Below are 57,671 nucleotides of genomic sequence, written 5' to 3'. Positions count from 1 at the left end.
GAATTACCATTACTATCGGTAACAACTGCATTTGTATCTGTCAGAGAAATATTGACCGAACTGGTTGTACCTGGGGTAAATTCACCAGCATCAAAGACCAATGTTTCTGTCTGAGTACCATTATTAAAAGTAAAGTAGCCACTGGCAAAGCGATCGCGGCTATAAACGCCATCTTCAATAAAATTAAAAAGCGCGTCGATCACCGCTTGTTCATCGTTAATATTGGCTAAATTGCTATCAGCACTGAGATTTTTCCAAGCTGCTAAATCTGTTAAGTATTGAGGATCGTTACTTTTAGTCCAACTGCCAAAAAATTGCGCACTACCAATATTACCTGGTGGTAAGAACTCTGATTGATTCAGAACAGGAAAGCCTAGAGGTATTGATACCAAATCCGGGTCAGGATCTAAGGCAAATGAGCCTGTTGTACTACTAGGGTTAAGTAAATTTTCAATCGAAAAAATCTTAAATTCCTGTCCGTTATTTAATGTCCCCGAAACTTTATAGCTAGAGACATCTAACCTCGCACTGGCTGTAATCGAGCCAGAATTCAGGTTTTTACCGTTTACAGCCACAATTTCGGCACTATTTGTAATATTTAATAATCCAAAATTTGCCCTTTCTTGATTTACCTCTTTTTGCACATTAGTATGGAGAAAAAATGTCCCAGTGAAAGGTGTATTATAATATTCAGTAAGTTCTGGATTGATCTTCCCTGTGTTTGGATCAATCGTTCCTATCTGACCGGATAAATTAACAGCTTTAACGTAGTCAGTACTAACTTTTGCATTCACCGTAATAGTTTTGGCTTCACCAGGCGCAATATTATTAAACAGCACCTCAACTGTTTGAATATTGCCATCACCGCCACCAGCAGTATCGAGATTAATTCCCCCATCCAGACCGAGACTTTGCACTGTTAACCCTATTGGCAAAACCTGCGTCAAGTCGTCTTGGATTTTGACATTGGTAGCATTAGCAACACCATTGTTCGTGACTTTAATTTGAAACGACACATTATCACCAGGAAGTGCTAGAAACTGCTCCGGTGTGCCATCTTTATTGCCATCAATTTCCTTGGTAACGCTAGTAAACTTTTTGCTTAAATCCAGCTTGATCACAGGTGCAGTTATACTGGTGTAATCATCTTCATAAGGTTTTTGATTATTGACAGTTGAATCTGGATCTTTTTGATCAGCCGCAATAATTTCTGCAACATTAGTGTAAGCAGCCGCGCTAGCTGCATCCACAACTTTAACCGTCAGGGTTAGGGTTGCATTACGTCCTGATTTGATACTACCGACCTTCCAAATTCCAGTTTTGCTATCATAAGTACCGACGCTAGGAGTAGCACTAACAAAGCTAAAACCAGAAGGTAATAAATCTTTGATTTTTACCCCTGTTGCATTAGCTGGCCCACTATTATTTAATGTCAACTTAAAAGTAGCCTGACTGCCCAATAATAAGGGACTATTAGATAGAGTTTGCTTAAGTGACAAATCGGCTAGTAACGGTTCACAGTAGCTTTGACTTTTGTCCTGTGAGGAGGAATCAAACTTTGTTACCAAATCAGATGAATCAGAATATCTAAAACTTTGAGTAGTCATAAAAATTATTACCTAAATTTAGAGCCTGAGAATGAGAAAAAGTCGAGAGTGATACCTATCACCCTTGACTAATTAACCAAACATTGTCCTGAAAAATCGCTCTTACAAAGCTCAACCCCACCTATTCTTTGGCTTCTGCTTTGCTGTATGTGGGTGGTAAATTCTGAATTTTTAGTTAGTCTGTACAGAAGAAAAGAGTTTGACCAAAAGCAAATTCAATTCTCCTAATAGATAGCAAACATACGCTTAGTTAAATGTTAATAACATGATTTTTACAATAGTCTCTGATTTTTCAGACAGCCTCGCAAAATTCTTGTAATATTTAGCTCGAAATCGTTGTTAAAAAAATACACAAAATTAGTATTTTCTTAACATAAACAAGCTAAAAAATGGTTAAATACAAGGCATCATCTGAAATTTTACACTCATAATAGGCAAACAAAATAGACTTGTTTTAGTTATTAAAGCACAATGTAATGACATTCTAAAAATCTAGATAATATCTTTAAATAGACTCTCCAAAAATCTGTTTTATAAAAAAAATATTAAGTAGTGGCTTGTTGAAGCACAAGTATGTATAGCAAATTGGTTGTATCTCAAAATTACCTCGAAGGCTGATGCAGTAAGGAGAAAGCCTAAAATTAATTTTGCTCTTGTTACTAACTCCCTGATGTCACTTTCAGGAGATAAAAATTATACCCTTATTTAAAACTTCATAATTTACTGCGCTACCCATGTCAGTTGTCTTGCTGTATAGATTCAGGAATTACACCATCTTTCTATAAATAGATCACACGGTAGGGGTCAAGCGCAATACTAAGGGACTTCCAAATAAAAAAATATTCCAATCATTAACTTACCAAACCTGCAACTCGTAGGGGCGAGGTGACCTCGCCCCAACAATTTGGCATAATTTATTTTTTGGAGTTCCCTAAATTCCTATAAAAATATTTGGTTCAAATACGTGATACCAATTCAAATAATGTTTGCGACACATAAAATTATTTATAAGGGCACAACAATGTTGTGCCCTTACTCATCTGTAGCATTATTTTTTAAAATTGCTATGAAAACTGCTGTAATACCAATTCTGTGTGAGGCTGCACATTAAAGCTGCAAGGCTAGAAGCCTGGGGCTATTGGTACAAAGCCTGCCTACCCTTATCCTGACGGAGACGCTGGGCGTTAAGCGTAAAGCCTACGGCATAGCTTCGCTTAGGGCGCAGCCTCTGGGACAGGAGAAGCTATACCGTAGGCTTTACGGGAACTGCTTCGCAGAATGCAGGCTTATATGCATCTTCATAGAAAATTGATATCAGACTAATTAACCACCCATTAAAAATGTCTGAAACTCGTGCAAAACCTAATGACAAATGACAAATGACTACTTAATTCCTTGATGCTGATAATATTTATGTGCTGCCATAGCCATAGCCAAAAATCCCCAAAGAATCATACCCGCAACACTCAACATCCCACTACTAATAATTAACTGGGCACAAGAAGTTATCCCAATAGCGCGGGCTGCACTGACAAAACTATCAAAACGACCTTCACTATATTGACTAACAGTGACAATTAATAAAATTAAACCACCTAAATAAGGGATAGCACCAAACCAGCCCAAGGTGAAAAACATATCTAAAACACCACTGTCAATGACAAATACTTCAATTTGTCCGGTTTTTTCATTGACTTTCCAAATATTTCCTAAACCGTTACCTAGTCCATTAGAAAGGGCAATACTAAGGTTTCTATCGTAGCTTCCCGATCTATCCTTAAAGCTGGTATCGTTTTCTAGATTAGAAAAACTCTCAAAACGACTAGCCACAACCTGAGAAATCGGTTCGATAGTTGTGAGTGGGATAACACATATTGTCATCACCAAAATAATAGTAATTAACCGCATTTGAATTTTGGCTTTGACTGAACCCAAAATGAGAATTACTCCTAAAACCCAACCACCCCAATTAGTCCGGGCTTGGGCTAGTAAAAATGATAAATAACCAACAGATGAGGCAGGAAAAATTAAAAATCCAGTTCTAGTAAATAACAATAATAAACCAGCTTGCATCACAGAGCCAAAAGGCCCGACTGAGTGTAGCGTACTCCACACACGCATTCCAAAAGGTTCTGGACTTCCAGAGCTAGTTGACATTTTTGACTGTATCAGCCAGTATCTATCCCACTCCGGAGCTACCACAAATTGATATAAACCATAAGTCCCCAGAATCAACACGCACCAAAGAAATGTACGCTGAATATGATCGCGATAGCTCGGATAATCTCGCCAATTCGTATATAAATGAAAAGCAAAAATAATCGGACTGAGCCAATCTAAAAGACCGCGTGCTACAGGGACAGGTGCGTTATAAATTAGACCTACAAGAAAACCATAAAACACCCCAATAAAGCCTAAAAGAAAGGGTAAACCTCCTTGGCGTATGCTACCAGGAAGGTAGCGCAAGAAGGTTCCTATAGTGACAAACACTACTAAATAGGGTGCTATAAGTATCTGACGGATGGGGTCCCAGCCTACCCGATAGTCTATCAAGCGAGCAACTAGAGGTGTCAGAAACCAAATCCACCAGGTAAAGCCGATGTAGAGAAGTGGATGGCGAAAATAGAGAAACAAACCTACCAAGAAAGCTGTTGCTGGAAAAACTAGACGCAACATTGCAGCTGCACCAGTAAAATAGCAAGCTACTGTGAGGATGACGAAACCCAAGATTACCAGCCAAGCTTGTGATGCTCGCTCTTGGGGAGAGAAATTCTCTTGTAAAACGCTATTGAAAAGTAACTGCTTAGAAGTCATTCAATTTTAGGTTTTTAAGTAATAATTTTGTAGTCAGGACTTTAGTCCTCACTACGAATAATGTTGAATTTGAATTTGTGGTGTGTTTGCCATCCTTGCCAACGCCCACGCAAAGAAGCCCACAATTTTTTACCTGCTAATTGACCTTGACTAGGCAAAAGTCTGAACCATTGGACTAAGCCTAAACTATCTCTTGTACCTACTAATATTGCCCATAATAAAAATACCCCACGGCGCAGAGGCGGCAGATTTTCTAATAAAACTAATGTTTCATTATGGACTAAATTAAGAAAGGCAATTTCGTTAAAATTATGGCGCTGGTCTTCATCAAAACGCTGTGCAGGATAGTGATCTACTGCCACTTGGGGATCGTAAATTAGCTTCCAACCAGCGCGTTTTAATGCTAGGGTAAATGCCATTTCAAAATGCACTTGTGCCCCTGTACCGCGCATCCGTTCGTCAAAACGCAATTGAGCGATCGCTTCTTGACGAAAACTCATGTTCACACCCTTGAGAATATCCACTTCACGCGGTTCTCCCACTCCTAGATGATGGTTGCCAATTACTCTACCAAACCATTGCAATTTACCCACGATTTGCCGAGAGTCATCTAGTAGCTGCTTCCCTTGATGAATCCAATCACGTCCACCAACACCACCGAGCCGGCGATCGCAGATAAAATGAGTGTTGATTTTCTCTAACCAATCTGGGTGAGGAGCTGCATCATCATCTGTAATCGAAACAATGTCTCCTTCCACTGCGGCTAGTCCGGCGTTGAGGGCTGCTACTACTCCCGGAAGGCTGACTGTGACGGTATGCAGTGGTAGGTTGTGTGGTGAATATTGGGCGAGGAATTCCCAAGTTTGGGTATCTGTATCGCGGACAACAACTATTACCTGATCGACTGGTTTAGTTTGCGCCTGTAGTGCTAAAAGACATCGAGACAGATCTAGTGGACGGCGATAAGTGGGGATGAGAACTGTGTTCTTCATTCTGAATTAACTCCTCAAATAGATCCACATAGGTTTTTGCCATCGTATTCCAGCTATGTTGTTCAGCGACAGAACGGGCTGCTTTCGCCATTTGTTGCATCAAAGGGCTATTACTGACTAAAGACAACAATGCTGTTACTAAAGCATCAATGTCATCAGAATCGGACAAAACCACCCCGCATTCTGGTGTCACTAATTCTGCACCTCCAGTAGCGGTGGCGGTAATCACAGGTAAACCAGAGGCGAGGGCTTCTAATAATACGAGGGTGCAAGCTTCATAACGGGAAGGAAATACAAATAAATCCACAGCCCGCATAATTGCGGCGATATCACGACGATACCCTAAAAAATGTACTCGCTCACTGATACTTAATGATGCTGCTAGTTGGGGAAAGGGGCTACCCTCGATTTTACCAACCACCGCTAAATGTAAATTAGAGACTTTTGCTAAGGCGGATAGTACGGTATCTAAGTTCTTTCTCGTGGTGCGGATATCGCCAGCAAATAGGGCTAGGGGGACATTTTCAGGTAAACCCCATGTTTGACGTGCGCCTACACCGGGGGTAAACTCTTCTAAGTCCACACCGTTAACAATTACCTGAATTCGCGAACGGGGTACGCCAATATTAACTAATTCTTGGGCGACTTTCTCCGATACGGCGACGACTACTTTCGCTTTTTGGAAAGCCCGCTTTTCCCAATGGGCATTTAGAGCAGTATAAAGCCATTGGTACAAACCATAAGCATCGCGGCGGGTGCGGGAAATATGCACAGGCGATCGCAGCCAAGAACTATGGACAAAATGTACAGCATTCACCGAAGCTAATGTCTTAGTAATCGCGCCATTGACTTTGACTAAATCAATATCAGCGCGATTTTTTTGCAACCAATCTGCACTTTTTTTCGCAAATACGAAATTCCGTATGAATTCTGTTGGGTAGCTTTGAACTGGAATTTCTATCCATTTCACTTGGCTATTATCTGCTAATTCAGGTGCGACTTCACTGGCTAATAATGTCAGATTATGTCCACGACGAATGACTTCTTTCGCCACCTCATAATTAACTCGCCCTTGACCATCACCTTTTTTAACTTTGTGGGTAACAATGCAAAGTTTCACGCACCACTTCCTTAATTAATTAGTTAATTAGTAAACTTCTAATAAATATCCAAGATAAAGATATTTGAAACCATAAATAAACATAGATAAACACAGATAATTTATTCATGTATATTTGTTTTTTTGGGAATTTTTTCTCATAAAACTGACTTGTGTGGGCTGCCAGATCCCCGACTTCTTTAACAAGTCGGGGATCTAACTACGGTTACATAATGAAACTGAGAGTTAGTGCCGCTAGAGTGCGCAAATTAAACTTTTGTTGGCTCAATGCTTGCCAAAGATAAGAACGTGCTGCATCCCTCTGTTTATTGCGGATTAAGCCAATCCCTAAAGTTGTATTAGCTTCTAACCATTTCTTTTGAAAGTATGGCTTAAATTCTTCAAGTTTAGGGTCTTTCATCAAGATTTGATAACAAAATAATTCGCTGTTAGCTTTGCGAATTTTGGCTTGCACATCTCGAGAACCACTGAGCATGGTATCAGTTTGCTCATGGACACGATAGCGCGTCAACCTTTCTGGAGAATAGTAAGCTTTATAGCCAGATGTACAGAAAAGGTAGGTTAAATAATAGTCCCACATCCCGCCAACTTCTGCGGGAATTTTATCCCAATCTACAAGGTCAGTGCGAATTACACAAGCAGCGGCGCTAGGTATACTTTTATCTATCAAACCAATTTTAGAAAAATATTTATACACTCCTGGGACTAATTTATCACGTTTAAAACCCCTTGTATTTTCTTCTGTACCTTGGTAATTAATCTTACCTTTAGCATCTATAATATATTGGTCACAAAAAGCGATAATTAGTTCAGAATTTGCTTCTAATGGTGGTACAAGCTTGGCTAAAAAGTTTTCATTCCACACATCATCATCATGCAGGCTAGCAACGTATTTACCCCGCGCCATCTTAAAGCCATGCATTTGATTACCGATCATCCCGATATTTTGCGGATGTCGCCAAAAGCGGATACGTGAATCGGCAAAAGATTCGATAATAGGTAGAGGATTTTCAGGGCTACAGTTATCAGAAACAATAATTTCAATATTTTGATAAGTCTGTTTAACTGCACTGGCGATCGCTTGCTTGAGATACTCTGGTCGATTATATGTAGGAATAATCACACTCACCAGTGGTTCTGGGAATTTAATATTTGTTGACATAAAGTTAACTGGTTAGAAAATGAGGCAGAGGGCAGAAGGTAGTCTCAATGAAACAAGTTTCACAACCAAGCATGAAAAAGGACAAGGGAAGGGGGACAAGGGGGACATGGAGGACATGGAGGACAAGGGAAGGGGGATAATTTTTCCTAACGAGCGTTGTGTGATTAATTACATGAGCGTCTAGAATGAAATTCGGTGATAGTTTTGGCATAAATTTCTGCCAAGCGCTGAAAATGAATATCAATAGTAAATTCTTCTTGATACCAAGCTTGGCCTTTTTCACCAATTAATCTGGCTTTACGATAGTTGGTGGCTATTTCGTTAATCGCCGCAGCTAACTGGGGAATATTATTAGGTGAAATGAGAATTCCCGTTTTACCATCTTGTAAATATTCGGGAATTCCACCGACAGCACTAGCAATTACAGGGCGATAGCGTGCATAAGCTTCTAAAGTGACAAGTCCAGCAGGTTCAGGCCACAAACTGGGAAAAATTACAGCCAAGCACTGTTGATAAAGGGTTTCTAATTGTTCAGGGTGACACCAACCATGCCATGTAATGCGATCGCTTAACCCCAACTCTTGGGCTAATTGTTCCATACGTGGCTTATTCCAACCATCACCGGCAATATCTAAATGGATGTGTCGCTCAGTTTTAGTTAAGGCTTTGAGTAGCCACTCTAAGCCTTTATCAGGAACAATGCGACCAGCAAACAAAATTCGCTGATTTTGATAAATTGTCCGACTTAGAGGTGCTGTGACAACCTTGGGTGATTGGACACCACAGTGCAGCGTAATTACTCGCTCAGGTGCTATCCCCACCTGAATAATTTGCTGACGCACATACTCACTATTGGCAATTACGGGAATTTTCAGTTTTTTCAGGTTATTCAGCGGATTGTAAGCATTCCACCAATCACCAAAAATTTTGTGTGGTCTGCGGCTACCACAACCATCTACCACATGACCCCAAACACATCCTAGAGGATTGATGACGCGATCGCAGATTTTGCCTCTGTCTGCTAAATATTTTGTGCCACTGGGACAGTAGGTACAGTGATTGTGCAGGGTAAATATTGCTGGACATTCTTCTCGTAAATCTGCTAAAAATTCTGGATCGTGGATGTGTAGCAACTCGAACTGAGTTTGATCCTCACCGTTAATGCTCTGGAGGACGCGATCGCTAACTCCAGGAATTTGCGACAGTGCTAAAGAAGCTACATAAGTTTCAACGCCTCCGCCTCCTTTCATATTAGTGTTAGTACAGTGATAAATCATTTTGGTCTTGGTTACATTTTTGCTCATTCTAGACACCGACATTCAACCAAAATTTATGTCTGACATCGTTAACATAATGCCTTAAGGCAATCTGATAAGAAGCGTAACGGTCAGGATAAACAAATTGGTCATCAACGTTGATTATATATTTATCTTCTGAGAGTGGTTTAGCATCGGCATTATGCATAGCTAAATGCACTACAGTTTGGTCTGTATAAAAAATAGGTGAATCGACAAATTTAGCAACTCGCTCTAGGGGCTTATGCCAATCTAGTTGCTGTTTGAGGATGAAGAAACCTGCGTTAACTGGATTGAGCTTATCGTTACTTTCTATCAGAATTCGCTCGTCTAAAGAAGGTTTACAATCTGGTAAATACCAAGGTAAGTTATCTGGAGAATTGCATAAATCAATTAAGTCTGTAGCCCCAGGAAAAAACAAAATATCCGCATCTGTGTAAATTGTTGGCTGGTCAATATTTAATGACATTAATGCTGCCAATCTTTTCCACATTGCCATTGTTGGGCGATGTGGATGATTTAAAGCATAGTCAAAGATATAATTGGGAATTTCCTGATTAGCAATATCTTGCCAATTCACAACATCTACACAAGCATGAATTTGACGCAACAATTTACGAGACTTGACTGTATAGCTACCATCAGAGATGACAGTAAATTTATCGGGTACGCCAACATGACGAATAAAGGAGCGAATACTTGCTACCTGTACAGCTAAATCCCGTTCACAAGAAAAGGAATAGACATTGATATTAACTTGACGGGATTGTTTGATAGGAATACTAATAATTTTATCAACAATTTTGCTATAGAGATTGCTGATAAAATTTCCTTGAATTTTACTAGAATGATAACCTATATTTACCATTATATTTACCTCATAAAATCTAGGTAAGTTAATCTTATTTACAGAGGTATTCATCACAGTCGGGAAATTTTTCTGAACCAGACGATGAAATTAATAAGGGCTTTCCAAGAAATAAATTATCCATCTTGTGGGATGGGCATCTTGCCCGTCCTATATTCTGGGGAAGATGCTCACCCCACAATAAAATTTGGGAGATTTTTCTATTTAGAAGTCCCTAAGCAAAAAGTTTTACCCTGGTTGACCCATTTCGTACTGAGTCTTGTGATATTCCCAAAGTTTGCCTTTTAGCTCTAGGAGTTCTTGATATTTACCTTGTTCGACGATGCGTCCTTGTTCTAGAACCACTACTTTATCTGCGTTGGCGATAGTAGAGAGACGATGAGCGATCGCAATTACCGTTCGCCCAGCAGAAAGCTTTTCTAGAGATTCCTGAATCAAACGTTCGCTTACAGAATCTAAAGCACTGGTAGCCTCATCCAAAATCAGAATTTCTGGATTGCGTAATAAAGCGCGAGCGATCGCCAGTCGTTGGCGTTGTCCTCCCGATAATCGTACACCCCTATCTCCCAGTTGTGTGTCAAAACCTTCGGGCATTTCTAAAATAAATTCTAGTGCATTCGCTTGTCGAGCCGCTTCTTTGATTGCAGCTTCACTAGCCTTTGGCGTACCGTAAGCAATATTGTTCCAGACAGAAGTGTTAAAAATAAACGTATCCTGACTAACAACAGCTATCTTGCTACGTAGGGAATTAATTTCAAACTTCCGCACATCAACTTCATCAATATATATATATCCATCGATGGCATCATGAAATCGGGGAATTAAATCGGCAAGTGTAGTTTTACCTGCACCCGATCCGCCTACTAAGGCTGTTGTTTTCCCTTTTTCAATAGTCAGGGTAATATTATTGAGTACTAGATTATCGGCATTATAGCCAAAATCCACTCCTACTAAGTCAATAGACCTTTTTAAACTAGGAAACTCAAGTTTTCCGTTTTGGAAGTAAGTTTTATCCTCTGTTTTTAACAGGTTCTTAATATTGTCTGCGGAACCGTGCATCGTGCTGAGAAATGCTCTAGTACCATTCATATCTTGGACAAAGGGTACTAGGCGAAATAGCACAAAGAAAAAGGTCAACAGTGAAGCAACTTGTAATGTTCCATTGGCAACAAACAAAGTGAATGCCAAAATAATCATGCCAATTAAAACCGTCGTTGCTACTCCTTCGGCAATTGGCTTGACCATTGTCCATGTGTAGATAACTTTTGTGGAACTACTCACTACCTGATCGCTAGCTTTGTAGTAACGCTGACGCTCAAATTCCTGAGTACCAAATGCGTTCACGGTGCGAATTCCATTAATGAATTCGATTGCTGTTGAGGTAAAATTACCATTAGCAACTGACATACCAAAACTTGTTTCTCTGACTCTGGCATTGAGATTTGATAATCCCACACCTAAAAGTGTAAATAACATCAGAGAAATTATTGCCAGTTGCCAGGAAAGCAAAAACATTGAAATTAAATAGACAAGAGTAGTAATTATTCTGGTAAACAGAAATGCTACCCCACTAAAACCCTGTCTAATCCTTTCAATTTCTGTAGTAATGGTGTTAATCAGTTCGCCGGAACGAATTTGCGCAAAGAAACTTAATGGCAGAGATTGCAACTGTTCAAAAATCTGCTTACGTAAGCGATCGCCAAGATGTAGTTGCGTTAATTCTGTGTAAACTTGGCCAAAATAATTGAAAGTTGCCCGCATCCAGGTAGTTAATAAAATCAGCAAACATATTCTATATAGACGACTAGTTGCTGATTGATTAATACCCAAAATTGCAATATCAAACCACTCTACGCCTGTACGCACAGGTTGGGCATTGGGAGTAGTTAAACTTTGCAAAAAAGAAAGTAAAAAGCCTATGCTTACACCTTCAAAAGTTGCCGCTAAAAAAGAAAATATGACTGCAAGTACGGCAATTTTGCGAAAATGTTGAAATTCTCGTAATATTAAATAATTTTCTTGCCAGAATTTAGTAGCTTTAAATAAATTTCTGAGTGCTGGGTTAATTTTTAAATACATGGATATTGTTTCAGAATAGTGGGGCAAGGCATACAGGCAGTTAGCGAGTTTTAGACTAGGAATGCTGAAGAACCAAAAATCTAAAATTTACTAACTGCGCTGAATGCGGAGAGTCTTGATTTGCAGAAATTCCCAATAGCTGTAATTCAGATTTGTTTTACGGAATTTCTCTGTACTCAACTCTCATCAGCAATAAATCACAGCGTTTGTCCATCTAAATTTAACAAGTTGATTTCTGGGCTAATTTCCCAGCCACCCGTCATTGCTGGGACTGGATTTAGTTCTTTTTGTGATTCTGAACTTAGGCGCACTGCATCTTCTAAAGTCCAAAAACGAGAGCCTATTAAACCTCTGTCACCTAGCACTACATTGAATAGCTGTGGCAGATTGTGCAGATTATATTGACGCATCCAACGCCCCAGACGTGTAAGGTTGTGCTGCTCAGTTGTGCGAAAACTCATGGCGTGAAACAGTTTACCACCCTCTCCCACCTGCCACTCATAAGAGAAAATTGACCCTTGTGAGTCAACCTGCATTAGCAAAACTAGGGCTAACAGCGCCGGAGTTACTAACAGTAACAATACTAAAGCCACAATCCTATCAATTAGTCGCTGAAACTGCTTGCTCAAAGAGTTACCTTTTTTTAGTCGCTGATTACCATTCGGTAAGCGGAGGTATATTGGCTTATTAGCTTGTTTACAAGCTTCCGCCCACAACGACAGCCAAGCCTCACCCAGCTTTGAATCTATACTCACCAATTTGATTGGTGAATGTTTTAAGCACTCTACTAACAATTGTTCGTTATATAAAGAAGGCAGATATGGCTGTTTTACATGTTTAGGAGACTTCACCCACAGCTGACCCCTTCGCCACAAGAGTGTGCAATATGGGGAGTGCAGCTGTTGCTGTTGCTCAGTTGGGATGTAGGGATTTTGGAGAGTGGGAATTATTGAACTAGTCATAGCTCTCAAGAGGTGTAGAGTAGTAGATTCTTGACCCGTGATCAGCGTTACTGAATTGACGCACATAACTCGATCGTTCAACTATCGTAGTGAGGACTTCAGTCCTCAAAAACAGGACTAAAGTCCTCACTACGAATTTGTTTATTTTTCTACAGCTTGTTGCAAAGCCAATCGTTGTGGCTTGTTATAGGGTACATATGTGCTTTGAGAGTTGGAAGCACCATTGGCGACAACCCCAATCAGGTTTAGCTTGCTCAACATCGCTGTAGCTTGCGCCATTTGGCTGCGAGTTACCTTACCAATGCTTGCTACCATAACGACACTGCGACAAGATGAGGCTGTGAGCATCGCATCCACCAAACCGAGAACCGGAGAAGCATCGACGAGGACCAAATCATAATTTTGCTCAAATGTTGCCATCAATTGCATCATCCGGGGGGAACTCAAGAGATTGGCTGCATCAGCTGGTATTGGCCCAGCGGTCAAAATATCAATGTAAGACGAACCTGAGTATTGAAGACTAATTTGGTTGGGGAGAGCAGTTTCACTAGTTAGTAGAGTTGAAAGCCCCTGATCGTTGGGGAGATTGAGCTGATGATGCAAACTAGGCTCCCGTAAGTTGGCATCAATTAGTAGTACCTTTTTGTGTAAGCGAGCTGCACTCATGGCCAAACCTAAAGCCAAAGCTGACTTACCCTGATCGGCTAAAGCCGAGGTGATCATCAAAGATTTCAAATTGGTAACAGTATTTAACAGCTCAATATTTTTATAAATCAAATCTAGCGATTCCCAACTAGGAGGGGATTGCAGTACTTGAACTGTCCAGGGTGCGAGAACTTCTGGCTTACCAAAAGGTAACTTGATCATTGATTCTCGCGATTGCGTAGGCGGTAACTTGGGGGTAATTCCTAACAATGGAAGAGCAACCTGCTTCTCCAATTCCGCAGTGCTATGAACCGCATCATCAGATGCTTCCCGTACAAAAGCCGCAATACCTCCCAACATTAACCCAACCACTGCACCCAACAACAGATTCTGCTGAAGGTTGGGGCCCATGAGCATACCTTTTTGCGGTTCTTCCACAACTTCCCAGTTAAATCCGCCTTTAGAAAGTTCTTGTCGCAACTGTTGTTCTGCTCTTAACAGTTGTTCCAATCTTTCACGGCTAAATTGTAACTGCGGTAATATGCGATTGTAATAAGCCAATAGAGGGGGGAAGCGTTTGAGTTGAAAACGCAAATCGTTCTCTTTTTGAGCCAAAGTTTGATCGCGTGCAGCTAATGCAACTATAGTTGTCTGTGTTTCTACTAACTGACCAGCAAGATTGAGGTCAATTTGGCCGAGTTGTCCTTGTTCTAAGAGATTTTCTCCCGCAACTGTACCAACAGGTGTTCCACCTAAAGTTCTGCTGACTTCTTGTTGAAGTAATTCTTTCTGTCCTTCAAGTTGTGCTTGCAACTTTTGGACGCTAGGAGTCTCGTCTGTGAAGCGTAAACGTTCTTGTGATAGAGCCAGCTCGGTTTTTTGGATTTCGTTGAGTAAACCTTGATAGCGAGTAGATTGGCTCAAACGAGAAGAAACAAGCGCATTCTGAGGAGAACGGTTAAGCTGTTCTTGCAAAGATTGTTGACGCGCTACAGCCTCTTGATACAAAGAACGGGTAGCGCGTCGTTCTTCTTGAAGTTTGTTTAAATTCTCTTCTAGTGCTTTTGCTTGAGACTCAGGATCGATTAAATTCTGAGTTCTGCGAAACCTTTGAAGATTAGTTTCCGAAGCATTAACTTCATCACTTGCTTTCTTTAACTGGTCTCGGATAACTTGCAGACCTTTTTGTAAGCGTGCATCCTGCTGCTGCTTGTTATATTCCACATACACTTGGCGAATAGCAGTCAGAACTTTTTGCGTTTTGTCTGGATCGTTAGAAGTATATTCAACTTGGAAAATTTTAGTTAAGACATTATCTTCTTTTGTTTTGATTTGATTTAAGAGCAAAGAAGTTTTAATCTCAGCCGCAGTCAGATCTGGATAGTCTTTTTGCAGTTTATCAACTGCTTTTTGAATTAATCCAGAACTCTGCATCAAGTTAAGCTGGGTTGCTGTATCTATTTGAATGTTAGTGTCAGTAAATTCATTTTCTAGCCCGGCTTTGTCTGGTTTAACTTGATAGTTAGATTCTACTAACAACTGCATAGAACTTTTGTAGGTAGGCTTGGTCTTAGTAGTGATAAAACCTGCCAAAGTAATTGCACTCAAAAATACCAGTAAAAACCAAGGAAATCTACGTACAAGTACGGCAAACATTTGTCCGTAACCCACTTCATTCTCAGGAGCCGCATTGGGGCTAGGATTGGGGCTGGGATTGGGGCTAGGATTGAGACTGGGATTGAGACTAGCTTGAACCACGTTTATTATCCTTCTCTTTGAAACGCTACGCGAACACCTAATAATTCCTAGTTAAATAGAGTGGTCATTTGTCATTTGTTATTTGTCATTTGTCATTTGTCATGGATAGGGTTTTCCAGATACATACATTTATGTTTCGTCATAAATTTGCTGCAATCGCCTATTTACTTATGTCAGGGATGAGGATTTAAAAACCAAGCATCATGGAGCGGCGTTTTTTAATTACGAATTACGTTAGCGGAGCGTCTCCTCTTGGGAGAAGGAGCGTCACTTGTACTCTCGCACTCGCCCTAAGCGAAGCCGAAGGGAGCCGAAGCATTACGAATTACTAATTATTTGTTGATGTCCTCTCCAAGCTTGGTCAATAATTTGTTCGACTTTACTGAAAAATGCTGTTTCAGAAAAGTTTGTCAATGCATGATTACGGATATTTTGGTAATCCCAAGTTATTTCTCCAGCTTCTAGTAATGCAGCTTGTAAAGATTCCGGTGTTTGTCTGTTAAAAAATACGCCTGTTTTTCTGGGTACTTGAGTATCTAATACACCACCTGCTCCATAAGCAATGACTGGAGTACCGCTAGCATTAGCCTCTACAGGAACTAATCCGTAATCTTCTAAAGCTGCAACGATGATAGACTTAGCTTTAGAAAACAAGTCTTTACGTTGGCGATCGCTTACATGACCTAAGAACTCAATATTATCTAATGCTTTGGATTTTAAGCGTTCTTCTTCTGGCCCATCACCGGAGATTAATAATCGCCATCCTAACCAATTAAAGGCTTCAACTATTATATCCAGCCGCTTATAACTGATCATCCTGGCTGAGGCGAGATAATATTCATCTTTGCTCTCAGAAAAAACAAAGTTACTAGTATCGATAGGATAGTTAATCACAATCGCTTGCTTTTGATAAATATCTTGAATGCGGCGAGCAACTATGCTGGAATTCGCAATATAAAGGTCAGGTTCCTGAGCATATTGCAAGTCTACCTTTCTCATTAATTGGAAGACTTTTTCAATTAACGGGGCGAAAAATCGATAATCTCCATATTCTCGTAAATAAGTTTCTGTGTCCCACAAAAAACGGGTGACATTATGACAAAAGCAAATATGAAGTGCATCGGGATGTTTTCTAACTGCTTTAGCAAAACTAGTACTACTACTGATGATCAGATCGTATTCTTGTAAATCCAGCGCCCGAAAAGCGGGGAAATATAAGGGAGCTATTAAGCGGAAATACTTAACTGCACCGGGAATATTTTGTAAGAAGGTTGTATTAACTATCCGCTCACCCAAATCAATTGTTTTTTGGTGATTGTATAAAGAAGTATAAATATCTGCTTTGGGGTAGCGCTTACAAAGTAACTCAAACACGCGTTCTGCTCCACCGCGCTGGGTTAAGTAATCATGGACTAGAGCAATTTTCATAGTTTTAATTTCCTCTAAATTTTGGTTGAATACTTCCCAGCAAGTAAGACCAATTCAAAATTCCAAATTCCCAATTAGAAAATCTAGATAAAAAGTATTTCTAAGTTTGAATATGTTGCTGAATTTTGGAGGATTGGTGTAATACTAATTCGGAATTCGTAATTAAGAAGTGTAGGTATGGCTATGCTTGACTACGTGTATTGCAAAAATCTAGAAGGACTAAAGTCTTAACTACGAAATGAATGCAGACTGTAGTAAGCACTTCAGTGCTTAAAAGTAGGACTAAAGTGCTTAAAAGTAGGACTAAAGTGCTGACTACAAAATTAATTTAACCAACACCAACAAGAGTTTTTTCTGTGGCGAAATAAGCGTTTTGTTCGGCTCGTAGTTGGTCGCAAAGTCTATCTGCGGGTAGTTCAACATCATCGTAAGAGAGAACTTGATCTTTAAGAATATCACGTTTGAGGCGACATCCTTCAGCCAATCCCATTGGTAGGAGATTTTGCTGTTGCGCGATCGCAGAATTTTCGCATTGTCCGTAGGTCATGTAGTAGCCAATACCATCTAAGGTTTCCCCAGCTTTTAAATCAATTTTGGCGGTGGTGACTACATCTACCACTGGCCCAGCTAGAGGAGACATCACCGCATCTTGGAAGAGGACAGCGCGGGCTACCGATAGGGGAACTTCAAAATGGCAGAGGTGATAGGGGGTATAGAAGCTGTAAAGAGGCCCTTCACCGAGTTTGTATAAATTGAGATAGTGGCGTTGTTTGGGGTCTTCATGTGTCGCAAACACAAACACTCCTGGCCCTGGTTTTGCACCAACAACATAGTCAACGATACCGCCTAGTTCCTTGAGCTGTTCCACATCATACATATTGGTCATCTCATCCACATGACCGGCGAAGTCATAGCCCAGCATTCCCCGTTTAGCCACCTTCATCCCTGTGGCGTTAGCAACGATCGCCTGTTCAAAGGAAATTTTACTACCATCAGCAAAGCTGGTCACCATGTGGGCTTTTTGACCCCAACGCTTTGCAAAGGCTTCTTGGGTGGTGGGATTGCGATAAGGGTCTTGAAGTCCTTTAATGTTACCGCACAACAACGGAGTCAGACCAATGCTTTTCACAAACCGATAGAGGTTCATTTCTACCCCTGGCTGATCGCCGTCGCAAGCGCTGAGAATCACACCTGCTTTGTCAGCATAGACCTTGAGGATGGGGCCAATTGTACCATCGAGTTCGGCATTCATCATAATCACATGCTTGCGATGGGCGATCGCACTCATCACCACATGCGCCCCAAATTCCACCGCCCCTGTGACTTCGATTAAAGCCTCGATACCCTCAGCACGACAGAGTAAATCTGCATCTTCCGTGACTGCATATTTACCATGAGCGATCGCGTCTTCAATTTCTGTGATGTTTGCAACAATTTGCATATCTTCAATCCCTGCTTCGCTATAAGCTTGCTTAGCAGCATCAATTTGGCGATTGGAGATAGCAACTAACTCCATTCCCGGTACAGAATTAATAATTTGATTGGCAATTCCTCGACCCATAAAGCCTGCACCAATCATCCCCACTTTAATGGGTCTACCTAAAGCAGCGCGGGCTTGTAAAGCGCGATCAATAATAATCATGAGTTTAATTCCTTTATTAATTTATTAAAGCAGATGGCACACTTCGACTTCGCTCAGTGCATAGATGGCAGATGGCAGAAGGGAGCAGGGAGGCACAGGAGAAATAACCAATGCTCAATGCCCCATACCCCATGCCCAATGCCCCATGCCCAATCTATAGACTTGCACTACCGACGGGCATCTTGCTTAATAATGGCCAGTTTAAATCTTTCTCAGAAATTTCAGTTACTTCTAAAGGCCATTGAATGTTGAAAAATGGGTCATCATAGCGTAAACCCCTTTCATAACCTGGTGTGTAAAATTCACCAACTTGATATACAACTTCAGCGTCATCTGTTAGCGCTTGATAGCCATGAGCAAACATTTCTGGAACATATAAAGCGCGGTGATTGTCTGCGGTTAGTTCCACACCAATATGTGATAAAAAGGTGGGAGAATCAGGACGCATATCAATAATTACGTCATAGATAGCGCCTTTAGTACAGCGAATTAATTTGGTTTCTGCTGCTGGCGCAAGTTGATAATGCATTCCCCGCAATGTACCTTTTTTGTAGTTGAAAGACAAATTACATTGGGCAACTTTTGGCTTTAATCCATGTGCCATAAATTCTTGAGCGCAGAAACTCCGAGCAAAAAAACCACGGTTATCTTGCTTTTTTTCTACTTCAATAATGAATGCGTCTTTCAGTTCAGTTTTGATGAAAATCATAGATAATCTCCGAAAGTAAATGGTATTGAGTATTGGGCATGGGGCATTGGGCATTGGGCATGGGGAAGAAAACTCCCCATACTTCCTCATCTCCCTTGTCTCTCCGTCCCTTGCGCGTCTCCCCTTGGGAGAAGTTCTGATGCCTGCGGCAAGCCGCTCCGCGTCTACGGAGGAAGCCTCCCGCTCAGACTTCTCTCCTTGTCCCCCTTCTAGCCCCTATTCCCTAATGCTTGAGCAGTTTCTGATGTGGAATTTAAAGTTAGTCTGGGGAAGGTATCATCCCAATATTGGGTACAAAGTTCAGGTCTTTCTGGGGGATTAGCAGTGTAACAGAAAAATAAAGTTACTCTTTCTTCTTGGCGTACAGTTCCATGATGTAAAGTATTTTTCGTATCTGCAAAAACTACCGTACCTACTGGGCCTGTGCATGATTTCCAAGCTGATTTAGGGATAACTTGTTTGACTATTTCATCATCAATTCCCATATATCTAGACTGCCAAAGTTTGTAGTACAGCCAATAATATTGCCATTTAAATAAAGAAGTTAAAGAGCGGGGTATATACTGAAAAGGCCCGGATTTTTCTTCTACATCTTTTAAGGAAACAAATATTTTGATAATCCGGCGGTCTTCAGCATCACTATGCCATAGCAAAGTACCAAATTGATGGTCGCTAGGAAAATCTTGGCGCAAGTGTACACCATGAAAAGTTACAGGAAGACCAATATAATTTTCGATGAGATTCAGCAGTCTTTTTTCTGTTGCCCAGGCGTAAATTTCTGGGATCTCTGTAACTGTATGAATTTGCGGCCACATTTCGTAGAGAGGGTCATTTTTATCTGGTTCTATCTTAGACAATTGCTCATAAGCAGATTTGAGCATATTTAAGCTAGAACTTAGTCCTAACTCTGCCAGTGTGGTTGCATAAACACCCTCGCGTTTGAGAGTTTTTAAAATTTGGCGATCGCGTTCTTCTAGAACAGGTAAATTTTTCTTATGCTTCCAGCGTGCGATCGCACAACCTAAATCAGAATACATTGCAGATATTTTGCCTTTGATACTTTTCAACATAAAGTCAATCTCTTTTAAATCTCTAATGACTTAGTTCTCTTTTTTTTTGTAATTGTTGAGTAGAGACTTCAGCGGCTTCAGCAATTCCAGCTTCTTTAAAATACATCACATCAAAAACAGATATTCCAATTAAGGCTAAAAATGGAATTACTGTTTTAATCGCTGACATCGGCCATCGTCTTAAAGCACCTAAAAAAACTCTTAAGCTAACTTCTTTACCGTTGTGCAACAGCATTCGTTTGCAAAAGTGTTTAGAATATCCACTCTCCTCTAGTTTCAAAATAACTTCGGGTATATGTTTGTATTGCATTAAGAGTGCAGACCTTGGCTCTTTCTGCCAATAACTCACACCAACAATGCATTCTAAAAAAGTCTCTTTAGTAACAATTACACCGCCGTTAGCAGCACAATACCCAGCTAAATATGCTAGAGATATCCAATTATTTGCTGCATCTGGCCAAAGTTGGAGAGCCTGCTTGACTAGTCCAGTGTGGTAAATTGTCGCCGTCAGAAAGATGACCGCACCAACACTTTTAGAAAAACAATGTTCAAATATGGCTTTACCATCACCACAACCATCTTCGCTATCAGCATCAAACCAGCGGTTCCCAACTATTGTTGGTGGGTGAACTGGCTCACCAGTAATTTTATTACGACCAGAGAAGTTGAGAAATATTAACGATAAATCTTCCTGTTGCTTTAGCTTATTTATCACATAAGCAACCGCTCTGTTTTGAATTGGATCATCATCACCAATTGTCCAAACATACTTGGTTGTAGCAGAATTTAGGCAATAAATGATATTTCTCATTACACCTAAATTTTCTGAATTACGATGAGATTTAAATGTAATGTTACTAAGTATTACTTGCCATTTCTTAATTACATCTTGAGTTGTGTCTGTGGAACAATTATCAGAAACAAAAATTTCACATTCAGATTCAAAACCTGTAATAGCTTGAGACAACCAGGCTAGCTGTTTGTCCAGCAATTCAGCCCGATTATATGTAGGAATAGCAATAGTGAGCAATTTATTCATTTCATTGGTGGCAATTTATGGAATTAATAGAAAAAATAAATTGTTGTAAGTGATAATTCTCCAATAAAAAGATTAATCCGGAGGGTTTTATCTATTTCCAGAGAAAATTTGCTAGAGCTAATACTGTAAAATAATTCACAGCTAAAAATACCCAAAAACCTGTAATACAGGTTTTTGAGTTTAACATTTTTCTTGACCAGTAGAAATGCTAACTATCTTTTAGCCCAAAAAAAGTCCTTATCAATTTGCTCTGTGCGGATGAGATATTCTAGCTGCTTTAACCGCGTAAATCCTCTAAACAAGAAAGTATCTTCAGTCATATCAATTTGACTGAACAAATTAAATAGCTGTTGCGCGCCAAGCTGGGCGTTCCAATCACATTTGAATCCGGGTAACATGGTGTTAATTTTCTCAAAAGATACCCGATAGCTGCGGTTGTCTGCACCGTTATCACCAAAAGATAACTGACAACCTGTAAAAATATCTGCAATGATCTCCGCAATTTCTTTAACTCGATAGTTATTTGTAGTATCGCCAACGTTAAAAATTTGCTTGTGTACAATATCACGGGGTGCTTCAATGGCGCAGACAATGGCCTTGCATATATCTAGTGCGTGAACTAATGGCCGCCAAGGTGTACCATCACTGGTCATTTTAATTTCTTTGCTAGTCCATGCCAAACCAGCTAAGTTGTTTAAAACAATATCAAATCGCATTCTCGGAGAAGCACCAAAGGCTGTGGCATTGCGCATAAAGGTAGGAGAGAAATCATCATCAGCTAAGGGCATGACATCTCGTTCTACCAAGGTTTTACATTCTGCGTAGGCTGTTTGCGGATTCACAGGCGATTCTTCTGTCACATCTCCCTCGGTAGCTACACCATAGACGCTGCAAGAAGACATATAGATAAAGCGACGTACACCCGCTTCTTTAGCTAATTTAGCTAGGCGAACTGAACCTTGGTGATTGATTTCATAGGTAATATTGGGTGCTAATTGTCCTGTGGGATCGTTGGAGAGTTCCGCCATGTGAACTACAGCTTCCACACCTTGCAAATCTTTGAGGATGATATTGCGGATATCTTTGTTGAGGGTTTTGGCTGTGACATCAGTACCGTTATACAACCAACCAACTTTATAGAAGCCAGTATCTACGCCAATAACTTCATGTCCTCGTTCGATTAACAAGGTAGGTAATAACGAACCGAGATAACCTTCTGTTCCAGTTACTAATATTTTCATTGTGGTCTAAGCCTTTGTATTTCTATGAGATTGAAGAGTTAAATAAGCTAATGTGCTTCTTAGTTGTACATTTTCTGGTGAAGACTGTCATTTGTCTTTTGTTAATCCAAATAACAGAACCTTTTTGCCTCAGATGCTGTTTACAATTTCGAGGTCTTGATGAAGGTCATTTTCAGGAGTTTTCGACCCAAGCGTCTCCAAAAAGTATCTCGCCATCCTGACCAAGCGGTCATATCCAGATAGTCAAAGAATAAATCTTTTTGAGGATGTTTACATTCCACTCGTAATCCTGCATACCAAGGTTTAGGAGAATTTGTAAAGTGAATAATGTAGGGCTGATGCAGTACTTGATTATATATATCTTCAGGAAAAGGACTTTCTTTCCAGGATGAATAATCATAAATTTTCGGCATTTGATTCCATCGCGGATGAAGTTCTCGCCATTTCCCTGCAAGAACTGCGTTTAGCCCATCCTGGTCGTTTCTGACGAATTCTCGATTTTGCCTGATATATTCAATAACTTTGTTTCCGATGTTTTCGTTGCGCCATTTTTCTAAATTAATTACCAAAAGTCCGGAATTAAAGTATTTTTCATCTGGACAAATTCCTAGTTCCTGATAGTTTCTCAAGCCATCTGACATGGAAATATATAATTCAACATCATCTTGGACTGCTAATGCGTAGTTGTCCCCTATGTCAATATTCCATAGTTCTTCTAGATCTCCGACTACTACCATATCAGTATCTAGATAAATTACTTTATCTAAATCTTGGCTGATAACTTGCGTAATCATCAATCGATAATAAGAACTAACTGTTAAATGCCTGGTCAAAACCAGATTTTCAAACAGCGTATTATCTATTTTGATCCATGTAATATCAACTTTTTCTGTAGCCAGGGATTGAATAATTTTATGCTTGTTGGCTTGACTAATTCCTCCATCAAGAATAAATAAGCAAATCTGGCGATGACTTTTAATGTTAGCAAGTGCCGATCGCACTGTGACAGTAAGAGGCATTGCATAGTTATTATCAGCAGCACACACAACAAAAATGGGCTGAATCTCTGATATAACTGCCATAATTTTCACCTTGAGAATTGGTTTGCTGATGTTGGAAATAAAAATTTGGGATGCTATCAGCAACACAGGTGAATTAAAAAATATTGCTAGTACTTATTGCTGGAAAATTACAGCAATTTCAATACCATTCTTACTGAGCTAAATCATTTCTGCCAACTGACATTAATTTACAGATAAGGCTAGATGTGATTGTTCGGGTATTTGCGCCACAATTGCTTTGCCAATTTCTAAGGAAGAAGTGGCGGCTGGGGAAGGCGCATTGCAAACATGAATAGATTTATCCCCTTGAACAATCAAAAAGTCATCCACAAGGGAGCCATCATTCTTCAAAGCTTGGGCGCGGACTCCCGCATGGGTGGGAACTAAATCTTCGGCTTGGACTTCGGGAATGAGTTTTTGCAAACTGCTAACGAAGGCGGCTTTGCTAAAAGAACGAATAATTTCCTTGATTCCTTCATCAGCGTGTTTGGCTGCTAATTTCCAAAAACCTGGGTAAGCCATGACTTCAGCAAAATCCCGCAAGTCAAAGTCAGTTTTGTGATAACCTTCGCGTTTGAGGCTCAGCACTGCATTTGGCCCGGCATGAACGCTACTATCAATCATGCGGGTAAAGTGGACACCAAGGAAGGGAAAATCGGGGTTAGGAACTGGATAGATGAGCGTTTTGACGAGATAGCGTTTTTCTGGGGTGAGTTCGTAGTATTCGCCCCGGAAAGGCACAATTTTCGCTTGTGGTTCAACTTTTCCTAGTTTAGCAATGCGATCGCTATGTAATCCAGCACAATTGATCGCGAAGCGAGTTTCAAAGCTACCGTTGTTTGTTTCTAGTACTTGATTTTTACCACTAGGGCGAATGTTCTCGACTTTGGTGTTGAGGCGTAAATCTCCACCCTGTTTGGCAATTAACTCAGCATATTTCTGGCTAACTTGCTTGTAGTTAACAATCCCTGTAGAGAATACTCTGATTCCGCCTACACAACTAACATGGGGTTCAATTTCTCTGACTTCTTCGGGACTAATTCGTTGGACTTTGATCCCATTTTCTAAGCCACGTTTGTAGAGACTTTCCAGGCGGGGTAATTCTGCTGCTGAAGTGGCGACAATTACCTTGCCACAAATTTCATGGGCAATACCATGTTCCTGGCAGAATTCTACCATTGAGTTAGCACCATCACGGCAGAATTTCGCTTTAAAACTTCCTGGCTTGTAATAAATTCCTGAATGAATTACGCCACTATTATTGCCTGTTTGATGAAATGCCCAGTTGCTTTCTTTTTCTAATACTAGAATCCGGGCATTTGGATAGCGTTTACCTAAAGCCATCCCTGTAGAAAGCCCAACTATTCCCCCACCGATAATTGCAAAATCGTACATTAGTATTATTGCGCCTGTAAAAGTTGCTTTGGTTGACTATTAATGTATTACCATACTTTCCAAGGAGCTTGTCCACTTTTCCATAAGTCTTCTAGATAATTTTTATCCCGTAATGTATCCATTGGCTGCCAAAATCCATTATGTTTGTAAGCTGATAACTGTTCCATATCAGCTAGCTTTTCTAATGGCTCTTTCTCCCACACTGTAGCATCATCAGCAATAAAGTTGATCACTTCTGGTTCTAACACAAAATAACCGCCATTAATCCATGCACCATCACCTTCGGGTTTTTCGCGAAAACTAGTAATTTTAGTTTGTTCTTGTCCTAAAGAAATCGCCCCAAAACGACCCGCAGGTTGTACAGCTGTAAGTGTGGCTAAGGTATTTTGTTGTTTATGCAACTTAATTAGTTCTGTAATATTTACATCACTCACACCATCACCATAGGTGAAACAAAAAGTATCATTACCAAGATGCTCTCTGACACGTTTTAAGCGTCCGCCCGTCATGGTATTATCACCCGTATTAACTAGGGTTACACGCCAAGGTTCAGCATAGCCAGAATGCACATTCATCTGGTTAAATCGCATATCAAATGTCACATCTGACATATGCAGAAAGTAGTTAGCAAAATACTCTTTGATGATGTAACCTTTATAACCGCAACAGATAATAAAGTCATTAATGCCGTGAGCAGAGTAACTCTTCATAATGTGCCATAAAATTGGCTTGCCACCAATTTCTACCATTGGCTTAGGTCTAATACTAGTTTCTTCACTGAGGCGTGTACCAAGACCTCCAGCCAAAATCACTGCTTTCATGCAATTACCTCAAAGATTTGCAGGTTGGTTAATATTGATTCGTCTTCTTCAATTCACTTTCTGGCTATCAATCAAACTAGAATTCAGGTGTCAGGAGTCAGAAATCATCCCTAGGGACATCCAATTTTTTAAATACCCAATAAATTTGTAGTGCGAGCGTAAAGGAAGCTGGTGTTCAAAAGCGAGCAAGATGCTCGCACTACGGAATATGGGTAATTTATTTTTTGTAAGTCCCCTATTCTGTCTCAACAGCACTTCATGATTACCCCTTTGTTCCTTGGCGTATTTGCTGACTCCATCTCCCGGCGGCTTCCGTCACGTAGCCGCAAAGTGTCTTCCCGTAAGGCTTGGGGAGACTGACGTTAGCAATCTTCGTAGCGGTAGCGACGAAGAAGGAGTGTCACCCAGACTGCAAAGCAGAACTCGCAGGGTAGGGCGGTTTGTCTTTAGAGAATTTAGTACTTAACTGATAAATCACTAGGTTGAAGACACCCATCAAATGAGAAGTTTGGTAGTCTACCTTTGGGAAAGGCTGTTTTGACAATTAGTCGAGGTCTGGATACCTAACTGCTCGGATTCTGAATTCTGCTGAAGATGAAGCGATCGCACCTGGTTTGAGAAAAATTCTTTTTCCATATATTTTTCTCCGTAAACAATCTAACGATATTTTGGCGCTGATTTGTAAAGAATATGTAAATAAAAATATTTGATATGTGAAAGATTGATGAAGCTTGATAAAATAGAAAAACAAAAGTCTAGATGAAATATAAATTTCACCCCAAAAACAAATAGCGTTAGCTTTAGCTAACGCTTATCTGGGTTATTTTTTGGCAATAATCACTAACAAGTTACTAGTAATTAACTAGTAATTGAATTTACTCAATTTTCATGTAAGTGGTCATTTGTCAACAGTCAACAGTCAACAGTCAACAGTACTACCTTGTTGTCCCAGAATCTAACATCGTTGTACTTTGGAATAAAGTATCACATTTGTTTTCGACAACAATACAGAGACTACTGAGTGTTTGTTGGTAACTATCCATATCTTCTTGCTCAAGAGATAATTTGGCTGAGGTCTGCAAATCATCTATGGCTTTGACACGATTTGTCTCTGAGTTTCGACCACCGTATTGGGAAAGTTCGTATTGAATCATACCTCGTTTGAGGTAGGCTTTTGGCAATTTAGAATTGATGCGTAATGCTTGGTCTAAGTCAGCGATCGCCTTGTTGTACTCGTGAACATAATTACTGCTATATTGGGCGATTTGCGAATGCACTACACCCCTTTGGTAGTAAGCTTCTGCTTTCGAGGGATTGAGATTAATCGCTTTTGTAAAATCATCGAGTGCTAGCTGATAATCCTTTTGCGAGTCGCCGCTATATTTAGCAATTTGGGAGCGGACAACACCGCGTCTGATGTAAGCTTCAATTTCTTGACTATTCAGGCGGAGTGCATTGTTAAAATCGGCGATCGCTAGGGTATACTCCCGATCGGGATCGTTGCTATATTCAGCTAGCATATAGCGAACATTACCCCGATTGACAAAAGCTTTAATTTCTTGGGGATTGATTTTCAAAGCGGCGCTGTAGTCTGCAAGCGCTCCTTCGTAGTCTTTCATATTGTAGCGAGCATTAGCCCGGTTAATATGCGCTTTGGCGTGATTGGGGTCTTGTTCTAGGGCTTGGTTAAAATTTTCAATGGCTCGCGCATAGTCTCGCACTTTGTAAGCCGCATGACCTTGTTTATAATAGTCACCAAAGTCGAGATTTTTGTTGTTGTTGTTTTTTGTCTGGCGAGACATGACACTTTGCTGAGTTAGGGCATTTTGGGAAACACTAGTAAATTTCACCATCACATCTAAATACCCTAACAAGCCAAAACCCATCAAGCATAAGGCCACAGGGTAATACTTCCGCTGCTTGAGCTTTTGATAAAGAGGGGTTTTTTGGGGAACTCCTGATTGCCAATAAGTTGACAATGGAGTTGCTGGCTGATTTGGTCTGTGGCTAGGCTGGTTATAGCGTTTTTTCGCGGGAATCCGGGGTTTGAGATGTTCTTTGGCGGCGATCGCTTTATGTGATGGAAATGGATCGCGTCCGCCTAGGCGTAAGGTACGTTCGCACCAAGGACAGTCATGGAGATGGCTGTTGTAGTTATGCTGAGGATTGACACTACAGGTAACCAAGCTGTCTTCGGCTTCGGCGATCGCCGATAGCCAGGTTTGGGCGCTAGGACGCAGATGGGGATCTTGATGCCCATCCTCAAAACAACGCCACAATAGGTCTTGTAAGGCGGGATGGAGGATTTCCCAAGCTGGTGCAATGGGAGTTGGCTGGTAGGGTACTTGCCGCTTTTTACTGTAAGTAAAATGACCGGACGCAATGCGTGATTCGTAGGCTGGCGGCTCACCAGCACCTTGATAAATCCCCGAAAATGGGTGAGTACCTTCCATTAACAATTGGAATATCAGTACTCCTAACCCAAATAAGTCATGAGTAACTTCGCGATCGTAGTGGGAAAAAATCTTATTCTGGAGTTCTGGTGGCGTAAACTCTGGTTTTCCTACAGGACAACGATACACAGCATGGCTATCTGGATCGGTTACTTGGAAGGAGTCTGTGTCTACTAAGGTTACCAGTGCGGTGTCGCTCACCAGAATATTCGATTCATTGACATCACCGATACAATAGCCACTGTTATGCAAAGCAGCAAACGCCGCCGCCAGATTTCGCGCCGTGCGTAGCAGGTATTGATAGTTAAATAAAGGACAATGTTGGCGGCGAGTTCTCGGGTTATAAAAGTCAATAATTGGACGCATCCCCCGAATGCGCGGCATTAAAAAGCCGATAATGCGATCGCTGCCATCTACTGCTCGTAATATATCTAACGGCCAAGCAATAGAAATATGTCCTAAACTCGCTGTCGGGTTTTCTGGCGGATTAGCCAGCATTGCTTGCAGTTTATAAGCGTGGGCGGTTGTGGGTTTGTGATAAACCTTGGCTACTAAATTACTATGAGATGGAACTGCATAGATACAAGCTTCACCACCACGCCCTAAACTGACGTTTAGGTTGAGAATTTCTTGTTTCGGAAGACAACGTAGTACCTGCATGATAAAGTCACGGTTAACGGCGGTTACGGAAAAAATGCTTAATCTGGCGGAATCGTGGCTTATGGTTTGCTGAGTGCAGCTATGATGAGTGTTAAGTCATCATCGGTACGTTGTGTAATCCGCTCAGAACCTAAAAACTTGACTAATTGTTCTTTAGCTAATGTCTTGTCCTGGGTATTCGCCACAAAGTCGAATAAAGGAAAGAAGAATGGTTTGTGCGGTTCACCAACAACCATATTTAAAGCCAGCATTTGTAGTCCATCGGTGAGGACACCGACGTTGACTATGGCTTCACGCCATAATCTCATTTGCGCTGTTTCTAAAGCTCCTGGCGAAGTTAAAAAAGTCGTTTCGTTAATATATTCACCATTATCAGGCATGGTTAATGCCAATAGATTACCCATGCTATCCTTGGCGACTGCTAAGCCATCACCAATTTGAGCCACCGCCACCATTTCTGGTGTGGCGACCATAATAATTAAGGTAGTTGCTAAATCCTGAAGTTGTTTATTCATCGCAGCGGCTTCATCTTCCACTGCTTTTTTTGCGGCTAGCATCGCGTCTGTCAACAGCGATCGCACACTCCCATCATCGGCTAGGGTGTCACGAGTCACTTCTTTAATCGAGATGTTTTCTATCGCTGTTTCCACCGCAATCATTGCCCCGACTTTCCCTTGGATGGCAGAACCTGCTCCATCTGCTGCCGCTGCCACCAATACATTATCGGATAATAATTGCCAGTGGTGAGCATCCTGACACAGCTGTTTGTTTTTTATATGGCTTGTACCACATACAGATGCAGCTACTACTTGCCATTGAAGTATCTGTTTTGACATATTCATAAATTTTCTTGCCACAACTAGCTGTGTTAGTATCCAGTTGTAACTTTTATTAAACAGTACCCCAGCCAATTGGTGGTAGTGCTACCTGTTCATCTATCTGTGAGTGAGAAACCGCTGACATACTCGCCGACAACCAAACAAACATTTCGATAAAATTTAGTCCCTTCAGTTTCAGCGGTGTCCGCACAGTTATTTGATTTAAGCGCGTCATATTCGCATTTTCTACGCCAACTGTAAAAAATGCTACTCTTTTTTGTGCTTCATCTCCTTGTAAACGTTTAGTCGCTTGTTCTACGACTTGGTCTAGCTCGCCTTGTGGCTCTCCATCAGTTATCATGAATACCCAAGGACGGTAGTAAGCAATACCATTAGCACGATACTGAGATTTTCTCTCTTGAATCATGTCCAATGCCCTATTAATGCCCGAACCCATTGTGGTCAATCCTTGTGCTGTCAAAATTGGTGGGTTAAACTGATCGGCAGTCACAAAGTCTTGTACTACATTGACATTACTATCAAATGTGACAATTGCTACTTCTACCCGTCTGGCTGCTAAGGAATTTTTGACCAATTCATCCTTTAAACTCAGTAACCCCTGATTTAAAGCCTCTATTGCATCTCCTTGCATGGAACCAGAGGTATCTAGTAATAATACGCAAGGACAACGTGGTTCTGGGTTCTCCGCAAATTCAACGACTTCATCAAGCCTTAAGGTATCATGCATAACTTTTTGTGTTATGTTAAAATCCAATCTCTTTTTTCCTTTTACTAAAAGTATATAGTTTCTCCGGTTGCAAAAACTACATTTACGGGATTTTTGGTAGATTGCTTAACCTTTGTTAATAAGATTATTTCTAGTCGATTTTTTACATCTTCATGAAAATCTTCAGCAAGACTTAGTTGAGTAAAAAGGAAACTAGCTAAGGTTTACATTAACTTCATACAAGTCGCTACTAATGGTAATAGCTTACTGTAAACCCAGAATACAATAAACACATACCTCTGCCTACAGAAAAGTTTAAAGCTTTTGTGTAGAAACCCCTAAATTTATATAAAAAGAATAAATATCTCTGACTTAACAGTATAGTCATCAGAATTCTCCTTAGGTAAATATGTCAACTACAAATCAACAACGCTTGCTCAATAACAAGCTTCAGTATGCCGTACAAAAATTTACAGACAAGCTATACTGTGGTGTTTATGCATTTTGAGATATACACATGTATCCGAAAAATAATTTTTTTTTAGAGAAAAATTAAGAATAAACAAATCCCTCATTAGCGTCATTTTAAATTTACCTAGATTTACGTTGATTCTCCGGAAAACTCGAGCATATGAATCTTTGTGGCACATTTACCAACCTCCGTTCCCAGAATTTGTTAAGTCAGTTGTCTAAAAGTTCTGACAGCGCCTGTTTGCAAGCATTTAGCAATTCTGTTTCTTGGACTATTTACCTCGAACAAGGCAAAATTACCTATGCCACCCACTCAATTGAACCATTTGATCGACTAGAACGCCATTTACGTCGTCTCAGTCATCAAATTCCTCTGCTGAACAGTCAAACTCGTGTGCAGTTACGTCTGATGTTTGAACTTGACTCCCCCAGTCAAGGGATAGAACAGCAGAGTAATTCTTCCAGTCAAGCTCCTGAGTACCAAGCTATTACTTGGCTTGTAAACCAAGGACATTTGCACTCCTCTCAAGCAGCAGTACTGATTCAAGAATTGGTTAAAGAGGTGATTGAATCCTGGCTGTTAATCAAAGTAGGTAACTTTGAAATCAGCGATTTACCTGATAATCTGCCAAAAATTTGCAGGCTGGACGTTGAAAAAATGATAGAACGTTGCCAAGCCAGAATACAGCGCTGGCAAGCTTTCGCTCCCTACATTTCTTCGCCTTATCAGCGTCCTTACCTGTTTATCAACCAATCCATCCAGAATCCAATTTTTTTAGATTTGCAACCAAACTTAACTAACTGGATGAAAGGTTTTAGCCTGCGTCATTTGGCGGTCATTATGAACCAGGATGAAATCCAATTGGTGCAGAACTTATACCATTACATCGTTAATGGCGGCATTATCTTGCATGAACCAGATCCACCATTTGATAAATTACCAAAGACATTCGGCGAATTATCAACCTCTGTTGAATACATTACAGAAGCAGTTGAAAAAGAATTAGTTGATACAGTAGCAGAATCAGGTACTATAGATGCTAAATCCTACCCAGACATTCCTTTCGATGATATAGCTCCTCGTGAAGAATTACCATATATTTCTTCTCCTTCTGAAGACAACTATCAGGAATTAACAACAACAAATAACATAAGTTCTGTTCCCCAAAGAGTAACTACTGCTACTGCGACTGCTAAAAAAGTCTACAAAATCATTTCTGTAGATGATAGTCCGACGATGCTCAAAGAAATTAGTCATTTCTTAGAAGCTGAAAATTTTTCTGTAGTTACTATTGACGATCCATTAAAAGCTGTGATGTCAATTATTCGGCACAAACCAGACTTAATTTTACTGGATCTGAATATGGCAGGGATTGATGGTTATGAGTTGTGCCGAATTATACGTAATAATTCAATGTTCAAAAATACTCCGATTATATTTGTCACAGGGAATAAAGGACTTGTAGACAAGGTAAAAGCAAATTTGGTAGGAGCTTCTGGTTATCTTACTAAACCTTTTACCCGTGCTGAATTACTGAAGCTGGTCTTTATGCATTTGGCTTGATTACCTAAAAATCATACTCCTTTGAATGCTCAATCAGAAGCAATATGGCTACAGTTTTGGTGGTTGAAGATACTCCTTCTCAGTTGGAATTAATTAACAGTTTTCTCAAAGATAGTGGCTACATCGTACTTAAAGCTTACGATGCCAAAGATGGTTTAGAACAAGCAGTCAATCACCAACCTGATGTGATTATTACTGATGTAGTCATGCCTGGATTGAGTGGATTTGAATTCTGTCGCCAACTGAAAAGAAATCCTGTCACAGAGAAAGTACCAATTATTATTTGTAGTTCTAAGAATAAAGAAATTGACAGGATTTGGGGGATGAGACAAGGAGCAGATGTGTATTTGACTAAACCTTTTACCAAGCAAGAGTTATTACGTGCCGTTGAATCTGTTGTTGGGTGACATCATCGGTACTTAAATATAATTACAGGGGTAGCATCTAATTTTCATCAATAGTTTTACTACTCAGTTTATTTTCGTAAACAACAGGGTGCTTAATCATCAAAATGGGCATCCTGGGGTAAGAGTTGAAAATTAAAGCTGTATGACACAGGCTCGAATTGAAAAACTTACCCCTGAACAAGAAGCCCTCATACCAATCATTAGAGATGAGTGGCTCAAAATTGCTTTAGATACTTCACCTACCGATAAACAAAAAGCAGAAGCAGCTATCTGGCTTAGCTATGAATGTGCTGGGCTAAAGCCTCCTCAACAAATTTTGTGGTTTGATAATCCTCTAGAAGCCGCAACTTGGATCATTTCTCATCGTGATCAATTGGGATATTATAGAACGAAGCATATCTTGCAAGATGAGGAGAATAGTGTAATTGAAGTTATCGGAGAAAAAATTTGGAATTATGTCTGGGACGATTTTTATAATCCTGTTGCAGAGAATATATGGGACATCTTAAAAATGGATGTTGAATATAGACTGTGCATTTATAGGATTTATGAGAATGCCGGGCAATTTCTCCATCTCAGAGAAGCTAGATGGCTTGCCTGTTGTATATACTTTGATGCAATTGGCATAGACTGCTCAAAACTGAATGGTTTGTGGGAAACTGCCAAACATTGTGGTTGGTGGTGGTCTTTTGAAGAAATGGCGGTAGCTACTCCCAAACCCTCAGTAATTCGCTTTGATGCAGATAACAACTTGCACGGTGAAGGTGTTCCTGCTATTGCTTATGAAGGGTTTAATGTCTACGCCTATCATGGGGTAAGATTGCCAGAAAAATATGGTAAATTGCACCCAGAGCAATGGCAAGCACAATGGCTTTTAGAAGAAAATAACGCAGAATTGCGTCGAGTCTTAATTCAAGGAATTGGTTATGAAAGAATTACCCGCGAATTACAAGCTATTGAATTAGATTCTTGGCAAGAATATATTCTATTAAAAATAGATAACGATGTTGATGTTGAACCAATAGTTTTATTAAAAATGACTTGCCCAAGTACAGGATTTATTCATGTATTGCGAGTTCCGCCAGATGTAACATCAGCAAGAGAGGCAATTTGCTGGGTAAATTGGGGAATAAATCCAGAAGATTTTAGCATACAAACTTAAGTCCTAAAGCTCAAGCTGCGTTTGGGCGATCGCCCCAAGCAGACGGGTTTCGACACTTCGACAAGCTCACATAAGTGTCGAAACTTGGTTTACTGGTACTTTATTTTCATGCAAGTCCCTTAGTTTGTTTTAACTCGCTAAATCTAAACATTTGCTCAATCTCTTCTCAACTTGGATTAGCTATTTTGTTCATCGTTAGCATTAGTTTTTGCAGCTACCAATCGAACTAACTCAACATCTAAGCCTAACGCCTCAGCTATTTGTTCTACAGTTGCACCTAAATTCAACATCAAAGGAATTGCTTCTAATTTACCTTCTAGTTTTCCTTCTGCTTTACCCTCTTGCTTACCTTCCTGCTTGGCTTCTTGATAAACTTTAGTTTGCTTTAACTCGCTAAATCCAAACATTTGCTCAATCTCCTCTCGACTTTTTTGGGGAAATTTATAGACAATTATTGTTTCTATCAACTCGATAAATTCCCGTTGGGTAATTTCCGAGGATATTTGTTGTCTGGCGAGGTTGATTAACTCCCTGGCTTTTGTGACTGCACTCTCTGAAGGCTCTATTACTAATTTAACAGTCCCAATACCAATTGACTGTGATGCTGTGGAATCTAATTCATCTAAATATATGCGGGTGACTCGCTTAGATGTGAGTAATTCTATATATCTTTCTGTTTCTCCCACATCAATATTACGGCTGGGATAAACTACAACTCCACGCCAATTGTGGGTAAGTTTGGTTTGATCTAGGTAAAGAAATATTTCCGAAAAAAGGCGAGAGTAAAATTTTTTATCAGGTTGAAATTGAACTTCTACGAAGTATATAGGGGATGATGCATTACTTTTGGGGAGAAACACGCCATCAATACGGAAAGCGAGTTGTTTGACTTCAACAGATGAAAATTGGTAGGTATTGGCGGTTTCGGGTGGTTGGTTGATGAGTTCAAAGAAGATGCTGGGGAAGCTTTGGAATAGGCGGTAGAATATGGTGTCTGTTTTCACGCTGATTGATGCTGAGTTGGTGGCGTAAGTTTTGCTTTTACTAGAGTGTTTGCTTTTTTTACGATCAAGGGGACAAATAATTCATAATTCATAATTCATAATTAAGAAATGTTATTGAATATTGACTATTGTCGATCACCTTCAGGAAAAATGACAAATGACAAATTACTCAATGAATTTATTATTCCTTGATAATTAATTTATCAAGCTGAAGGAATCTACTATCTGTTGATATACTGTCTGGTAAGAAGCATCATCATTACCAGAACCAGTTTTAGATAGTGTCATAACAATAATACGTGAGTCTTTGGGGTGAGAAAAAATAACGTGTTCGTTTTCGTATAAGCCACTCGATTTAAATTTGATGCCATTTTGTCCGGCAATCTTAGCAGGTTTAAATTCACGAGTAGCAACAAATTGGTTACTCTGTTGAACCCATTTCTGTAAAGGTAATTTACGGATATTACGATATACGGATATACGTACATTGGCTGGGTATTCTGTACCGCCTGCATACTCGCCGGAGAGAATTTGTTGGGCGTGCTGGTTAGTCCAGATATCAACAGTTCCTAATGGGTAATTAAGTTTATTTCTAGGATGAGATATCTTTTCTTCTATGACAAAAGAGTTGAGGGAGTAGCCAAACCCAAAACCCAAGGAACTGCGGTAACCTACTTGATCTGGTGCTATAGGTTTTGGCGCATCTAAGGAAACAACTTCTTTGCCGATCGCACTTTTGGTTACAGATATACAAGCCATCGCACTTGTTACGACTAAACCCATGAAAACTGGGTGTAAAATCCATTTTGGGAGTTGCTGGTAATTAACTTTCATTCTTCACCCTGGAGAACGCTATCGCTTTGATAGATTCAACATCTCTAAGATTATTTCCGCAAATTGCTCAAACCAACGTAGTAGGATCGTTCAAGTGAAGGGGTGGATGCTGGATGAGCTGCGATCGCTCGCTAGCAAGCACCCTAAAATGAGAGCAAAAGACGATTCCTAAAACAAGCACACTCCATGCGTATCTCTTTAAACTGGCTGCGGGAACTAGTAGAAATCAAACTTAGCCCAGAAGAATTAGCCGAAACCCTGACAATGGCTGGGTTTGAAGTAGAAGATATTGAAGACCGCCGCACTTGGGCCAATGGCGTGGTTGTGGGGAGAGTGCTTGAGCGTCAACCCCACCCCAATGCTGATAAATTAAGTGTTTGTCAAGTAGATATTGGTGCAGATGAGACTTTAAATATTGTTTGTGGTGCGGCAAATGTCCGGGCAGATATTTATGTGCCAGTTGCTACTACAGGTACTTATTTACCCAAGATCGATTTAAAAATTAAGCCGGCAAAATTACGCGGTGTCCCTTCTCAGGGAATGATCTGTTCTTTAAAGGAACTGGGTTTAACTACCGATGTCGATGGAATTCATATTTTTCCCCAAGAAAATCTGAAATTAGGTAGCGATGTCCGTCCTTTGTTGGGTCTAGATGATGTAATTTTAGATGTCACAGCGACAGCAAACCGCGCTGATGCTTTGAGTATGGTAGGTATCGCCAGGGAAGTAGCGGCTTTAACTGGTGGGAAATTGAGTATTCCCGAACCTGGTGAGGTGGCGATTAGCCAAGGTAAGGGACATTTAGCGTTAAGTATATCGGAAACTCAAGCTTGTCCTGCTTATATTGGCACGGTTATAGAACAAGTAAAAATTGCTGCTTCTCCTAATTGGTTACAACAACGCCTGCAAGCTGCTGGTGTGCGTCCCATCAATAATGTGGTGGATATTACTAACTATGTATTGTTGGAATGGGGACAACCTTTACACGCATTTGACCGCGATCGCCTGAAAACTGTGGCGGGAAATGGCAATTTAACTATCGGCGTGCGCTTCACTAATAGTGGAGAAACGCTGAAAACCTTGGATGGACAAACTCGTAACCTCGCAACCCAAAATTTATTGATTACCGCTAACGATAAACCAGTAGCGATCGCGGGAGTCATGGGGGGAGAAGAAACAGAAGTTCATGAAGGTACGCAAAGCTTAGTTTTAGAAGCAGCCTTATTTGATTCTGTGGCTATTCGCCGTTCTTCTCGTAGTGTGGGTTTAAGAAGTGAATCCTCTGGGAGATACGAACGGGGTGTGAACCGGGCTGAATTGGAAGTAGCCACTCGTCGCGCTTTGTCACTGCTGAGTGAATTGGCTAGCGGGGTAATTGTACAGCAAGAAATTGCCGATACTCGCCCCGATCCCTCGACTTGGACACGTTCCATAGCACTGCGTTTAGATAGAGTTAATCAAGTACTAGGGCCAATCGATTTAGGCGAAGACACAGGCGAACTGGAAGAACAGGACGTAGAGCGAATTCTCACTGCTTTAGGCTGTCAACTTACCCCATCGGGAGAACGTTCCTGGACAGTTTCCGTACCGCCTTACCGTTACCGTGACTTAGAACGGGAAATTGACCTGATTGAAGAAATCGCCCGTCTCTACGGCTACGATAAATTTTGTGATACCTTACCGCAAAAAGCAGAAGCAGGCTATTTACCTTTAGATCAGGAATTAATCCGCAAATTGCGAGCTTTTTTCCGAGCCGAAGGACTGACAGAATTAATTCAATACTCTTTAGTCAAACCGGGCGAAGACAAACAAATAGTGCTGTCAAATCCCTTGTTTGTCGAGTATTCCGCCCTGCGAACCGATTTAATCTCTGGGTTGATTGATGCTTTTCAATATAACTTAGAGCAAGGCAATGGTTCGCTAAACGGCTTTGAAATTGGCAGAATTTTCTCGCGAGAAGAAGATGGTTTGCAAGAAACCGAAGCGATCGCCGGCATTATGGGAGGCGATCGCACTGTCAGTAAATGGACAAGCAGCGGACGGGAACAGCCGCTTACCTGGTATGAAGCCAAAGGGATTTTAGATAGCGTTTTTCGCCAACTGGATTTACCAGTAGAATATCAACCGGATCTCCGTGATGAACGCTTACATCCGGGACGCACCGCTTCCCTGTGGATTCGGGGTAGCAGACTCGGCATTTTTGGACAACTCCATCCCCAAATCCGGCGAGAAAAAGGTCTACCGGATTCTGTGTACCTGTTTCAACTAGATGCTGATGCCCTTTTGGATGCTTTAGATCAAGATGAAACCCTAGTACCAGTATTTCATCCTTATTCCACCTATCCAGCAAGCGATCGCGATATCGCCTTCTTTGCACCCGTAAAAGTTACCGTTGGGGAAATCGAAAAAGCAATTAACAAAGCGGGTAAAGACTTACTCGAATCCGTGGAATTATTTGATGAATATCGCGGTGAAAACGTCCCCACCGGACAACGTAGTTTGGCATTTCGTCTAGTTTATCGTGCAAGCGATCGCACCCTCACCGAAGCCGAAGTTGAACCAGTACACAACAAAGTCCGGGAAGCTTTGGTAGAGAAATTCGGTGTGAGTTTGAGAAGTTAATTCTTGGACTGGGACAAGGAGGACAAAATTTGTGGTGAAGTGAGGATGTAGTTTCAGCCTTTTTGCTTGGAAGTTGAGCTTTTGAGCCTGGAAGTTGCAGCTTTTTGCCTGGAAGTTGCAGCTTTTTGCCTGGAAGTTGCAGCTTTTTGCTTGGAAGTTGAGCTTTTGAGCCTGGAGGTTGTAGCTTTTTGCTTGGAGGTTGCAGCTTTTTGCTTGGAAGTTGCAGCTTTTTGCTTGGAGGTTGAGCTTTTGAGCCTGGAAGTTGCGGCTTTGAAACTAAAATTTAAAGCTTATACCGATTCAATCCGTGATTGTGTGTCATGAATCGTCGTCAAGGGTGGGGAAACCCCACCCCTACAAATGACCGATGACAAATGACAAATGACTATTGACAAATGACTATTGACCATTGACAACTAGGACAGCTATATGACCAAATACATCATGTGGGGAAGTTACTGCGAAGATGTTCTCGAAAAACGTACCCCTTATCGTCAAGCCCATTTAGACGGATTAGCTAAACAAAAAGAATCCGGTGTGCTGATTACTATTGGCCCTACCAAAGATGTGACAAAAGTTTTTGGGATTTATGAAGCTGAGGATGAAGCTAGCGTGCGCCAGTTGATTGAAAATGACCCCTACTGGCAAAATGGCATTTGGACTGAATATTTTGTCAAAGAGTGGATTCAGGCTATTTGATCATCAAAGGCAGAGGCTGCTCTGCCTTCTATGACTGTTGACTGTTGACGGTTGACTGTTGACTGGGAAGAAATATTTTTCTGCTTGGTTGTCAAATTTGTTTCATCGGGACTGTCTTCTCTCGACTAAATTCCTACTAATAACCTGGCTTTACGCAAAATAAAAGTCAGAACTGTTTCTGATTGCGAAATAATATCTGCCTGCACTTCCATCCCCGGAAGGATTTCGTATTTGCGATCGCCTTTAATTAAATATGTTTGTTCGGGTTGAATTGTAATTTCAAAATATGGCGCAGCGGTTTCCGGGTTGGTTGAAGTTTGCGGCGCGATCGCATCGGCAGCTACAGATGTAACTTTACCTTCTAAAGTGCCATAATCTGTGTAGGTATAAGCCGAGACGCGCATATTCACCCGTTGCCCAACTCGAACTGTACCAATATCTTGGGGAGATACCCGCGCTTTAATTAGCAAGGGGGTATTTTCTGGAGCAATTTGGGCGATGATATCACCTGGGCGGACTACTTGTCCGGAGTTGCGTAAGTTCAGCTTCAAGATAGTTCCATCGACTTGGGCACGAATTACCATATCTTGCAAGTCGGAGCTAGTTTGCTTGAGTTCCTTGCGTTCTTTATCGATTTGCGTCTGAATTTGGACTTTTTGTTGTAGCAAGGCTTCCCTATCTCTTTGCAGAGTAGCAAGAGTTGATTTTCCTCTGGCTTGGGCTTGGGCGATTTGTTGTTGCGCGATCGCAATTGTGGCAGAAGTTGGGTTAAGACTGGTTTTCGCCCGTTCTAATCTTGCTTGGGCTGCAATGTAGGTTTGGCGCTTGCTTTCAACTTGCACCATTGCAATTGCCCCTTCTTTACCAGCTCGCTCGAAGGCTGTAAACTCGGCTTTACTAGCAGCTACATTGGCTTGGGCTTCTTCTACTTCCCGTTGGGCGATCGCTTTTCTATCTCCGTACTCACGTTCAATGCGAACTAGCTCTGATTGTGCAGATGCAGTGGTGCGAGTCATTAAATTTTCCTCCGCTGCTATCTGGGAGTTAAGATTTAATCTTTGCGCATCTAACTGTTGAATTTGTTTGTAACCTTGTTGAATACTGTCTTCTAACTGCCTTTTACGGGTTTGCAGCCGGGAATCATCAATCAGTGCGATCGCTTGCCCTTGTTTAACTTTTTGAGTTTCTGCTACCTCTAGTTTCTTGATTGTGCCTTCCGCCGCTGCTTGTATAATTTTTACCTCACCATTCGGGCGAACTGAAGCAGGCGATCGCACAGTCACGGGGGATGGAGTCACTGCTGCTAACCCAACAGCTATAGCGATTCCCCCCAGCAGAAAAGCCCCACCTAGCGTAGCCCAACGACTAATCGGGGGCATAAATTCATCGCTATCCAAAGGAATGACAAACTCCTGATTAGCGGATTGCGGCTTTTTATCAGGAGGGGGTGAAGCCTGAAAAGAATTGGACTGATCTTTTTGGGGGAAAGAGGAAAACTCAGGGCTGGATGGGCTAACCATTCGGGTGGGATATCAAGGTATATTTTTCGGCTCTGTGTTTAGAGTACCCACTACAACTATTTTTTATATAAGCAGAGGCGATCGCACCACAATTGTTCGCCAAAACTAAATTCCCAAGAGGTAAGCTGATGTGCAGCTAAATTATATAAGCCGAAAACGTAAAATAATTGTAGTGCGGGCATCTTGCCCGCGTCTGGTATACAAATTAGATGCGTCGCAGCTTAGTTCACAATATTGTCCAATCTTCTATTTGTAAGTTAGGAACTTTTGCAAAATCTTTAGTATTGCGTGTAACCAAAATACCGTTTATGGACAGTGTAATTGCAGCAATACGTAAATCTCTTGTACCTATACGAATTCTCTGATGAACTAATTCTTGATAAAACTTGTTAGCAGACAGGTCAAAGTCAAGTAATTTAAGTTTATTGAGGTATTCTACACCATCCCTTAATCCCTTGTAAGCCAGTATCAGTTTTTCAGATTGGGAAGGTTGATCGTTATACTTATTAATCACATTCAGCCATCCTTTCATTTGTTCTTCCAATGTCACAACTGTGATGGCTGTATTTACAAAATTAATTTGGTTGAGACGCTGTGTAACCGTGGGATGTTCTCTCTGAAAAAGTGATAAATGGTCAGTATCTAGCACCCAAACAACTGTCACTTTACCTCATCCTCTGCATCAATTTGTTGATAATATTCCTCCATTTGAGCATCAATTTTCCGGCGTTCTGCTTCTATATCAGCCAATACCTCATCAAACAGTGGATTATCTTTGTACATTCCAGCTACCTTGAGCCAAGGATTATTAGTTTGGGGAGAATCTATTTCTAAAGTCACTATTCTTGAATTCTGTAAACGTTTTTGCAAAAGCTGCTGTAAGTTTTCTAGAGCTTCATTTTCAGTTTTGCCGTAGCTCTTACATTCTGATAAACCTAGCACCACTGCACTAAATCTACCGTCAGGTTCACGTTCAACCAATACATTATAAGTTAGCTTAGAAGTATCACTATTAGAATTTGTTGAAGGGCTAAAACTAATCATACTTTTTCCCTTTATCTCTATGTTTTAATTTTAAAGTATTTAACGCTCAATGAATGTAGGCAATGATTTTCAGGGAAAACTACTACTAAAGCAACTTAGCAGTAGTCACCCAGATGAAGTACCAATCTGTACAGCAGCATAGTGAAGAAGATTGCGGGGCGGCTTGCCTTGCTACAATTGCCAAACATTATAAAAAAATATTTGCACTTAACCGTATCCGTGAATTTGTCGGTACTGGTAAATCCGGAACAACACTACTGGGGTTGAAGCGCGGGGCTGAAGCGTTAGGGTTTAATACCCGCTCTGTGAGAGCTGCACCCGCCATTGTAGATAAACTCAATGAGCTAACCCTACCTGCAATTATTCACTGGAAAGGTTATCACTATGTAGTTCTTTATGGTAAACGCGGCGGAAAATACGTTATTGCTGATCCTGCGGTAGGAATTCGCTACATCCCCAAGCAGGAGCTAGTTGCAGCTTGGAGTGATGGCATTATGCTGTTGCTAGAACCCGATCCAATTCGCTTTTTCCAACAGCCGGAAGATCAGGTGAGTGGGTTTGGTCGATTTTACAAACGTGTTGCGCCTTACCGAGGAATTCTGTTTGAGTCTTTGCTGATCAACTTATTTCTTGGTGTGCTTTCTCTGACATCGCCTTTTTTGATTCAAATTCTGACTGATGATGTACTGATTCGGGGTGATACCCAATTACTCAAAGGGTTAGCGATCGCAATTATTGTGATGACAATTGTCAGTAGTGCCCTCATTTTAGTGCAAGCTAACCTCGTTACCCAATTTGCTCAACGTCTGGAATTAAGTTTAGTCATGGAGTTTGGGCGCAAAATTCTCCGCTTACCCTTGAGCTATTATGAAGCCCGTCGCAGTGGAGAAATCGTTAGCCGCTTACAAGATATTCAACAAATTAATCAATTGGTTGCACAATCTGTAATCACCCTACCCAGTCAATCCTTGATTGCTGTAATTTCCTTGAGTTTAATGCTGTTCTATAGCTGGAAGCTGGTGCTAGTTGTACTTTTGCTGGCTGTAGTCAGCACCATTACCACCCTCATCTTCATGCCAGTTCTACAACAGAAAATTCGTAGCATCATGGTGTTAGATGCAGAAAATCAGGGAGTGCTGGTGGAAACCTTCAAAGGTGCATTAACTCTCAAAACCACCACCGCCCAACAGCAATTTTGGGAAGAACTCCAAAGTCGTTTCAGCCGTCTGGCGAGGTTAATTTACGGTACTTCACAAATCGGCATCACAAATAGCACATTTTCTACTTTAATCTCTGGGGTTGGGGGTATTGTCCTGCTGTGGTTTGGTAGCAGTTTGGTAATTGGGCGAGAATTGAGTATTGGGCAATTACTCGCCTTTAACACCATGAGTGGTAATTTTCTCGGCTTCATTGGCGGTTTGATTAACTTCGTTGATAAATTCATGCGCGTGAGAACTGCTACTCAACGGTTATCGGAAGTGATTGATACAACCGCAGAAATTGATGAAGCTGATAACAAAGCATATGCCCAAATCCGTGATGACGCGGATATCACCTTGTCGGAACTAGTATTTCATCACATTGGCAGAGTTGATTTACTTGATGATTTTTCACTGATGATTCCTGGGGGAAAAACCACAGCTATTATTGGTAAATCTGGATGTGGTAAAAGTTCCATAGCCAAACTAATCTCCGGGCTGTATGCTTACAAATCGGGGAATATCCGCATTGGGGCGTTTAACTTACAAGATTTAGCGCTGGATTGTCTGCGCCAGCAAGTTGTACTTGTACCCCAAGAACCCCACTTTTGGAGTCGCTCGATTGTGGAAAACTTTCGCCTTGGCTCCCCCAACATCACTTTTGAGGAAATTGTCTACGCTTGTCAAATCGCCGGTGCAGATGAATTTATCAGTAAATTACCAGATAAATACCAAACTATTTTGGGTGAATTTGGTGCTAATTTATCCGGGGGACAAAGACAAAGATTAGCGATCGCCAGAGCGATCATTAACGATCCACCTGTACTGATTATGGATGAATCCACAGCCGGACTCGATCCGATCAGTGAAGCCGAAGTCCTCGATCAACTACTGGCTTCACGGCGCACAAAAACTACAATCATGATCAGCCATCGTCCCAGAGTTATCCAAAGAGCCGATTGGATTATTTTCCTAGAGCAAGGTAAATTAAAAATACAAGGCACCATCGAAGATTTACGCAATCAAGATGGCGAGCATATCAATTTTTTAACTCCCTAAAAATTTAGTAATTATTTATACTAAAACCTCTATAAATTGATTTATTGCTAAATCACAAATTCTTGCTTTTAGCAGATGCGATCGCATTGTTGTAAATGAGAGGATCGGTATTCCTGACAGAAAAAATCATCGCGGTTGTCTACAATAAAAATAAAGTCATAGACAATGAGAACAACTGCGGTTTTCGATCATCGTTTGCTGTTTTGGACAAAGGACAACTATGAATCGAATCTTAAAACGCACATTTTTACCCAGCTTGATGGCTGCAAGTTTAGCTGGCGGTACCTTAATTCCTGCCAAACCCGCTTCTGCTGATATTTTACGAGATATCGGCATTGGCGCAGGTGCTGGCGTAGTATCTGGTACTGTTAGAGGACGTGGTTCCCTGATCAATAATGCTATCAAAGGTGCTGCGGCTGGTGCTGCCGTTAATGCCGTACATGGTACCAGAAGGCAGCCAAAAAATCGCCGTGAAGGTAACCTAGGTCAAGATGTCGGAGTCGGTGCAGCAGCTAGCACAGTTACAGGTGTCATTCTTCATGGCACCAAAGATCCCTTAGGCGATGCGGTTGATGGCGCAGCTGCGGGTGCTGCTATCAATGTCATCACCAATGGACAGAGAAATAGATAATTTGTAAACCATAATTTGTAACTGAGAGATTAATTACAAATTATGGATTATGAATTGATTTTTGGGTTTGATTAGATTTAAACCACATTGATTTTAGGGGTAAAGCGCAATGCTAAACCCCTAAATTGTCACTATTTATCTAAACATTGTTGGCAGTCTTAAGAGGCTCTTTGAAAACATGCCCTATTGCTGAAAAAAACCAGGACTAAAGTCCTGACTACGAATTGCTTAAACCATGATAATTCAAGCGATGAACTATGACGATTACCTGCCTCTTAGAGCTTTTTGAAAGTTGCGACGATAAGATTTATTAGTAACAAATAAAGCCGGCCACAACAAAGCTAAACCTATCCGATTGGGCAAACTTGGGGTGAAGTTAGTCCGCTCAAACCCATTCCAGAACTTCCAAGCGCCATATACATAGCCTGCGATTAACCCCAAAATAATTAAATTAATCATTCTTATAACTCCAGAGGAACTTTTCAGTCTTTCGGTAACCGAGTGACTTAACGCTACATTCTCTTATTCCAGTTTAGAGTAAGCTTTGACATCATAGCTACTGGTGATGTCTACGACGGGCTTCACCTACGCACAATTCAAAAATCAACAATCAATAACATAGCGGCTGTTTCCTAGCAGCTTATTCTATAAATATAAGTATATATACTTGGTAAACTTAGATGCCTCTTGTGGGAGTTCCTTAAATATCAACATCCATAGGACACTAGAGTAAGAAAAACACAACGTATATTGCGGGTGTTAAGGCAGCAAATGCTGCAAATAGCTAAGGAGGATTTATGCGTGCAGTGCTGATGGCAGGCGGTTCGGGAACGCGGCTTCGTCCCTTAACTTGCGATTTGCCCAAACCGATGGTGCCAATCTTAAACCGACCGATTGCTGAACATATTATCAATCTCCTCAAACGGCATCAAATCACAGAAGTAATTGCGACACTGCATTATTTACCTGATGTCCTGCGAGACTACTTTCAAGATGGTAGTGATTTTGGCGTACAGATGACTTATGCTGTGGAAGAAGACCAACCGCTGGGGACGGCTGGCTGTGTGAAAAATATTGCCGAACTTCTAGATGAAACTTTTTTAGTAATTAGCGGTGATAGTGTCACAGATTTCGATTTAACAGCAGCTATTGAATTTCACAAACAAAACAAATCAAAAGCTACTTTAATTTTGACCCGCGTCCCCAACCCCATTGAATTTGGGGTGGTGATTACTGATGAAGAAGGTCGAATTAATCGATTTTTAGAAAAACCCTCTACTAGTGAAATTTTCTCGGATACAGTTAATACTGGGACTTACATCCTGGAACCAGAAGTTTTGGAATATTTGCCAGCAAACACAGAATGTGACTTTTCCAAAGATTTATTTCCCTTATTGCTAGCAAAAAATGAACCAATGTATGGTTACATTGCCCAAGGTTATTGGTGTGATGTTGGTCATTTGGATGCCTATAGAGAGGCGCAGTATGATGCGCTATATGGTAAGGTAAAACTCGACTTTGCTTACACAGAAACTTCTCCCGGTATCTGGAAGGGTCAAAATACTTATATTGACCAAACAGCTGTGATTGAATCTCCAGCCGTTATTGGTGATAATTGCCGGATTGGGGCTAGAGTACAAATTGAAGCGGGAACTGTTATTGGGGACAAAGTTACTATTGGTGCTGATGCCAATCTCAAACGCCCAATCGTTTGGAATGGGGCAATTATTGGCGAGGAAGCACAACTTTCGGCTTGTGTGATTTGCCGTGGTGCCCGTGTTGATCGCCGCTCTCATGTATTAGAAGCATCTGTTGTAGGTTCGCTTTCTACGGTGGGTGAGGAAGCACAAATCAGCCCTGGTATTAGGGTGTGGCCTAGTAAAAAGATTGAATCAGGTGCAATTTTAAACATCAACTTGATTTGGGGAAATACTGCCCAAAGGAATTTATTCGGCCAACGCGGTGTACAAGGATTAGCGAATATTGATATCACTCCCGAATTTGCGGTGAAATTGGGAGCAGCTTATGGTTCGACTTTAAAACCTGGTTCTAAGGTGACGGTTTCCCGCGATCAACGCAATATATCGAGGATGGTGACGCGATCGCTCATTGCGGGTTTAATGTCAGTAGGCGTTGATATTCAAAATCTTGATGCCACAGCTGTACCTATAGCTCGCACAGTTATACCCACAATGTCGGTAGCTGGTGGTATTCATGTGCGCGTACACCCCGATCGCCCTGACTATATCCTGATTGAATTTATGGATAATAAGGGTATTAATATCTCCAAAGCCCAAGAAAAGAAAATTGAGGGAGCTTACTTTAAGGAAGATATGCGACGGGCGCAAATTCATGAAATTGGTGATGTTGCCTATCCCAGCCAAGTGAATGACCTTTACTGCACTGCCTTTGAAAAATTATTGCATGTTTCTACTCTGCGCAACAGTCGCGCCAAAGTCGTAATTGACTACGTTTATGCTGTATCTGGGGCTGTATTACCCCAAATGTTAGATAAATTTGGTGCAGATGCCGTAGTTTTGAACGCTAGCTTGAATAAACACGCTGTATCCACAGTTGAGCGGGAAGCACTGTTAACTCAGTTAGGACATGTGGTGGAGGCGTTGAAAGCCAACTTTGGTGTTCAGGTATCTGCGAATGGCGAACAGATGATTTTAGTAGATGAATCCGGTGCGCCAATTCGTGGAGAAATGTTAACAGCACTGATGGTGGACATGATTTTAACCTCTAACCCCAGAGGAACGGTAGTTGTACCAGTTCATGCTTCCAGTGCTGTAGAACAAGTCGCCCGTCGTCATGATGGTAAAGTCATCCGCACCAAAGCCAACCCGACAGCTTTAATGGAGGCTTCACAAAAATATCCGAATGTGGTGTTGGCTGGTAGTGGCGATACTGGTTTTATCTTCCCACAGCTGCATCCGGGATTTGATGCGATGTTCTGCATTGCTAAGATAATTGAGATGCTAACTATTCAAGAGCGATCGCTCGCTACTGTGCGCGCTGAATTACCCCGTGTAATTCACAGAACTCATACAGTACGTTGTCCTTGGAGTGCTAAAGGCGCACTCATGCGTTATTTGGTCGAAACTCACCCCGCCCAAAACTTAGAATTAATCGATGGGGTAAAAATTGGTCATCCTTATGATGACAGTTGGCTGTTAGTTTTACCAGATGCAAGTGAACCAGTAGTACATTTGTTTGCCAACAGTAATGAGCGCGATTGGGTAGATGAAACCTTAAGAAACTACCGCGCCCGTGTGCAAATGTTTGTCGAAAGACAACAAGAACAACATCCGGCAGAAGTTTAATTAGTCAATAGTCAATAGTCCATAGTCCAGCAAGTTTAGATGCTGAACTGTGGACTTTGAGGGAAAAATTGTCTTGAGCGCGGGATGCGACGGGTCAATTTGGTAACTAATTGCTATCATCCCGTCAGATCTATCGCTGCACGCGCTCCCAGGTGAAGGGTCCGAAGGCATTCGCGCTGGCGGGGTTGTTTACCTGCGGGTCGATTGTCAACTTCAGCCACTCAAGCGGTAAGGTGCTGCCATGCACGACAATGCGGTGGAAGTTGGGCACATCGAAGCCGGGGTGCAGGTAGTTAAGCGGATCTGAGGCCGAGAGGGGGTTGTCTGACAGGTACTCGTGGGAGTCCCCGTTGAAAAGCAGGACAGGCTTGGCGAATTCCTTTGTCTTCTCAGCGATCTTTTTGACAAACGGGTCGTACGCCGTGAGGTGAGACAAAGGCTTGCCGTCTAGATCCCACATGTTACCTTGGGTGGCGATCAGGACAGCCTGCACACCGTCCGCTTGAGCCTGTGCGAATGCTGCATCGAGCCAGCGCAGGTCGGCATCCGTCCGCTCCTGAATCTCCTTCTGCTGGGCTAAGCTCTGCACGGGCGCAGCGTACCAGACATCGTTGTCGTTGTTCGAGCCACCGGGGATGTTCACGGTCACGAAAAGTACCTTTGACTGCTCCCACATAACGTTCTCGACGTACTTCGCGTCCGACGGGTGCATTGGGTCGAAGACTTGCGCCTGGGAAATGACCTGCTTCTTGCGTCCGCCAAGCGTGACTCCGGGGTTGGAGAAGAAAATCGAGCGGATGAGGTCGAGGTTGGCGATGGGATCGCCTTTAGCATAGTCAACGAAATTACCCAGGGAGTCGCGTATATAGTCGATTTGGCCTGTCACTTTGTTGTACACACCGCCACCTTCACCGGACTTGTGGCAGTCTGACCACTCGTTGTCGCCTGGGGTGTAGACGAGCGGATCTTTGAACTGCGTCCAGAGGTCGAAGATAGCCTGGTCGTAAGCCTGTGTGCAGTACTGCTTGCCAGAGTGGATGTCACCAATATGCAGGACGAGATCGACCTTGGGATCGCTGTTGATTGAGTCAATGAAACCCGGCGATGCGTTCAACTGTGCATTATCGGTGGGTGTGGTGCCGTATGGGGAGTCACCGTAGACGGCGAGTGTGAGGACGTTTGCCGAACCTTGGTTGATGGGGGTACCGTTGCCAGCCAGCGCGACCTTGCCGACTGTCAGTGCAAGGGTGAGAGTTGTTGCCAGTGTAAGAAACTTGCGCTTGCCTTGCTTTGTGATTTCCATTAATTAAACTTCTTTAGGGCTTAGGTATGGGATACAAGTATCATGGAAACAGAAAATTGGTGTAAAAATTATTACATGAATACGACAATAATTTTTAATTGCTGAAACTATTGATTTCTCGTTCAGCGATTACTTGGTGATTATCCAAGTGAAATACCAAGATTCTCAGCAACAGCCTTATTTAATAAAGCTTTCCAGGTTAACCCAGTTTTCTGTGCCAATGATTTTCATATCCCAAAGAGTGATATAAGTTTAAAATTTGGTTAACAAGTATTTAAGGATATTGGTAAAATATTTATGATACTTTAGTACTTGTTATTTACCCGAAATCTGCTGTATTTCTTATTTCCTGTTCACTTTCTAAACAAGTTTTTTCAGGAAGATATCTTCACAAGTTTCTCAACTTATTTTTATATAATTCTAGTATGAGGAACCGCTATGGATTCAGATATTTATCCTTGGTGAGATATACTTTTGGTTTTCACAAAAAACAATTATTTCAACCTATAAATACCGCATTGCCCCAAATTTCAAGAGAATAATACCCAATGTCTCTGTGTATTGCTATGATCATTCATCTGCAAAAATTTATAGCGTGTATTAGCGTTAATGTTACGCACTAAAGTAATAATTTTCAGGGAGTTAGGGACATCAGGTATATGTCCCAACTCCCTCTAATTTTGCCTATTTAGAAAGTAAATATAACTAGTTAGCAAGAATTGAGAAGTGCTTGCAGTTAAAATTTGTGATAAAAGTCATGGCTAAATTTATGACTATAGTCATAAATATTTTGGTTAAAAATAAGCGTTAATATTAACTTGAGTGTGGCATCTACCTTGCGACCTGTTACGGCTCAAAACCATATTAAAGTATAACTACTTAAATAAGTGGGCATGAAAGTTTATCGTTGAATCAACGCAGATAATAGCAGGCAGAAAGCAGCTTTTTGTGACACCTTTCTGTTCTTTGTGCCTTCCTACTTATCTTCTTGATCAGACAATTAAGGATGTTATCTTCGTTAAGCACAGCTTTGTGTGACAGAATGAGCGTATGACAATTATTTGATTAATTAGGAATTACAAATTGCTTCAATATAGCTGATTTTTATTTCAGCAGGAGGTATATTCATGGACTATAAATTTAATGGGAAATTGATACTAAGTACTGCTGCGATCGCAATTCTGACTGCGGGTTGTCAATTATCTTCACCTAGCAGTTCGGTTGCGCCAGATAACTCTAACCAAGAGGCGACAAATTCTGCTCTGACAACTACATTTACAGATAAAATAGCAGATTTAAATTTAACCGATACCCAAAAAGCAAAAGCAAAACAGATCAGAGAAGAAACCCAAGCGAAAATACTTGCTGTTTTAAATTCTGACCAACAAGAAAAATTTAAAGCTGCAACTCAAGGTCAGAATGAATCGTCATTGCGGATATTGCGCTCGCTCAATTTATCAGCAGATCAACAACAAAAAATTCGCGAAATTCAACGCACTCAAAGGCAACAGTTTCAAGCAATTCTTACTCCAGAACAGCAAGCCAAAATCAAACAACACCGTGAATCTAGAGAACAACGCTGAGCCAATTCATTAATTATCTGCATAATTTGGGTATTTTTTAGCATCATGTGCTTTAATATCACTTTTGTAACCAGTAATATGAGTTTCACATAAGTGTGAATATAAAAACTGCTAAACTGGTTCAATACATGAAAATGATTAGCAGTTTTTATGACTAATGTGCCATTTAGAAAACAAAATAATTCATGAGAATGCACTCCAACAACTAAAGATGAAGTGCATTTTTTAATATTTGCTATACCCATAAAAATATATATATTTATATTTGATTTATTTATTTAAATATGACTTTTATCATATTCAAGATATAACTTTCATCCTATAAAAATCATAAATTAATGTTTTATATTTAAATCAATACAGCCAAGCTTAATTAAAAAGCTAGCAGACAATACTTGGGATCAACAGCATTAATTGGATGTAAATACACAAAAACTTATGTTGTTTTTACCAAGAGTAAGCATTAACTGATTAATTAAGAATGCTGTAGAAAAATAACTCAAATTAACTGAAAGGAGATTAATGATGAAACGCCTTTTAGCGGGTACAATACTTGCTTTACCTCTTTCAATTGCCTCGCTACCATCACAAGCATCGGCTGCACAAATCATTGTCAGACCATTGGTGCATAGCAATAATGTCGTTGTCCGTCCACGTCCAGTAATTCACGAAAAGTTGATTCCTGGACATTGGGAACAAACAAAACACGGTAGGCGCTGGGTTCCTGCTCACTATGTGAGAGTTTAATTTTGCTGAAGCAAGAAGAGGAATAAGTGCTATTTTATAGCTTTTAATTACCTCTAAATTACTCTTATAACCTATAGGTTACAAAACAATTACGCGTAATAAAAACTCTCACCAAACAGGTGAGAGTTTTTAATCATGATTATTGATCATAATCTCAGGTTGAATATGGATTTTTAGGTAATATTGCTAACTCTGTTTTTGGATAAAACAAGTGAATCAATTTTGGATTTTAGATTTTGGATTTTAGTCCGTAGTCAGTGGCGATCGCTCTTAACTCACTACTACACGTCTACGCACTCCTGTAAAATAGTCATACAGTCAACAAAGTAGCTCATGACTAGGTTTCCCTACGACCAGTTTGCCAAAGATTATCTTACAGAATTGTTACAACCCTTAGGAGAGGTGGAAACAAGTCGGAAAGTGGCGGCGGAAATCCGAGAGATAGATCTGTATTTTACACCTGCACCCCAATTAACAAGGGATACAATAGAATTAGGGCTGCTAGGAAAACTGGCGGCTGAACCTGCATTAATTGAACCCTTTAGAAATGCGGCTACAATTGCGGAGATTCGCAGTTGTATGAATAAATTATTTGATATCTTTGCTGAATCAAAGCGTCAATCGAAAGTCGAGAAAAAGCAAATCGCCGAATCAGAGTTACCAAAGTTGTGGATTTTATCGCCGACAGCCTCTGAAGGTATATTGAATGGTTTTAGAACCAGTATAGATGGAGAAAACTGGGGAGTGGGAGTACATTTTTTAGGAGACTATTTCCGCACAGGAATTGTAGCCATTCATCAACTACCTATTACACAAGAAACATTATGGTTGAGAATTTTAGGTAAGGGAAGAGTCCAGCAACAAGCGATAGATGAACTAGAAGCACTTCCCCAAACAAACCCCTTACGTGCCAAAGCAATCGATTTATTATTGAGTTTGAAGACTACCTTGGAAGTAAATCAAAATATAGATACAGAGGATAGAGAGTTAATTATGCGCTTATCACCGATTTACGAGCAAAAATTAGCAGAATCTAAACAAGAAGGAATTCAAGAAGGAGTGAACGCAGAACGTCGTAGATTTATAGAAGATTTGTTGCGTGTTCGCTTTGGCTCTATAGATGGCGAGTTAAACAGAATTATTGAACCTTTATCATTATTATCATCGGCAGAATTAACTCCTTTATTAGTGCAATTATCGCGACAAGAATTATTAGATAGATTTTTGTAAAAAGAGTGTTGACTCGTCGAGTAAGCTTCTACACAATGAAGATAAAATAAAGAGGGTAAAGTATTAATTATGGGATTATCGCGTATTTATGAGCAAAAATTAGCAGAAGCTAGACAGGAAGGAATCAACGAAGGAATTCAGCAAGCAATTCAAGAAGGAATGAAAGCAGAACGTCGTACATTTATAGAAGAGTTGTTGCGTGTTCGCTTTGCCTCGATAGATGGAGAGTTAAACAGAATTATTGAACCTTTATCATCATTATCACCGGAAGAATTAACTCCTTTATTGCTGCAACTAACGCGAGAAGAATTATTAGATAGATTCTTGTAAAAAGAATTCAGTATTTCTTACTGAATTCTTTAAATTTACTCAATAAATTAATGTTTAACTGCCGATAAAACCCAACGATAACGAATTATGCAATCGGTCTATTCAGCAGTAGGATATATTGCTAAATCGGTCAGAGGGTCGAAAAAGTGGATTTTATCTGGAATTAGGGATAACCACAATTGATCGCCAACATTTACTAATCTTTCTGGTGGGACGCGCACTTGTAGGTAATCACCTGTGTTATCAGAAAAACCGGATTCAGCAATTCTCACGCTGATAAAACTATCGTTGCCTAAGTTTTCTACTAAATCTACTAGGACGGGGAGATTTTTTGTAGCGGGTACACTGACGGTCAAGTGTTCTGGGCGAACCCCTAAAATTAAAGTTTGGCCATCATATTTTTGCAGGGCGGTTCCCCAAATTTCGGGGAGGGTAAAACGAAATTGGGAATGGTTAATTAATAGAGGTGCATGAAATTTTACAGGAATGAAATTCATTGGCGGTGAACCAATAAATTCGGCCACAAAGCGATTGGCTGGGCGATTATAAAGTTCTAAGGGAGAAGCAACTTGCTGAATTTGTCCTTGGTTCATAATCGCAATGCGATCGCCCATTGTCATCGCTTCTGTTTGATCGTGGGTGACGTAAATTGTTGTTGTCCCCAACTGGCGCTGTAATTTGACAATTTGGGCGCGGGTTTCTGCACGTAGTTTTGCGTCTAAATTAGACAGCGGCTCATCCATTAAGAATACTTGGGGATTGCGAGCGATCGCTCTTCCTAAAGCAACTCTTTGTCTTTGTCCCCCCGATAGCTGTTTGGGTAAGCGATTCAGCAAAGCTTCAATTTGCAACAATTGCGCCACATTCCGCACCTGCTGTTCTACTTCCCGTTCTTTGTGGGAAATGTAGCGCAGTCCTTTAGGTAAATTGCGCGTTATCCCCACGCAAAAATTCTCAGCCCAAGTTGATAAAGTTGACTTGGAAATGGGAAAACGGGGAGGCGTGGCGAGTTGATTCTTGGCGTCAGCATTCCTCTGACTGTCAAAGCGGCGGCGCAGTCCAAAGGCGATGTTGTCATACACTGACATATGGGGATAAAGGGCGTAATTTTGAAACACCATTGCGATGTCTCTTTCCTTGGGTGGTAGGTCATTTACCAAGCGATCGCCTACCCAAATATTACCGCCTGTCATTTCCTCCAAGCCAGCAATTAACCGTAATAGGGTACTTTTACCACAACCGGAAGGCCCCACCAGTACCATAAACTCCCCATCGGCGATTGTCAGATTAATTCGCCGCAGGACATTGGTATTGTCTGCACGTTCTCGTTGTGCATCAATTTTCTTACCAGAGGATAAGGTGGATTGGGTTGGCTCGGCAATACTTTCCCCTTTGCGAGGGGGAAAACTTTTATAAATATTTTCTAAGACAACTTGCGACACGAGTGTTAATGATTCTCATTGGGCATTGGGCATTGGGCATTGGGCATTGGGCATTGGGCAACTGACCACTGACAGATGACAGTTTAGCGCTGATCTTACACCTTACACCTGAATACGAAAAGTTAAAAAAACAGCTTGCAGCCTGAAAAGGCAACTAACCTTGATTTTAGGACTTTCCGAAGGTCAGGTTATGACTAACTCTATAGCTGAAAATCCTGCTCATGAGATTGTAGATGTCAAAACCACTGATTGTTGCATTGTCGGTGGTGGCCCGGCTGGGGCTATGTTGGCGCTGTTGTTAGCGCGTCAAGGCATTCCTGTAATGCTATTAGAAGCACACAAAGACTTCGATCGCGATTTTCGGGGTGACACAATTCACCCATCTGTAATGGAAATTATGGCGGAATTGGGTTTAAGCGATCGCTTGCTGCAACTACACCATACTAAAATTCGCCAACTGCGGCTGCAAACTGCCGAAAATAGCGCGACTTTGGCAGATTTTAGTCACCTGAAAACCAATTACCCCTACATTACAATGCTTCCCCAAGTGAAATTCCTGGAATTTATCACCCAAGAAGCGCAAAAATATCCGAGTTTTCAGTTGGTGATGGGGGCAAATGTCCAAGAATTAATTATAGAAGATGGGGTAGTTGAGGGTGTACGCTATCGAGGAGGTGGTGGTTGGCATGAAATTCGCTCAAAACTCACTGTGGGTGCAGATGGTCGCCACTCCAAGCTGAGACAATTGGGTGGTTTTGAGTCTGTGGAAACTTCCCCACCAATGGATGTGCTTTGGTTCCGTCTACCGCGTCAGCCAGAAGATGCAGAAGGAGGAATGGGACGGATTGCTAAAGGACACATTCTCGTTATGCTGGATCGGAGTGAAGAATGGCAACTTGCTTATGTTATTCCTAAAGGCGGTTATCAACAACTACGGGCTGCTGGTTTAGAGGAATTGAAAAAATCTGTAGTCGCAGTTGTCCCAGAGTTAGATGATCGCATCTTTAATCTACACGATTGGTCACAAGTAGCCTTTCTTTCCGTAGAATCCAGTCGCGTCAAGCGTTGGTATCGTCCGGGATTGCTACTCATTGGTGATGCAGCCCATGTCATGTCTCCCGTTGGTGGTGTGGGGATTAACTACGCAATTCAAGATGCTGTCGTCACCGCGAATGCGATCGCTAAACCACTTAAAAACCAAAATTTACAAATCCAAGACTTAGCAAAAGTCCAACGCCAACGGGAATTACCCACAAGAATCATTCAAGGATTTCAAACCTTAATCCAAAAACAAATATTTACCCGCATTCTCACATCCGATCAAACTTTCCAACCACCCGCTTTTCTGCGCTTACCAATTTTGCGCGACATCCCCGCCCGATTAATTGGGTTGGGTGTATTCCCGGTTCATGTTCAAAGTTAGTCAATGGTCAATGGTCATTTGTCAATGGTCATTTGTCATTTGTAGGGGTGGGGTTTCCCCCATACGTGTCAACTTAACGTGAAACCCTTGCCTGGATATGATTTGATACAAAATCACGTACCAGCAAGATCCGCGCTACCCCACCCCAGTTTTGTCTAAAAGCCAAAACGTCCCCTCCCCGTAAACGGGGAGGGGATTGAGGGGTGGGGTAAAATGCCTATGGAATAAGCGTTTTGACTTAAGTTGACACCAATGGGTTTCCCCGCCCTTTACGAAGATCGATGATATTCAATCATTGATTGAATCGGTATATGCTTGAAATTTTAGGTTCAAAGCCGCAACATTCAGGATCAAAGCCGCAACATTCAGGCTCAAAGATACAACATTCAGGCTTAAAGCCGCAACTTTCAACTTCAAAGGCTCAACTTTCAGCTTCAAAGCCCCAACTTTCAACTTCAAATGCGCAACCTTCAGCTTCAAAGGCTCAACCTTCAGCTTCAAAGGCTCAACCTTCAGCCTCAAAAGCTCAACTTCCACCCTCAAAGGCGCAACTTCCAGACTTCAAGACTCAACTGTCAGCCTCAAACTCTCAAAAGACATCATAAATTCACAACGCATTTTGCCCCAATCATCGCTACCTTGTCCTCCTTGTCCCCCCTCATCCCCAATACCCAATAATATTTTTTGGCTCAAATCCCAACCTGATGGTACAATCATACTACTCAGTTGTAGAATTCAATGCTTGCTTTAGTCAGGCGAAGGGTGCGCAAGCATCCATCGCTTGGCTTTTATGTTAAAACTGACTAAATATGAAGAATATATATCAAAAATGCCAAAGTTAAAAATATAGAGAGAGTAATTAGCGCTACAAAGCAAAACCTTACTTAAGAGTCAGCAACTTCGATTATCAGGAGGATTTTTAATGAATAGCTGCATTTTGATGGCGGAAATCGTACAAGAACCGCAACTACGCTATACAGCAGATAACTTAGCAGTTACGGAAATGCTTGTACAATTTCCCAATTCCCAAAAAGCGGAAGATGCACCAGCCACCTTAAAAGTAGTTGGGTGGGGAAATTTAGCTACGGAAATTCAGCAAAACTACCATCAAGGCGATCGCGTCATTTTGGTAGGAAGATTAGGGATGAATACTATCGATCGTCCTGAAGGTTTTAAAGAAAAACGGGCTGAATTGACAGTACAGCAAATTCAAAACCTCGGCGGCGGTTTCAATCTGAGTTCCCCCCCCGTCACAGAAACCTACTCACGTCCTCCAGCCACCGCCCCAGCCCCTGTAGCTTCCACTCCGCAACCAACTAGCGCGGTTAATTATGAATCATCTCGCCCCGCGCCTCCCCCAGCTACTCCTAAGCCTAGCGTTCCTCCCAGAGTAAGCAACCCCGAACCTGCACCCCAATCGGCAAATTTTGAACGGGCTACTTATCCCGCAGTGGAAGAACCGAATATCGATGATATTCCTTTCTAATACTCTTGTCATATCAACAATGCTTGATTTGGGCTGTGAAAAGCGGAAAGGGGAAAGGGTAAGGGCTAAACCTTTTCCCTTTACCCCGCGAAATTTCCTAGTTATGCATAATTGAAAACGGATGTCAGGGTTGATTTGTTTTGGAGGCGCAAAGTGAAATCATCCCCCACATCCGTTATATTTTTATTATTATTTGGCGATTGAGAACTCAGCATCCAA

The 57,671-nt window shown here is 41.2% G+C and carries 48 protein-coding genes (1 of these 48 cut by a window edge); 15 read left to right on the top strand and 33 right to left on the bottom strand.

The features are described from left to right. The 22 genes from AACU32_RS16430 to AACU32_RS16325 all read right to left on the bottom strand — a co-directional run. Positions 1-1,607: the 5' portion of a DUF11 domain-containing protein gene (locus AACU32_RS16430; protein WP_096601214.1), read on the bottom strand. 715 nt of this gene lie to the left of the window's left edge; only the first 1,607 of its 2,322 coding nucleotides appear in the window; its start codon is at positions 1,605-1,607; its stop codon lies off the left edge, out of view. Between the two features lie 1,383 nt (positions 1,608-2,990). After that, positions 2,991-4,421, bottom strand: coding sequence for a glucose-6-phosphate isomerase (locus tag AACU32_RS16425; RefSeq protein ID WP_096601212.1), 1,431 nt, complete (start codon positions 4,419-4,421; stop codon positions 2,991-2,993). A gap of 41 nt (positions 4,422-4,462) precedes the next feature. Continuing rightward, positions 4,463-5,413: a glycosyltransferase gene (locus AACU32_RS16420; RefSeq protein ID WP_096601210.1), complete on the bottom strand. Its 951-nt coding sequence runs from the start codon at positions 5,411-5,413 to the stop codon at positions 4,463-4,465. Then, a complete protein-coding gene (locus AACU32_RS16415) occupies positions 5,331-6,533 on the bottom strand; it encodes a glycosyltransferase family 4 protein (protein WP_096601208.1) in 1,203 nt (400 codons plus the stop codon). The genes AACU32_RS16420 and AACU32_RS16415 overlap by 83 nt, the downstream gene beginning before the upstream one ends. A 205-nt stretch (positions 6,534-6,738) precedes the next feature. Continuing rightward, positions 6,739-7,695: a glycosyltransferase family 2 protein gene (locus AACU32_RS16410; RefSeq protein ID WP_096601206.1), complete on the bottom strand. Its 957-nt coding sequence runs from the start codon at positions 7,693-7,695 to the stop codon at positions 6,739-6,741. A gap of 164 nt (positions 7,696-7,859) precedes the next feature. Continuing rightward, positions 7,860-8,945 carry a glycosyltransferase family 4 protein gene (locus tag AACU32_RS16405; protein WP_339377970.1) on the bottom strand — a complete coding sequence of 362 codons (1,086 nt, stop codon included), beginning with the start codon at positions 8,943-8,945 and terminating at the stop codon, positions 7,860-7,862. Between the two features lie 55 nt (positions 8,946-9,000). Further along, entirely contained in the window at positions 9,001-9,858 is an 858-nt protein-coding gene (locus AACU32_RS16400; protein ID WP_096601202.1) for a hypothetical protein, read from the bottom strand. A gap of 228 nt (positions 9,859-10,086) precedes the next feature. Next, entirely contained in the window at positions 10,087-11,937 is a 1,851-nt protein-coding gene (gene hepA / locus AACU32_RS16395) for a heterocyst formation ABC transporter subunit HepA (protein WP_096601200.1), read from the bottom strand. Between the two features lie 197 nt (positions 11,938-12,134). Continuing rightward, positions 12,135-12,899 carry a heterocyst development glycosyltransferase HepC gene (gene hepC, locus AACU32_RS16390; protein WP_096601198.1) on the bottom strand — a complete coding sequence of 255 codons (765 nt, stop codon included), beginning with the start codon at positions 12,897-12,899 and terminating at the stop codon, positions 12,135-12,137. A gap of 141 nt (positions 12,900-13,040) precedes the next feature. Beyond that, positions 13,041-15,302: a GumC family protein gene (locus tag AACU32_RS16385; RefSeq protein ID WP_445223181.1), complete on the bottom strand. Its 2,262-nt coding sequence runs from the start codon at positions 15,300-15,302 to the stop codon at positions 13,041-13,043. A 318-nt stretch (positions 15,303-15,620) separates the two neighbouring features. Beyond that, positions 15,621-16,730 (bottom strand): glycosyltransferase, encoded by a 1,110-nt coding sequence (locus AACU32_RS16380; protein WP_096601196.1) that lies wholly within the window; start codon positions 16,728-16,730, stop codon positions 15,621-15,623. A gap of 328 nt (positions 16,731-17,058) precedes the next feature. Beyond that, positions 17,059-18,372, bottom strand: a complete 1,314-nt coding sequence (locus AACU32_RS16375; protein WP_096601194.1) for an NAD(P)H-dependent oxidoreductase — start codon at positions 18,370-18,372, stop codon at positions 17,059-17,061. Between the two features lie 154 nt (positions 18,373-18,526). Further along, complete coding sequence (gene rfbC / locus AACU32_RS16370; protein ID WP_096601192.1) at positions 18,527-19,081, bottom strand: dTDP-4-dehydrorhamnose 3,5-epimerase; 555 nt, start codon at positions 19,079-19,081, stop codon at positions 18,527-18,529. 209 nt (positions 19,082-19,290) lie between these two features. Next, a complete protein-coding gene (locus AACU32_RS16365; RefSeq protein WP_096601190.1) occupies positions 19,291-20,151 on the bottom strand; it encodes a phytanoyl-CoA dioxygenase in 861 nt (286 codons plus the stop codon). A gap of 22 nt (positions 20,152-20,173) precedes the next feature. Beyond that, the gene (locus AACU32_RS16360; protein WP_096601188.1) at positions 20,174-21,190 is read right to left on the bottom strand and encodes a glycosyltransferase family 2 protein; all 1,017 of its coding nucleotides are present in this window, start codon (positions 21,188-21,190) and stop codon (positions 20,174-20,176) included. 212 nt (positions 21,191-21,402) lie between these two features. After that, the gene (locus tag AACU32_RS16355) at positions 21,403-22,431 is read right to left on the bottom strand and encodes an NAD-dependent epimerase/dehydratase family protein (RefSeq protein ID WP_096601186.1); all 1,029 of its coding nucleotides are present in this window, start codon (positions 22,429-22,431) and stop codon (positions 21,403-21,405) included. A gap of 140 nt (positions 22,432-22,571) precedes the next feature. Further along, positions 22,572-23,513: a glycosyltransferase family 8 protein gene (locus tag AACU32_RS16350; RefSeq protein ID WP_096601184.1), complete on the bottom strand. Its 942-nt coding sequence runs from the start codon at positions 23,511-23,513 to the stop codon at positions 22,572-22,574. 162 nt (positions 23,514-23,675) lie between these two features. Then, positions 23,676-24,887: an L-2-hydroxyglutarate oxidase gene (gene lhgO / locus AACU32_RS16345; protein ID WP_096601182.1), complete on the bottom strand. Its 1,212-nt coding sequence runs from the start codon at positions 24,885-24,887 to the stop codon at positions 23,676-23,678. Positions 24,888-24,934: 47 nt separating this feature from the next. Continuing rightward, complete coding sequence (gene rfbF, locus AACU32_RS16340) at positions 24,935-25,708, bottom strand: glucose-1-phosphate cytidylyltransferase (protein ID WP_096601180.1); 774 nt, start codon at positions 25,706-25,708, stop codon at positions 24,935-24,937. A gap of 935 nt (positions 25,709-26,643) precedes the next feature. Beyond that, positions 26,644-28,821, bottom strand: coding sequence for a tetratricopeptide repeat protein (locus AACU32_RS16335; protein WP_096601178.1), 2,178 nt, complete (start codon positions 28,819-28,821; stop codon positions 26,644-26,646). A 59-nt stretch (positions 28,822-28,880) separates the two neighbouring features. Beyond that, positions 28,881-29,663: a PP2C family serine/threonine-protein phosphatase gene (locus AACU32_RS16330; protein WP_096601176.1), complete on the bottom strand. Its 783-nt coding sequence runs from the start codon at positions 29,661-29,663 to the stop codon at positions 28,881-28,883. 49 nt (positions 29,664-29,712) lie between these two features. Next, the gene (locus AACU32_RS16325) at positions 29,713-30,387 is read right to left on the bottom strand and encodes a vWA domain-containing protein (protein ID WP_096601174.1); all 675 of its coding nucleotides are present in this window, start codon (positions 30,385-30,387) and stop codon (positions 29,713-29,715) included. Positions 30,388-30,997: 610 nt separating this feature from the next. Between AACU32_RS16325 and AACU32_RS16320 the strand changes: the two genes are divergently transcribed. The 3 genes from AACU32_RS16320 to AACU32_RS16310 all read left to right on the top strand — a co-directional run bounded on the left by AACU32_RS16320 (position 30,998) and on the right by AACU32_RS16310 (position 33,970). Then, complete coding sequence (locus AACU32_RS16320) at positions 30,998-32,401, top strand: response regulator (RefSeq protein ID WP_096601172.1); 1,404 nt, start codon at positions 30,998-31,000, stop codon at positions 32,399-32,401. 44 nt (positions 32,402-32,445) lie between these two features. After that, complete coding sequence (locus tag AACU32_RS16315; protein WP_096601170.1) at positions 32,446-32,808, top strand: response regulator transcription factor; 363 nt, start codon at positions 32,446-32,448, stop codon at positions 32,806-32,808. Positions 32,809-32,950: 142 nt separating this feature from the next. Next, entirely contained in the window at positions 32,951-33,970 is a 1,020-nt protein-coding gene (locus AACU32_RS16310) for a DUF6745 domain-containing protein (RefSeq protein ID WP_096601168.1), read from the top strand. Positions 33,971-34,146: 176 nt separating this feature from the next. Here AACU32_RS16310 and AACU32_RS16305 read toward each other — a convergent pair whose 3' ends face one another. Beyond that, the gene (locus AACU32_RS16305) at positions 34,147-34,974 is read right to left on the bottom strand and encodes an Rpn family recombination-promoting nuclease/putative transposase (protein ID WP_096601166.1); all 828 of its coding nucleotides are present in this window, start codon (positions 34,972-34,974) and stop codon (positions 34,147-34,149) included. A 195-nt stretch (positions 34,975-35,169) separates the two neighbouring features. Continuing rightward, positions 35,170-35,808, bottom strand: a complete 639-nt coding sequence (locus tag AACU32_RS16300) for a hypothetical protein (RefSeq protein ID WP_096601164.1) — start codon at positions 35,806-35,808, stop codon at positions 35,170-35,172. Positions 35,809-35,994: 186 nt separating this feature from the next. Between AACU32_RS16300 and pheT the strand changes: the two genes are divergently transcribed. The 3 genes from pheT to AACU32_RS16285 all read left to right on the top strand — a co-directional run bounded on the left by pheT (position 35,995) and on the right by AACU32_RS16285 (position 39,129). Then, positions 35,995-38,430 carry a phenylalanine--tRNA ligase subunit beta gene (pheT, locus tag AACU32_RS16295; RefSeq protein ID WP_096601162.1) on the top strand — a complete coding sequence of 812 codons (2,436 nt, stop codon included), beginning with the start codon at positions 35,995-35,997 and terminating at the stop codon, positions 38,428-38,430. Positions 38,431-38,511: 81 nt separating this feature from the next. Then, the gene (locus AACU32_RS16290) at positions 38,512-38,754 is read left to right on the top strand and encodes a hypothetical protein (protein WP_339377968.1); all 243 of its coding nucleotides are present in this window, start codon (positions 38,512-38,514) and stop codon (positions 38,752-38,754) included. A gap of 105 nt (positions 38,755-38,859) precedes the next feature. Then, entirely contained in the window at positions 38,860-39,129 is a 270-nt protein-coding gene (locus tag AACU32_RS16285) for a YciI family protein (protein WP_096601158.1), read from the top strand. Positions 39,130-39,254: 125 nt separating this feature from the next. Here AACU32_RS16285 and AACU32_RS16280 read toward each other — a convergent pair whose 3' ends face one another. The 4 genes from AACU32_RS16280 to AACU32_RS16265 form a co-directional block, all read right to left on the bottom strand. After that, a complete protein-coding gene (locus AACU32_RS16280; RefSeq protein WP_339377966.1) occupies positions 39,255-40,508 on the bottom strand; it encodes an HlyD family efflux transporter periplasmic adaptor subunit in 1,254 nt (417 codons plus the stop codon). Between the two features lie 197 nt (positions 40,509-40,705). After that, a complete protein-coding gene (locus tag AACU32_RS16275) occupies positions 40,706-40,831 on the bottom strand; it encodes a hypothetical protein (RefSeq protein ID WP_339377965.1) in 126 nt (41 codons plus the stop codon). A gap of 44 nt (positions 40,832-40,875) precedes the next feature. Next, a complete protein-coding gene (locus AACU32_RS16270; protein WP_096601154.1) occupies positions 40,876-41,313 on the bottom strand; it encodes a type II toxin-antitoxin system VapC family toxin in 438 nt (145 codons plus the stop codon). Continuing rightward, positions 41,310-41,693: a type II toxin-antitoxin system HicB family antitoxin gene (locus AACU32_RS16265; protein ID WP_096601152.1), complete on the bottom strand. Its 384-nt coding sequence runs from the start codon at positions 41,691-41,693 to the stop codon at positions 41,310-41,312. Before AACU32_RS16265 ends, AACU32_RS16270 begins: the two co-directional genes overlap by 4 nt. A gap of 113 nt (positions 41,694-41,806) precedes the next feature. Here AACU32_RS16265 and AACU32_RS16260 point away from each other — a divergent pair, with 113 nt between their 5' ends. Further along, positions 41,807-43,951, top strand: a complete 2,145-nt coding sequence (locus tag AACU32_RS16260) for a peptidase domain-containing ABC transporter (protein ID WP_096601150.1) — start codon at positions 41,807-41,809, stop codon at positions 43,949-43,951. 220 nt (positions 43,952-44,171) lie between these two features. After that, positions 44,172-44,582 (top strand): hypothetical protein, encoded by a 411-nt coding sequence (locus AACU32_RS16255; RefSeq protein ID WP_096601148.1) that lies wholly within the window; start codon positions 44,172-44,174, stop codon positions 44,580-44,582. A gap of 264 nt (positions 44,583-44,846) precedes the next feature. Here AACU32_RS16255 and AACU32_RS16250 read toward each other — a convergent pair whose 3' ends face one another. Then, a complete protein-coding gene (locus AACU32_RS16250) occupies positions 44,847-45,041 on the bottom strand; it encodes a hypothetical protein (protein ID WP_096601146.1) in 195 nt (64 codons plus the stop codon). 338 nt (positions 45,042-45,379) lie between these two features. Here AACU32_RS16250 and AACU32_RS16245 point away from each other — a divergent pair, with 338 nt between their 5' ends. Further along, on the top strand, positions 45,380-47,908 hold the full coding sequence (locus tag AACU32_RS16245; protein WP_096601144.1) for a mannose-1-phosphate guanyltransferase: 2,529 nt from the start codon (positions 45,380-45,382) through the stop codon (positions 47,906-47,908). 130 nt (positions 47,909-48,038) lie between these two features. On the opposite strand, the gene AACU32_RS16240 is transcribed toward AACU32_RS16245, so the two are convergent. Next, a complete protein-coding gene (locus AACU32_RS16240) occupies positions 48,039-49,211 on the bottom strand; it encodes a metallophosphoesterase (RefSeq protein WP_096601142.1) in 1,173 nt (390 codons plus the stop codon). 1,127 nt (positions 49,212-50,338) lie between these two features. Here AACU32_RS16240 and AACU32_RS16235 point away from each other — a divergent pair. The 4 genes from AACU32_RS16235 to AACU32_RS16220 all read left to right on the top strand — a co-directional run bounded on the left by AACU32_RS16235 (position 50,339) and on the right by AACU32_RS16220 (position 53,101). After that, positions 50,339-50,794 (top strand): Spy/CpxP family protein refolding chaperone, encoded by a 456-nt coding sequence (locus tag AACU32_RS16235; RefSeq protein WP_096601140.1) that lies wholly within the window; start codon positions 50,339-50,341, stop codon positions 50,792-50,794. A gap of 522 nt (positions 50,795-51,316) precedes the next feature. After that, a complete protein-coding gene (locus tag AACU32_RS16230) occupies positions 51,317-51,541 on the top strand; it encodes a hypothetical protein (RefSeq protein WP_096601138.1) in 225 nt (74 codons plus the stop codon). Between the two features lie 333 nt (positions 51,542-51,874). After that, the gene (locus AACU32_RS16225; protein ID WP_096601136.1) at positions 51,875-52,771 is read left to right on the top strand and encodes a hypothetical protein; all 897 of its coding nucleotides are present in this window, start codon (positions 51,875-51,877) and stop codon (positions 52,769-52,771) included. Between the two features lie 69 nt (positions 52,772-52,840). Next, positions 52,841-53,101 carry a hypothetical protein gene (locus AACU32_RS16220; protein WP_096601133.1) on the top strand — a complete coding sequence of 87 codons (261 nt, stop codon included), beginning with the start codon at positions 52,841-52,843 and terminating at the stop codon, positions 53,099-53,101. Between the two features lie 98 nt (positions 53,102-53,199). On the opposite strand, the gene AACU32_RS16215 is transcribed toward AACU32_RS16220, so the two are convergent. Next, positions 53,200-54,543, bottom strand: coding sequence for an ABC transporter ATP-binding protein (locus tag AACU32_RS16215; protein ID WP_096601131.1), 1,344 nt, complete (start codon positions 54,541-54,543; stop codon positions 53,200-53,202). A 190-nt stretch (positions 54,544-54,733) separates the two neighbouring features. Here AACU32_RS16215 and AACU32_RS16210 point away from each other — a divergent pair, with 190 nt between their 5' ends. Further along, the gene (locus tag AACU32_RS16210) at positions 54,734-55,966 is read left to right on the top strand and encodes an FAD-dependent oxidoreductase (RefSeq protein WP_096601129.1); all 1,233 of its coding nucleotides are present in this window, start codon (positions 54,734-54,736) and stop codon (positions 55,964-55,966) included. Positions 55,967-56,254: 288 nt separating this feature from the next. Here the strand turns inward: AACU32_RS16210 and AACU32_RS16205 are convergent, their stop codons facing one another. Beyond that, positions 56,255-56,467: a hypothetical protein gene (locus tag AACU32_RS16205; RefSeq protein WP_339377964.1), complete on the bottom strand. Its 213-nt coding sequence runs from the start codon at positions 56,465-56,467 to the stop codon at positions 56,255-56,257. Positions 56,468-56,527: 60 nt separating this feature from the next. Beyond that, the gene (locus tag AACU32_RS16200) at positions 56,528-56,683 is read right to left on the bottom strand and encodes a hypothetical protein (RefSeq protein WP_339377963.1); all 156 of its coding nucleotides are present in this window, start codon (positions 56,681-56,683) and stop codon (positions 56,528-56,530) included. A gap of 205 nt (positions 56,684-56,888) precedes the next feature. Between AACU32_RS16200 and AACU32_RS16195 the strand changes: the two genes are divergently transcribed. After that, on the top strand, positions 56,889-57,452 hold the full coding sequence (locus AACU32_RS16195; RefSeq protein WP_096601125.1) for a single-stranded DNA-binding protein: 564 nt from the start codon (positions 56,889-56,891) through the stop codon (positions 57,450-57,452). The last annotated feature ends 219 nt before the right edge of the window (positions 57,453-57,671 follow it).

This window comes from Calothrix sp. NIES-2100 (assembly GCF_963875285.1).
In the GTDB taxonomy this organism is placed as follows: Bacteria; Cyanobacteriota; Cyanobacteriia; order Cyanobacteriales; family Nostocaceae; genus Aulosira.
The sequence above is the reverse complement of the archived record's forward strand: the minus strand, read 5'-3'. Positions and strand labels throughout refer to the sequence as shown.

Bases quoted from the DNA above. Each gene is read 5' to 3' on its own strand.
- AACU32_RS16310 (WP_096601168.1), top strand. From the start codon at position 32,951: ATGACACAGGCTCGAATTGAAAAACTTACCCCTGAACAAGAAGCCCTC.
- rfbC (WP_096601192.1), bottom strand. From the start codon at position 19,081: ATGATTTTCATCAAAACTGAACTGAAAGACGCATTCATTATTGAAGTA.
- AACU32_RS16285 (WP_096601158.1), top strand. From the start codon at position 38,860: ATGACCAAATACATCATGTGGGGAAGTTACTGCGAAGATGTTCTCGAA.
- AACU32_RS16375 (WP_096601194.1), bottom strand. From the start codon at position 18,372: ATGATTATTATTGATCGCGCTTTACAAGCCCGCGCTGCTTTAGGTAGA.
- AACU32_RS16245 (WP_096601144.1), top strand. From the start codon at position 45,380: ATGCGTGCAGTGCTGATGGCAGGCGGTTCGGGAACGCGGCTTCGTCCC.
- AACU32_RS16400 (WP_096601202.1), bottom strand. From the start codon at position 9,858: ATGGTAAATATAGGTTATCATTCTAGTAAAATTCAAGGAAATTTTATC.
- AACU32_RS16260 (WP_096601150.1), top strand. From the start codon at position 41,807: ATGAAGTACCAATCTGTACAGCAGCATAGTGAAGAAGATTGCGGGGCG.
- AACU32_RS16225 (WP_096601136.1), top strand. From the start codon at position 51,875: ATGACTAGGTTTCCCTACGACCAGTTTGCCAAAGATTATCTTACAGAA.
- AACU32_RS16410 (WP_096601206.1), bottom strand. From the start codon at position 7,695: ATGTCAACAAATATTAAATTCCCAGAACCACTGGTGAGTGTGATTATT.
- AACU32_RS16425 (WP_096601212.1), bottom strand. From the start codon at position 4,421: ATGACTTCTAAGCAGTTACTTTTCAATAGCGTTTTACAAGAGAATTTC.
- AACU32_RS16220 (WP_096601133.1), top strand. From the start codon at position 52,841: ATGGGATTATCGCGTATTTATGAGCAAAAATTAGCAGAAGCTAGACAG.
- AACU32_RS16325 (WP_096601174.1), bottom strand. From the start codon at position 30,387: ATGCATGATACCTTAAGGCTTGATGAAGTCGTTGAATTTGCGGAGAAC.
- AACU32_RS16315 (WP_096601170.1), top strand. From the start codon at position 32,446: ATGGCTACAGTTTTGGTGGTTGAAGATACTCCTTCTCAGTTGGAATTA.
- AACU32_RS16275 (WP_339377965.1), bottom strand. From the start codon at position 40,831: ATGCCCGCACTACAATTATTTTACGTTTTCGGCTTATATAATTTAGCT.
- AACU32_RS16250 (WP_096601146.1), bottom strand. From the start codon at position 45,041: ATGATTAATTTAATTATTTTGGGGTTAATCGCAGGCTATGTATATGGC.
- AACU32_RS16300 (WP_096601164.1), bottom strand. From the start codon at position 35,808: ATGAAAGTTAATTACCAGCAACTCCCAAAATGGATTTTACACCCAGTT.
- AACU32_RS16350 (WP_096601184.1), bottom strand. From the start codon at position 23,513: ATGGCAGTTATATCAGAGATTCAGCCCATTTTTGTTGTGTGTGCTGCT.
- AACU32_RS16420 (WP_096601210.1), bottom strand. From the start codon at position 5,413: ATGAAGAACACAGTTCTCATCCCCACTTATCGCCGTCCACTAGATCTG.
- AACU32_RS16200 (WP_339377963.1), bottom strand. From the start codon at position 56,683: ATGATTGTACCATCAGGTTGGGATTTGAGCCAAAAAATATTATTGGGT.
- AACU32_RS16405 (WP_339377970.1), bottom strand. From the start codon at position 8,945: ATGAAAGGAGGCGGAGGCGTTGAAACTTATGTAGCTTCTTTAGCACTG.
- AACU32_RS16255 (WP_096601148.1), top strand. From the start codon at position 44,172: ATGAATCGAATCTTAAAACGCACATTTTTACCCAGCTTGATGGCTGCA.
- AACU32_RS16380 (WP_096601196.1), bottom strand. From the start codon at position 16,730: ATGAAAATTGCTCTAGTCCATGATTACTTAACCCAGCGCGGTGGAGCA.
- AACU32_RS16320 (WP_096601172.1), top strand. From the start codon at position 30,998: ATGAATCTTTGTGGCACATTTACCAACCTCCGTTCCCAGAATTTGTTA.
- AACU32_RS16330 (WP_096601176.1), bottom strand. From the start codon at position 29,663: ATGAATATGTCAAAACAGATACTTCAATGGCAAGTAGTAGCTGCATCT.
- lhgO (WP_096601182.1), bottom strand. From the start codon at position 24,887: ATGTACGATTTTGCAATTATCGGTGGGGGAATAGTTGGGCTTTCTACA.
- AACU32_RS16365 (WP_096601190.1), bottom strand. From the start codon at position 20,151: ATGTTGAAAAGTATCAAAGGCAAAATATCTGCAATGTATTCTGATTTA.
- hepA (WP_096601200.1), bottom strand. From the start codon at position 11,937: ATGTATTTAAAAATTAACCCAGCACTCAGAAATTTATTTAAAGCTACT.
- AACU32_RS16240 (WP_096601142.1), bottom strand. From the start codon at position 49,211: ATGGAAATCACAAAGCAAGGCAAGCGCAAGTTTCTTACACTGGCAACA.
- AACU32_RS16210 (WP_096601129.1), top strand. From the start codon at position 54,734: ATGACTAACTCTATAGCTGAAAATCCTGCTCATGAGATTGTAGATGTC.
- AACU32_RS16335 (WP_096601178.1), bottom strand. From the start codon at position 28,821: ATGCAGGTACTACGTTGTCTTCCGAAACAAGAAATTCTCAACCTAAAC.
- AACU32_RS16265 (WP_096601152.1), bottom strand. From the start codon at position 41,693: ATGATTAGTTTTAGCCCTTCAACAAATTCTAATAGTGATACTTCTAAG.
- pheT (WP_096601162.1), top strand. From the start codon at position 35,995: ATGCGTATCTCTTTAAACTGGCTGCGGGAACTAGTAGAAATCAAACTT.
- AACU32_RS16360 (WP_096601188.1), bottom strand. From the start codon at position 21,190: ATGAATAAATTGCTCACTATTGCTATTCCTACATATAATCGGGCTGAA.
- rfbF (WP_096601180.1), bottom strand. From the start codon at position 25,708: ATGAAAGCAGTGATTTTGGCTGGAGGTCTTGGTACACGCCTCAGTGAA.
- AACU32_RS16230 (WP_096601138.1), top strand. From the start codon at position 51,317: ATGATGAAACGCCTTTTAGCGGGTACAATACTTGCTTTACCTCTTTCA.
- AACU32_RS16235 (WP_096601140.1), top strand. From the start codon at position 50,339: ATGGACTATAAATTTAATGGGAAATTGATACTAAGTACTGCTGCGATC.
- AACU32_RS16195 (WP_096601125.1), top strand. From the start codon at position 56,889: ATGAATAGCTGCATTTTGATGGCGGAAATCGTACAAGAACCGCAACTA.
- AACU32_RS16280 (WP_339377966.1), bottom strand. From the start codon at position 40,508: ATGCCCCCGATTAGTCGTTGGGCTACGCTAGGTGGGGCTTTTCTGCTG.
- hepC (WP_096601198.1), bottom strand. From the start codon at position 12,899: ATGACTAGTTCAATAATTCCCACTCTCCAAAATCCCTACATCCCAACT.
- AACU32_RS16355 (WP_096601186.1), bottom strand. From the start codon at position 22,431: ATGAAAATATTAGTAACTGGAACAGAAGGTTATCTCGGTTCGTTATTA.